This is a genomic window from Microbispora sp. NPDC046973, from assembly GCF_040644495.1.
Lineage (GTDB): Bacteria > Actinomycetota > Actinomycetes > Streptosporangiales > Streptosporangiaceae > Microbispora.
Genome location: NZ_JBEYWQ010000002.1, coordinates 111,646 through 169,316, shown reverse-complemented (window position 1 = coordinate 169,316; position 57,671 = coordinate 111,646). Strand labels below are relative to the sequence as shown.

Annotated in this window: 46 protein-coding genes and 1 tRNA gene (1 of these 47 running past the window's edge); 26 read left to right on the top strand and 21 right to left on the bottom strand. The window is 71.7% G+C overall.

All coding sequences use genetic code 11. The annotated features are described in order from the left end of the window. The 5 genes from ABZ860_RS04835 to ABZ860_RS04815 form a co-directional block, all read left to right on the top strand. Positions 1–240, top strand: partial view of an HAD-IC family P-type ATPase gene (locus ABZ860_RS04835; RefSeq protein WP_357215151.1) — the 3' portion only. The gene continues 2,481 nt to the left of window position 1, outside the view; 240 of the gene's 2,721 nt are visible here — the last part of the coding sequence; its start codon lies off the left edge, out of view; it ends in the stop codon at positions 238–240. 80 nt (positions 241–320) lie between these two features. Next, positions 321–1,277 carry an ADP-ribosylglycohydrolase family protein gene (locus ABZ860_RS04830; RefSeq protein ID WP_357215148.1) on the top strand — a complete coding sequence of 319 codons (957 nt, stop codon included), beginning with the start codon at positions 321–323 and terminating at the stop codon, positions 1,275–1,277. A gap of 90 nt (positions 1,278–1,367) precedes the next feature. Next, positions 1,368–2,402: a prolipoprotein diacylglyceryl transferase gene (gene lgt, locus ABZ860_RS04825; RefSeq protein ID WP_357215146.1), complete on the top strand. Its 1,035-nt coding sequence runs from the start codon at positions 1,368–1,370 to the stop codon at positions 2,400–2,402. Further along, entirely contained in the window at positions 2,399–3,118 is a 720-nt protein-coding gene (locus ABZ860_RS04820) for a VIT1/CCC1 transporter family protein (RefSeq protein ID WP_357215144.1), read from the top strand. The genes lgt and ABZ860_RS04820 overlap by 4 nt, the downstream gene beginning before the upstream one ends. Beyond that, positions 3,115–4,044: a hypothetical protein gene (locus ABZ860_RS04815; RefSeq protein WP_357215141.1), complete on the top strand. Its 930-nt coding sequence runs from the start codon at positions 3,115–3,117 to the stop codon at positions 4,042–4,044. Before ABZ860_RS04820 ends, ABZ860_RS04815 begins: the two co-directional genes overlap by 4 nt. 39 nt (positions 4,045–4,083) lie before the next feature. Here ABZ860_RS04815 and ABZ860_RS04810 read toward each other — a convergent pair whose 3' ends face one another. After that, entirely contained in the window at positions 4,084–5,667 is a 1,584-nt protein-coding gene (locus ABZ860_RS04810) for a bis-aminopropyl spermidine synthase family protein (protein ID WP_357215139.1), read from the bottom strand. A 158-nt stretch (positions 5,668–5,825) separates the two neighbouring features. Between ABZ860_RS04810 and gltB the strand changes: the two genes are divergently transcribed. The 4 genes from gltB (at position 5,826) to ABZ860_RS04790 (ending at position 14,272) form a co-directional block, all read left to right on the top strand. Then, positions 5,826–10,367, top strand: a complete 4,542-nt coding sequence (gene gltB / locus ABZ860_RS04805; RefSeq protein WP_357215136.1) for a glutamate synthase large subunit — start codon at positions 5,826–5,828, stop codon at positions 10,365–10,367. Between the two features lie 68 nt (positions 10,368–10,435). Next, positions 10,436–11,920: a glutamate synthase subunit beta gene (locus ABZ860_RS04800; RefSeq protein ID WP_357215133.1), complete on the top strand. Its 1,485-nt coding sequence runs from the start codon at positions 10,436–10,438 to the stop codon at positions 11,918–11,920. Positions 11,921–12,097: 177 nt separating this feature from the next. Further along, on the top strand, positions 12,098–13,741 hold the full coding sequence (locus ABZ860_RS04795; RefSeq protein ID WP_357215130.1) for a S8 family serine peptidase: 1,644 nt from the start codon (positions 12,098–12,100) through the stop codon (positions 13,739–13,741). 114 nt (positions 13,742–13,855) lie between these two features. After that, complete coding sequence (locus tag ABZ860_RS04790; protein ID WP_357215128.1) at positions 13,856–14,272, top strand: DUF2784 domain-containing protein; 417 nt, start codon at positions 13,856–13,858, stop codon at positions 14,270–14,272. Here the strand turns inward: ABZ860_RS04790 and ABZ860_RS04785 are convergent. After that, positions 14,193–14,945 carry a hypothetical protein gene (locus tag ABZ860_RS04785; RefSeq protein ID WP_357215125.1) on the bottom strand — a complete coding sequence of 251 codons (753 nt, stop codon included), beginning with the start codon at positions 14,943–14,945 and terminating at the stop codon, positions 14,193–14,195. The two genes, ABZ860_RS04790 and ABZ860_RS04785, sit on opposite strands and share 80 nt — an antisense overlap. 209 nt (positions 14,946–15,154) lie before the next feature. On the opposite strand from ABZ860_RS04785, the gene pyk reads away from it, so the two are divergent. The 6 genes from pyk (at position 15,155) to ABZ860_RS04755 (ending at position 22,210) form a co-directional block, all read left to right on the top strand. Continuing rightward, complete coding sequence (pyk, locus tag ABZ860_RS04780) at positions 15,155–16,588, top strand: pyruvate kinase (RefSeq protein ID WP_357215122.1); 1,434 nt, start codon at positions 15,155–15,157, stop codon at positions 16,586–16,588. A 147-nt stretch (positions 16,589–16,735) separates the two neighbouring features. Continuing rightward, the gene (locus ABZ860_RS04775; protein WP_357215119.1) at positions 16,736–18,550 is read left to right on the top strand and encodes an ABC transporter ATP-binding protein; all 1,815 of its coding nucleotides are present in this window, start codon (positions 16,736–16,738) and stop codon (positions 18,548–18,550) included. Beyond that, positions 18,547–20,523, top strand: a complete 1,977-nt coding sequence (locus ABZ860_RS04770; RefSeq protein ID WP_357215116.1) for an ABC transporter ATP-binding protein — start codon at positions 18,547–18,549, stop codon at positions 20,521–20,523. Before ABZ860_RS04775 ends, ABZ860_RS04770 begins: the two co-directional genes overlap by 4 nt. 127 nt (positions 20,524–20,650) lie before the next feature. Next, entirely contained in the window at positions 20,651–21,121 is a 471-nt protein-coding gene (locus ABZ860_RS04765) for an anthrone oxygenase family protein (RefSeq protein ID WP_357215113.1), read from the top strand. A gap of 121 nt (positions 21,122–21,242) precedes the next feature. Further along, a complete protein-coding gene (locus ABZ860_RS04760) occupies positions 21,243–21,605 on the top strand; it encodes a nuclear transport factor 2 family protein (protein ID WP_357215111.1) in 363 nt (120 codons plus the stop codon). Beyond that, entirely contained in the window at positions 21,602–22,210 is a 609-nt protein-coding gene (locus tag ABZ860_RS04755) for an NAD(P)-binding oxidoreductase (protein WP_357215109.1), read from the top strand. The genes ABZ860_RS04760 and ABZ860_RS04755 overlap by 4 nt, the downstream gene beginning before the upstream one ends. Positions 22,211–22,223: 13 nt before the next feature. On the opposite strand, the gene ABZ860_RS04750 is transcribed toward ABZ860_RS04755, so the two are convergent. From ABZ860_RS04750 to ABZ860_RS04720, 7 genes are all read right to left on the bottom strand, one after another. Continuing rightward, the gene (locus ABZ860_RS04750) at positions 22,224–22,652 is read right to left on the bottom strand and encodes a thioesterase family protein (RefSeq protein ID WP_357215106.1); all 429 of its coding nucleotides are present in this window, start codon (positions 22,650–22,652) and stop codon (positions 22,224–22,226) included. Between the two features lie 8 nt (positions 22,653–22,660). Further along, positions 22,661–23,806, bottom strand: a complete 1,146-nt coding sequence (locus tag ABZ860_RS04745) for an acyl-CoA dehydrogenase family protein (protein WP_357215103.1) — start codon at positions 23,804–23,806, stop codon at positions 22,661–22,663. A gap of 75 nt (positions 23,807–23,881) precedes the next feature. Then, positions 23,882–25,180 (bottom strand): ABC transporter substrate-binding protein, encoded by a 1,299-nt coding sequence (locus ABZ860_RS04740; RefSeq protein WP_357215101.1) that lies wholly within the window; start codon positions 25,178–25,180, stop codon positions 23,882–23,884. Continuing rightward, positions 25,141–26,190 (bottom strand): branched-chain amino acid ABC transporter permease, encoded by a 1,050-nt coding sequence (locus ABZ860_RS04735; protein ID WP_357216294.1) that lies wholly within the window; start codon positions 26,188–26,190, stop codon positions 25,141–25,143. The genes ABZ860_RS04740 and ABZ860_RS04735 overlap by 40 nt, the downstream gene beginning before the upstream one ends. A gap of 106 nt (positions 26,191–26,296) precedes the next feature. Next, positions 26,297–27,187, bottom strand: a complete 891-nt coding sequence (locus ABZ860_RS04730; protein WP_357215099.1) for a branched-chain amino acid ABC transporter permease — start codon at positions 27,185–27,187, stop codon at positions 26,297–26,299. After that, positions 27,187–28,023, bottom strand: a complete 837-nt coding sequence (locus ABZ860_RS04725) for an ABC transporter ATP-binding protein (RefSeq protein ID WP_357215097.1) — start codon at positions 28,021–28,023, stop codon at positions 27,187–27,189. Before ABZ860_RS04725 ends, ABZ860_RS04730 begins: the two co-directional genes overlap by 1 nt. Positions 28,024–28,070: 47 nt before the next feature. Continuing rightward, on the bottom strand, positions 28,071–28,934 hold the full coding sequence (locus ABZ860_RS04720) for an ABC transporter ATP-binding protein (protein WP_357215094.1): 864 nt from the start codon (positions 28,932–28,934) through the stop codon (positions 28,071–28,073). Between the two features lie 188 nt (positions 28,935–29,122). Between ABZ860_RS04720 and ABZ860_RS04715 the strand changes: the two genes are divergently transcribed. Next, complete coding sequence (locus tag ABZ860_RS04715; protein ID WP_357215091.1) at positions 29,123–30,301, top strand: helix-turn-helix domain-containing protein; 1,179 nt, start codon at positions 29,123–29,125, stop codon at positions 30,299–30,301. Positions 30,302–30,475: 174 nt separating this feature from the next. Here ABZ860_RS04715 and ABZ860_RS04710 read toward each other — a convergent pair. Then, a tRNA-Leu gene (locus ABZ860_RS04710) sits at positions 30,476–30,550 on the bottom strand. A gap of 137 nt (positions 30,551–30,687) precedes the next feature. Here ABZ860_RS04710 and ABZ860_RS04705 point away from each other — a divergent pair. Continuing rightward, complete coding sequence (locus ABZ860_RS04705; protein WP_182897729.1) at positions 30,688–31,266, top strand: response regulator; 579 nt, start codon at positions 30,688–30,690, stop codon at positions 31,264–31,266. Positions 31,267–31,473: 207 nt separating this feature from the next. Next, positions 31,474–32,775, top strand: coding sequence for an ABC transporter substrate-binding protein (locus tag ABZ860_RS04700; RefSeq protein ID WP_357215089.1), 1,302 nt, complete (start codon positions 31,474–31,476; stop codon positions 32,773–32,775). A gap of 118 nt (positions 32,776–32,893) precedes the next feature. Here ABZ860_RS04700 and ABZ860_RS04695 read toward each other — a convergent pair whose 3' ends face one another. The 6 genes from ABZ860_RS04695 to ABZ860_RS04670 all read right to left on the bottom strand — a co-directional run bounded on the left by ABZ860_RS04695 (position 32,894) and on the right by ABZ860_RS04670 (position 38,442). After that, positions 32,894–33,406 carry a hypothetical protein gene (locus ABZ860_RS04695; RefSeq protein WP_357215087.1) on the bottom strand — a complete coding sequence of 171 codons (513 nt, stop codon included), beginning with the start codon at positions 33,404–33,406 and terminating at the stop codon, positions 32,894–32,896. A 104-nt stretch (positions 33,407–33,510) separates the two neighbouring features. Next, the gene (locus ABZ860_RS04690) at positions 33,511–34,404 is read right to left on the bottom strand and encodes an ABC transporter ATP-binding protein (RefSeq protein WP_357215085.1); all 894 of its coding nucleotides are present in this window, start codon (positions 34,402–34,404) and stop codon (positions 33,511–33,513) included. After that, entirely contained in the window at positions 34,401–35,330 is a 930-nt protein-coding gene (locus tag ABZ860_RS04685; protein ID WP_357215082.1) for an ABC transporter ATP-binding protein, read from the bottom strand. The genes ABZ860_RS04690 and ABZ860_RS04685 overlap by 4 nt, the downstream gene beginning before the upstream one ends. Next, positions 35,320–36,309 (bottom strand): branched-chain amino acid ABC transporter permease, encoded by a 990-nt coding sequence (locus ABZ860_RS04680; RefSeq protein ID WP_030510000.1) that lies wholly within the window; start codon positions 36,307–36,309, stop codon positions 35,320–35,322. The genes ABZ860_RS04685 and ABZ860_RS04680 overlap by 11 nt, the downstream gene beginning before the upstream one ends. Before the next feature lie 13 nt (positions 36,310–36,322). Then, positions 36,323–37,609 (bottom strand): branched-chain amino acid ABC transporter permease, encoded by a 1,287-nt coding sequence (locus ABZ860_RS04675; RefSeq protein ID WP_357215079.1) that lies wholly within the window; start codon positions 37,607–37,609, stop codon positions 36,323–36,325. A gap of 452 nt (positions 37,610–38,061) precedes the next feature. Then, complete coding sequence (locus tag ABZ860_RS04670; protein ID WP_357216290.1) at positions 38,062–38,442, bottom strand: hotdog fold thioesterase; 381 nt, start codon at positions 38,440–38,442, stop codon at positions 38,062–38,064. Between the two features lie 98 nt (positions 38,443–38,540). Here ABZ860_RS04670 and polA point away from each other — a divergent pair, with 98 nt between their 5' ends. Further along, positions 38,541–41,222 (top strand): DNA polymerase I, encoded by a 2,682-nt coding sequence (gene polA / locus ABZ860_RS04665; protein WP_357215076.1) that lies wholly within the window; start codon positions 38,541–38,543, stop codon positions 41,220–41,222. A 163-nt stretch (positions 41,223–41,385) separates the two neighbouring features. Here the strand turns inward: polA and ABZ860_RS04660 are convergent, their stop codons facing one another. Further along, the gene (locus ABZ860_RS04660) at positions 41,386–42,183 is read right to left on the bottom strand and encodes a DUF2127 domain-containing protein (protein WP_357215074.1); all 798 of its coding nucleotides are present in this window, start codon (positions 42,181–42,183) and stop codon (positions 41,386–41,388) included. A 74-nt stretch (positions 42,184–42,257) separates the two neighbouring features. Between ABZ860_RS04660 and ABZ860_RS04655 the strand changes: the two genes are divergently transcribed. The 4 genes from ABZ860_RS04655 (at position 42,258) to coaE (ending at position 46,231) form a co-directional block, all read left to right on the top strand. Continuing rightward, the gene (locus tag ABZ860_RS04655; protein ID WP_357215071.1) at positions 42,258–43,307 is read left to right on the top strand and encodes a polysaccharide deacetylase family protein; all 1,050 of its coding nucleotides are present in this window, start codon (positions 42,258–42,260) and stop codon (positions 43,305–43,307) included. 207 nt (positions 43,308–43,514) lie between these two features. Beyond that, positions 43,515–44,975, top strand: a complete 1,461-nt coding sequence (gene rpsA, locus ABZ860_RS04650) for a 30S ribosomal protein S1 (protein WP_357215068.1) — start codon at positions 43,515–43,517, stop codon at positions 44,973–44,975. A 172-nt stretch (positions 44,976–45,147) separates the two neighbouring features. Continuing rightward, positions 45,148–45,615, top strand: a complete 468-nt coding sequence (locus ABZ860_RS04645; protein ID WP_357215065.1) for a GNAT family N-acetyltransferase — start codon at positions 45,148–45,150, stop codon at positions 45,613–45,615. A gap of 10 nt (positions 45,616–45,625) precedes the next feature. Next, positions 45,626–46,231, top strand: coding sequence for a dephospho-CoA kinase (gene coaE / locus ABZ860_RS04640; protein ID WP_357215062.1), 606 nt, complete (start codon positions 45,626–45,628; stop codon positions 46,229–46,231). An 89-nt stretch (positions 46,232–46,320) separates the two neighbouring features. On the opposite strand, the gene ABZ860_RS04635 is transcribed toward coaE, so the two are convergent. The 3 genes from ABZ860_RS04635 to ABZ860_RS04625 all read right to left on the bottom strand — a co-directional run bounded on the left by ABZ860_RS04635 (position 46,321) and on the right by ABZ860_RS04625 (position 49,272). Then, positions 46,321–47,457 (bottom strand): ring-hydroxylating oxygenase subunit alpha, encoded by a 1,137-nt coding sequence (locus tag ABZ860_RS04635; protein ID WP_357215059.1) that lies wholly within the window; start codon positions 47,455–47,457, stop codon positions 46,321–46,323. A gap of 53 nt (positions 47,458–47,510) precedes the next feature. Continuing rightward, positions 47,511–48,113, bottom strand: a complete 603-nt coding sequence (locus ABZ860_RS04630) for a TetR/AcrR family transcriptional regulator (RefSeq protein WP_357215056.1) — start codon at positions 48,111–48,113, stop codon at positions 47,511–47,513. A 136-nt stretch (positions 48,114–48,249) separates the two neighbouring features. Then, the gene (locus ABZ860_RS04625; protein ID WP_357215054.1) at positions 48,250–49,272 is read right to left on the bottom strand and encodes an aldo/keto reductase; all 1,023 of its coding nucleotides are present in this window, start codon (positions 49,270–49,272) and stop codon (positions 48,250–48,252) included. A 236-nt stretch (positions 49,273–49,508) separates the two neighbouring features. On the opposite strand from ABZ860_RS04625, the gene ABZ860_RS04620 reads away from it, so the two are divergent. The 3 genes from ABZ860_RS04620 (at position 49,509) to ABZ860_RS04610 (ending at position 51,853) form a co-directional block, all read left to right on the top strand. Continuing rightward, positions 49,509–50,351, top strand: coding sequence for a helix-turn-helix transcriptional regulator (locus ABZ860_RS04620; protein WP_357215051.1), 843 nt, complete (start codon positions 49,509–49,511; stop codon positions 50,349–50,351). A gap of 88 nt (positions 50,352–50,439) precedes the next feature. Next, positions 50,440–51,300 carry an alpha/beta hydrolase gene (locus ABZ860_RS04615; RefSeq protein ID WP_357215048.1) on the top strand — a complete coding sequence of 287 codons (861 nt, stop codon included), beginning with the start codon at positions 50,440–50,442 and terminating at the stop codon, positions 51,298–51,300. Continuing rightward, on the top strand, positions 51,293–51,853 hold the full coding sequence (locus ABZ860_RS04610; RefSeq protein ID WP_357215045.1) for a TetR/AcrR family transcriptional regulator: 561 nt from the start codon (positions 51,293–51,295) through the stop codon (positions 51,851–51,853). Before ABZ860_RS04615 ends, ABZ860_RS04610 begins: the two co-directional genes overlap by 8 nt. On the opposite strand, the gene ABZ860_RS04605 is transcribed toward ABZ860_RS04610, so the two are convergent. Next, the gene (locus ABZ860_RS04605) at positions 51,850–57,624 is read right to left on the bottom strand and encodes a TIR domain-containing protein (protein WP_357215042.1); all 5,775 of its coding nucleotides are present in this window, start codon (positions 57,622–57,624) and stop codon (positions 51,850–51,852) included. The genes ABZ860_RS04610 and ABZ860_RS04605 overlap by 4 nt on opposite strands. Positions 57,625–57,671: the final 47 nt, after the last annotated feature.

The following is a 57,671-nucleotide window of genomic DNA, read 5'->3' as shown; positions in this document are numbered from 1 at the left end:
CTCGTCCTGCCGTACACCCCCCTGGGCCCCGACCTCGGTTTCGCCCCCATCCCTCCGGTGATCCTCGGCACGGTCACCGCCGTCCTCGTCGTCTACCTGGCGCTCGTCGAGACGGTCAAGCGCCGGTTCCGGACGGGGCCGCCCGCGCCGCAGCGGGAGCGCCTACCGCACCTCCGGCTGCACCGCAGGGCCGCGGTCTTCAGCCGCCGCCCCGCACAGCGACGTCGCGGCGCCGCCTGACCCCGCCGCCGTCCCCGGCCGACCGGCCGCGTTGATCTCTCTCCGGGTTTCGCCTCCGTGGCCGCGGTTAGCATGCCCGCATGCCGTACGACGACCGGTCTCCCCTCACCGAACCCGCGGGCGCCGCGAGGAGGATCCACGGGGCGATGATCGCCTTCGCGGCGGGCGACGCGCTCGGCGTCCCCTGGGAGGGCCGCCCGCCGGAGAGCATCGACCCGGCCGAGGTCGTCCGCCTGCCGGCTACGGACCGGGGGTGGCCGCGCGGCTCGACCTCCGACGACACCGCGCAGATGGTGCTGGTCGCCCGGTGCCTGGCCGACACGGACGGACGGCCCGCCTCCATGGACTTCCTGACCCGGCTGGCCGACGCGGCGCCCGGGGTGCGCGGCCTCGGGCCGACGACGAAGCGGGCCCTCGCGCACTTCCACGCGACGGGGGAGCTCCCCGCGCCCTCGGCCGGCGACCTGCCCACCAACGGCGCGGCCATGCGCATCGCCCCCGCCGGCTGGGCCGTTCCGCCCGACCGGCCCGAACGCCGCCGGAGCCTGTGCGAGGCGCTGTCGGCCGCGACGCACCGCGCGCCGGCGGCCATGGCGGCGGCCTGCGTGATCGCGGCCATGGCGTCGTCCGCGGTGGAGGGCGCGGGCGCGGCCGATCTGCTGGACGCGGCGGCGGCCGAGGCCCGCTGGGCGGGTGAGCGCTACGGGCCGATGGACGCCGTGGCGGACGCCGCCCACGGCCGGTGGTCGCCCCCGCCCCAAGGGGTCTCCCTCGACGCGGTGGAGACGGCCGCCGCGGTGGTCCACGTGATCCGCGAGGCCCCGGACCTGGCCTCGGCGCTCCCGTACGCCGTGTCGCTCGGCGGAGACACCGACACGGTCGCGGCGCTCGCGGGCGGCGTCCTCGGCGCCCGCGACCCCGAAGGGGTCACCGCGCTCGGCTGGCTGGGGCTGGTGGATCTCGGCGAATACCCGGGCCTGGGGGACCTGGCCGCACGCCTCGCCGCCCTGCGCCGTACGCCTGCCGCCGAGCTCTGAACCGGTGCGGGAGACGGTCGTCGCAGGTCGCGGGACCGATGCCCGTGCCTCGCGCCGGACCAGCCCTGTCTTGCGGTAACGTCACATTACATGCCCCTCCTCGCCTCGATTCCCAGCCCGTCACAGGGGGTCTGGAATCTCGGACCGATCCCGATCCGCGCGTACGCGCTGTGCATCGTGCTCGGTGTCATCGTCGCCGTCTGGATCGGCGAACGCCGCTGGCGCGCCCGTGGCGGCGCCCCCGGGACCATCACCGACCTCGCGGTCTGGGCCGTGCCGTTCGGCCTCGTCGGCGGACGTCTCTACCACGTCATCACCGACTGGCAGATCTACTTCGGCTCGGAGGCGCCCAAGCGCCCGATCGACGCCCTGTTCATCTGGGAGGGCGGCCTCGGCATCTGGGGCGCGGTCGCCCTCGGTGCGCTCGGCGTGTGGATCGCCTGCCGCCGGCGCGGCATCTCCTTCACCGCCGTCGCCGACGCCTGCGCACCCGGCGTGGCCGTGGCGCAGGGCATCGGCCGGTTGGGCAACTACTTCAACCAGGAGCTGTTCGGCGGCCCCACCGACCTGCCGTGGGGCCTGGAGATCGAGCCGGGCCGCCCGGGCACCGTCCCCGGCGCGACCACCTACCACCCCACGTTCCTCTACGAGTTGCTGTGGGACTTCGCACTCGCCGGTGTGCTGATCCTGGCCGCCCGCCGGTTCGGGCTGCGGCACGGCCGGGTGTTCGCGCTGTACGTCGCGGGCTACACGCTCGGCCGGTTCTGGATCGAGGGGCTGCGGGTCGACCCCGCCCACCACGTCCTCGGCCTGCGGCTGAACCAGTGGACCTCGGTCGTCATCTTCCTGTGCGCGCTGGCATACCTGTGGCTGGCCCGCAACCGCACCGGCGAGGAACCGCTGGGCGCGCAGGCCGGCGACGCCGGCGCGGACCACGCCGACCCGGCCCACGGGCGAGACCAGGCCGACGAGCCGGAACTCCTGCGCGACGAGCGGGAGGACCGGGAGGCGCGAGGCGGCGCCGACGACCCGGCGCCGGACGCCGACGCGGGCTCCGCCAAGCGCACGGCGACCGCGGGAGCGGGCGACGGCGCGGCGGCGACACCGGAGGCCGGCCAGCGATGACGAAGGCCACGACGGGGGCGCGGGCCGAGATCCACCACGAGCATCGGGACGTCAACGGCGGCTGGTTACGTCCCGCCGTCTTCGGCGCGATGGACGGGCTGGTCTCCAACTTCGCGCTGATCGCGGGCGTGGCCGGCGGCACCGCGGAGACCAGGATCGTCGCGCTCGCCGGCATCGCCGGCCTGGCCGCCGGAGCGTTCTCCATGGCGGGCGGCGAGTACGTGTCGGTCGCCAGCCAGCGCGAGCTCGCCCAGGCGGAGATCGACGTCGAGCGCCGGGAGCTGGAGCGGCACCCCGAGGCCGAGGAGGCCGAGCTCGCCCGGATGTACGAGGAGCGGGGCGTCGACCCGGAGACCGCCAGGGAGGTCGCCCGGCAGATCTCCCGCGACCCGGAGGAGGCCCTGGCGGTCCACACGCGCGCCGAGCTGGGCGTGGACCCCGACGACCTGCCCTCGCCCGTGCTGGCCGCCGTGTCGTCGTTCCTGTCGTTCAGCCTCGGCGCACTGGTCCCGCTCCTGCCCTACCTGCTGGGCGTGCGGGGGCTGTGGATCTCCGCCGCGGTGTCGATGGCGGCGCTGTTCGCCGCGGGCGCCGTGGTCTCCAGGGTGACGGCCCGCAGCTGGTGGTTCAGCGGTCTGCGCCAGCTCGTGGTGGGGGCCGTGGCGGCGGCGCTGACCTGGGGCCTGGGCTCGCTGATTGGAACCGGCGGTCTATGACCAAGCGCAAGCGCCGGTCGTCCGCGCCTGCCGAGGGGCGGGCCGGGGCCGCCCTCGCCGAGCTGGGGCTGGACGACCGGCAGCAGCGTGTCGTCATGTGGTCGGTCACCGCTGTGGGAGTGCTGGCGATCGCCCTGGTGCTGACACTGGTGATCAACGCGATCGGCGGCGGGCAGTCGCAGCCGGCGCAGGCGTCGGGCGACGTGTCAGGGGAGGGCCTGCCCGCGTCCTTCCAGACCTGGCCGTCCCTCAAGGAACTGGCCCCGATCGCCGACAGGAAGGCCGACACCGCGGCGCTGACCGCCCAGGAGGTGTTCGGCGCGCGGACGCTCAAGGCCGGCAAGGTCACGCTGCGCAGGCTGGCCAGCCGCCTGGACCAGGCCTGCGCGGGCGCCGTATGGGGAGCCGACCTCGCCGACGCCCTGGCCGAGGCCGGATGCAGTCAGGCCCTCCGCGGCCTGTACGCCACCGCCGACGGGGTGTACGTCGCGCAGTACACCCTGTTCAACCTCGCGGACGTCGCGGCGGCCGAGTCGCTGGCGCAGTCGCTGGCGTCGCTCTACCGGGGCGCCTGGGTGCAGCCGCTGGAGTCGCCGCGGGCGAAGTTCGGCGCCTACAGCGAGGGAAACGCCTACGTCCTCGGGCACTACCTCGGGGTGGCCTGGATCGGCCGGGCCGACGGCGCGGAACCGGGGGAGAAGGACGACTTCATCATGCTCGGCCTGGCCGTGCGTGAGGCCGAGAAGGCGGTCTTCCGGCGCGTGGTCAAGGTGGCCGGTGTGCCGTCGGACCCCGCGCAACCGCCGGGCCCGGACGACAGCGCCCAGCCCGCCGAGGAGCCTCCCTCCGATCCCGGCGCCTCTCCCGCGGTGTCCGCGCCCGGCGCGAGCACGTCCGCGCAGCCGTCCGTCCCCGCCGCCCGGTAGATCTCCCGGCCCGGCCTCGTCAGTGCCCGTTCGGCCTCGTCAGGCCGTGGTCAGAGCGTCGATCTGCGCCCTCATCCGGGCGAGGCGGTGGAGGGGGAGTTCGAGCGGGGTGGCGTCGAGGGCCCACGGCGCGGCCTCCTCGACGGCGGCCCTGGCCTGCCTCTTGGTGAGCCCGGCCGTCCCGTCCGGCCCAGGTTCGGTCAGGGCCTCGCGCCAGGCGTTGGCGACCTTCCCGTGGGCGCTGTCCATGATCCTGCGCGCCACCCGGTCGGGGCCGCCGTCGGGGGGCGAGAGCCGTACGGCGTCGAGGACGTGGCCCTCGGCGGCCAGGCGATAGACGGGGGCGAGCAGGTCGGCGAGCGCGGGCAGATCCGCCACCGTGTCCGCCACCGCGTCCACCACCGGGCCCGTGGTGAGCACGCGCACGTGCCGGGCGCGCGTCGCGAGCAGCAGGCGGGGCAGCGCGGCCTCCAGCCCGGCCGGCACGGCGATCGCCACCCGCTCGGGGTCGGCGGCGTACGGCTTGGCCAGCAGGGTGGCGAGCCGGGTGCGTGGCACCTGCGGCAGCAGGCCGCGCGGCCAGTCGCCGGCGAGCAGGTCCGGCCCGAACGCGGTCACGGCCGCCTCGTCCGGCGGCGCCGCCGGGGCGGACTCGACGGCCTGGGGGCCCTGTGTGTAGATGGCCGTGGCGAGGCGGTCGAGCCGGGCGGCGATCGCCGGCCACGTCTTCGTGGTGGGCCGAAGCACGTACAGGTCCGCCGCGCTGCCGATCGCCTCCGCCCCGTGATACCGGTTGAAGTGCGGAAATATCGCCTCGTGCAGCAGGTTGAGGTCGAAGAGGGCTTTTTGCACCTTCAGCGCGAGCATCGGAGTGCGCTCGGAGGCGCCGTACGCCACGAGGATCCGCCCCCGGTCGCGGTCGCGCAGGCCCTCGGCGGCGCGGGCGGCGAACAGCCCGATCCCCTCGGGCGTGTACGGCGGGTCGGTGATCGCGAGGTCGGCCCAGCCGCGCAGCGACGGCGGCAGGCCGAGGCGCAGGTCGGCCCAGCGGGTGCGCACCCCCAGGTCCTGGGCGTCGATGTACTCCAGGATGCGGTCGTCGACGTCGGCCACGGCGACCTCGATCTCGGGGTGGACCATCCGCACGGCCAGCGAGGTCAGATCGTGGTCGCCGACGCACAGCAGGCGGGCGCCGGGCAGCCAGAACCGCCGCCCCAGCAGGAGGGCGCGGCGCAGCACGGTCTCGGCGGTCGCGGAGACGTGGTCGAGCGCGTGCCGTCCCCGGGGGGCCCCGGCGATCAGCCTCTCCAGGCGCTCGAGCGTCTCGGTGTGCGCCGCTACCATTCCGGCCACCGGATTCCCAAGACCGGAAATATCCGCATCGATGCCGACGTTGTAGCGGTTGACCTGATCAATGGGAATACGGACGCGATCGCCGCTGTGCTCAAGGGGGAGCACTCGCAGCAGCGACTCGATCGTCCGCCGCGGGGTCGCGGTCTCCCTGACCAGGTCGGCCAGGGTCCACCAGCGGCCGCCGGACAGGAGCGCCAGTGCTCCGCGCAGGCGCAGGCCGTCCACGCCGGCCTCCGCCAGCAGTTCGTCGATCGCCTCATGACCACCCATGCGCAAACCATATCCACGGCGCTGACCTGTCAAGGTTCGCGAAGCGGACCTGGGGGGCACTATTCCGGCAGCGTGTTGTAATCTCTAAGCACCACAACCGCAGCAGGGCCAGCGTCGTCCCTCTGTTCCACGCAGACGTTGACGACGGGAGTGACTACATGCCTGCTGCCCGCCTTGGCCTTCCCGGAGGTCTCCCCGAGCCCCAGGGACTCTACGACCCCGGATTCGAGCACGACGCCTGTGGCGTAGCCATGGTGGCCGATGTCGCCGGCCGCCGCAGCTACGACATCGTCGCCAAGGCACTGACCGCGCTCCGCAACCTCGACCACCGGGGTGCCAGCGGCAGCGAGCCGGACACCGGCGACGGCGCGGGCATCCTCACCCAGATCCCCGACGCGTTCTTCCGCGCGGTGGTCGCCGATCTGGGATGGCACAGCGAGCTTCCCGCGGAGGGCGCCTACGCCGCGGGCACCGCGTTCCTGCCGCTGGACGAGCAGGCCAGGCAGACCGCGGTCGGCCTCATCGAGCAGATCGCCGCCGAGGAGGGCGTCACCATCCTCGGCTGGCGCGACCTGCCGGTGGACCGCGACCTGCCCGGCGCCACCGCTCGGGCGGTCATGCCACACTTCGCCCAGCTGTTCGTGACCTCGCCCGGCGGCGAGACCGGCGTCGACCTCGACCGGATCGTGTTCGCCTTCCGCAAGCGGGCCGAGCACGAGGCGGACGTCTACTTCTCCTCGCTGTCCTCGCGGACCATCGTCTACAAGGGCATGCTGACCTCGCTGCAGGTCGAGCCGTTCTTCTCCGACCTGTCCGACGAGCGCTACGTCAGCGCCATCGCGCTGGTCCACTCGCGCTTCTCGACCAACACCTTCCCCTCCTGGCCGCTGGCCCACCCCTACCGGTACGTCGCGCACAACGGCGAGATCAACACCGTGCGCGGCAACCGCAACTGGATGCGCGCCCGCGAGGCCATGCTCGCCACCGGCCTCATCCCCGGAGACCTGCGGCGGCTGTTCCCGATCTGCGACCCCGACGGCTCCGACACCGCCTCGTTCGACGAGACGCTGGAGCTGCTGCACCTCGGCGGCCGGTCGCTGCCGCACGCGGTGCTGATGATGATCCCGGAGGCGTGGGAGAACCACACCGAGATGGACCCGGCCCGCCGGGCCTTCTACGAGTTCCACTCCACCCTCATGGAGGCGTGGGACGGCCCCGCGTCCATCACCTTCTCCGACGGCACGGTGGTCGGCGCGGTCCTCGACCGCAACGGCCTGCGCCCGGGCCGGTTCTGGGTCACCGACGACGGCCTGGTCGTGCTCGCCTCCGAGGCGGGCGTGCTGTCCGACATCCCGCAGGAGAAGGTCGTCCGCAAGGGCCGCCTGCAGCCGGGCCGCATGTTCCTGGTGGACACCGCGCGCGGCCGGATCGTCGAGGACGACGAGATCAAGGCCGAGCTCGCCGCCGCCGAGCCGTACGGCGAGTGGTTGCACGCGGGCCTGGTCCGCTTCGAGGAGCTGCCCGAGCGCGAGCACGAGCACCCCACCCACGAGGCGCTGGTCAAGCGGCAGCAGACCTTCGGCTACACCGAGGAGGAGCTGCGGGTCATCCTCACGCCGATGGCCAAGAACGGCGCCGAGCCGATCGGCTCCATGGGCACCGACACGCCCGTGGCGGTGCTGAGCGAGAAGCCGAGGCTGCTGTTCGACTACTTCAGCCAGCTGTTCGCGCAGGTCACGAACCCGCCGCTGGACGCCATCCGCGAGGAGCTCGTCACCTCGCTGCAGTCGACGATCGGCCCCGAGGGCAACCTGCTCGACCCCGGCCCGGCCTCGTGCCGCCGGCTCGTGCTGCCCTACCCGGTGATCGACAACGACGAGCTCGCGAAGATCGTCCACATCAACGACGAGGGCGCGCTGCCCGGCTTCCAGCCGTACGTCGTGTCCGGCCTGTTCGACGCGGCCGGCGGCGGCGAGGCGCTGGTGCGGCGGCTGGAGGAGATCCGCCAGGAGGTCTCCCGGGCCATCGAGGACGGCGCGCGGATCATCGTGCTGTCCGACCGCGGGTCCTCTCGCGAGAAGGCGCCGATCCCGTCGCTGCTGCTCACCGGCGCGGTGCACCACCACCTCATCCGGGAGAAGTCCCGCACCCGGGTCGGGCTCGTGCTCGAGACCGGCGAGGCCCGCGAGTGCCACCACATGGCCCTGCTCATCGGCTACGGCGCCAGCGCGATCAACCCCTACCTCGCCCTCGAGACGGTCGAGGACATGATCGCCACCGGTCAGCTCGACCTCGACCCGCGCAAGGCCGTGCGCAACCTGATCAAGGCGTACGGCAAGGGCGTGCTGAAGGTCATGTCCAAGATGGGCGTGTCCACGGTCGCCTCCTACACCGGCGCGCAGATCTTCGAGGCCCTCGGCCTCGGCGCCGAGGTCATCGACCAGTGCTTCGCCGGCACCACCTCCCGCCTCGGCGGCGTCGGCTTCGACGTGCTCGCCAAGGAGGCGCTGGAGCGGCACGCGCGGGCCTACCCCCGCGCGGAGAACCCGCACCGGCGGCTGGAGGTCGGCGGCGAGTACCAGTGGCGCCGCGAGGGCGAGCCGCACCTGTTCAACCCGACCACCGTCTTCAAGCTGCAGCACTCGACCCGGACCCGGCGGTACGAGATCTTCAAGGAGTACACGTCCCTCGTGGACGGGCAGTCCGAGAAGCTCATGACGCTGCGCGGCCTGTTCAGGCTGCGCCCGGCGGGCGCGCCCGTGCCGATCGACGAGGTCGAGCCGGTCGAGTCGATCGTCAAGCGGTTCTCCACCGGCGCCATGTCGTACGGCTCCATCTCCATGGAGGCGCACGAGACGCTGGCCATCGCGATGAACCGGCTCGGCGCCAAGTCGAACACCGGTGAGGGCGGCGAGGACCCCGAGCGGCTGCACGACCCCGAGCGGCGCAGCGCGATCAAGCAGGTGGCCTCCGGCCGCTTCGGCGTGACCAGCGAATACCTCGTCAACGCCGACGACCTGCAGATCAAGATGGCGCAGGGCGCCAAGCCCGGCGAGGGCGGTCAGCTGCCCGGCCACAAGGTGTACCCGTGGATCGCCAGGACCCGGCACTCCACGCCCGGCGTCGGCCTCATCTCGCCGCCGCCGCACCACGACATCTACTCGATCGAGGACCTGGCCCAGCTCATCCACGACCTGAAGAACTCCAACCCGCGCGCCCGCGTCCACGTGAAGCTGGTGGCCGAGGTCGGGGTCGGGACCGTGGCGGCGGGCGTCAGCAAGGCCCACGCCGACGTCGTGCTGATCTCCGGCCACGACGGCGGCACCGGCGCCTCCCCGCTGACCTCGGTCAAGCACGCGGGCGCCCCCTGGGAGCTCGGCCTGGCCGAGACCCAGCAGACGCTGCTGCTCAACGGCCTGCGCGACCGCATCGTCGTCCAGGCCGACGGCCAGCTCAAGACCGGCCGCGACGTGATCATCGCGGCGCTGCTCGGCGCCGAGGAGTACGGCTTCGCCACCGCTCCGCTGGTCGTCTCCGGCTGCGTCATGATGCGGGTCTGCCACCTCGACACCTGCCCGGTGGGCGTGGCCACCCAGAACCCCGAGCTGCGCAAGCGGTTCACCGGCAAGCCCGAGTTCGTGGTGAACTTCTTCGAGTTCATCGCCCAGGAGGTGCGCGAGTACCTCGCCGAGCTCGGTTACCGCTCGCTGGACGAGGTCATCGGCCGGGCCGACCTGCTCGACACCACCCAGGCGATCGAGCACTGGAAGGCCTCCGGCCTCGACCTGTCGCCGATCCTGCACCAGCCGGAGCTGCCCGAGGGCACCCCCCGCCGCAAGGTCGTCGAGCAGGACCACGGGCTCGACAAGGCGCTGGACAACACGCTGATCCAGCTCGCCGAGGGCGCGCTGAACTTCGGCGACCCGGTCACGCTGGAGCTGCCCATCCGCAACGTCAACCGCACGGTCGGCACGATGCTCGGCCACGAGGTGACCAAGCGGTACGGCGGGGCCGGCCTGCCGGACAACACGATCGACGTGTCGTTCACCGGCTCGGCGGGCAACTCGTTCGGCGCGTTCGTGCCGCGCGGCATCACGCTGCGGCTGACCGGCGACGCCAACGACTACCTCGGCAAGGGCCTGTCGGGCGGCCGCATCGTCGTCCGCCCGCACCCCGACGCGCCGTTCGAGGCCGAGACGCAGGTCATCTCCGGCAACGTCGGCCTCTACGGCGCGACGTCCGGCGAGGTCTTCGTCCGCGGCATCGTGGGCGAGCGGTTCTGCGTGCGCAACTCCGGCGCGACCGCCGTCGTGGAGGGCGTGGGCGACCACGGCTGTGAGTACATGACCGGCGGCCGGGCCGTCGTCCTCGGGCCGACCGGCCGCAACTTCGCCGCCGGCATGTCGGGCGGCGTCGCGTACGTGCTCGACCTGCGGCCCGAGCGGGTCAACCGCGAGATGGTCGAGCTGGAGGCGCTGGACGACGACGACGCCGAGTTCCTGCGGGAGATCGTCGAGAAGCACTTCGCGGAGACCGGGTCCACGGTGGCCAAGGCGCTGCTCGCCGACTGGGACGCCGCGCTCGGCCGGTTCGGGAAGGTCATGCCGACCGACTACAAGCGGGTCCTGCGGGCGCGGGCCGCCGCCGAGGCCGAGGGCCGCGACATCGACGAGGCGGTCATGACCGCCGCCCACGGGTGACGCCGATGCGAATCATCGCGACCGTCTCCACGACCGTTTCCACGCAGGGATAGAGGGGGGTAACACCGTTGGCTGACCCGAAGGGGTTCCTGACACACGGGCGCGAGCTGCCGGCGCGCCGCCCGGTCGACGTCCGCATCCGCGACTGGCGCGAGGTCTACGAGGACTTCCCCCGGCCCGCGCTCACCAAGCAGGCGGCCCGCTGCATGGACTGCGGCATCCCGTTCTGCCACAACGGCTGCCCGCTCGGGAACCTCATCCCCGAATGGAACGACCTCGTCTACCGCGACGACTGGCGTGAGGCGATCGAGCGGCTGCACGCGACCAACAACTTCCCGGAGTTCACCGGCCGCCTGTGCCCGGCGCCGTGCGAGTCGGCGTGCGTCCTCGGCATCAACTCCGACCCGGTCGCGATCAAGCGGGTCGAGGTCGAGATCGTCGACCGCGCCTTCGCCGAGGGCTGGGTCACGCCGCAGCCGCCCGCCGCCAGGACGGGCAGGAAGGTCGCGGTCGTCGGCTCGGGCCCGGCCGGGCTCGCCGCCGCGCAGCAGCTCACCCGTGCCGGGCACGACGTGGTCGTGTTCGAGCGAGCCGACCGGATCGGCGGGCTGCTCCGCTACGGCATCCCCGAGTTCAAGATGGAGAAGCGGCACGTCGACCGCCGCATCGCCCAGATGGAGGCCGAGGGCACCGAGTTCCGCACCGGCGTCAACGTCGGGGTGGACGTGACCGTGGCCCGGCTGCGCGAGGAGTTCGACGCCGTCGTGCTGGCGGGCGGCGCCACGGCCTGGCGCGACCTGCCGGTGCCCGGCCGCGAGCTCAAGGGCGTCTACCAGGCGATGGAGTACCTCCCGCCCGCCAACAAGGCCCAGGAGGGCGACTACGCCGAGTCGCCGATCTCGGCCGAGGGCAAGCACGTCGTCGTGATCGGCGGCGGCGACACCGGCGCCGACTGCATCGGCACGGCGATCCGCCAGGGGGCCCTGTCGGTCACCCAGCTGGAGATCATGCCGAGGCCGCCGGCGACCCGTCCGGGCAGCCAGCCGTGGCCGACCTACCCGATGCTGTTCAAGATGGAGAGCGCGCACGAGGAGCTGGAGGCCGGGGCGGGCGACCGCGTGTACGCGGTGTCCACCACCGAGTTCGTCGGCGACGACGAGGGCAACGTGCGGGCGCTGCGCCTGGTCGAGGTCGAGGGCCCGGCGTCGGGGTTCGCGCCGATCCCCGGCACCGAGCGGGAGATCCCGGCCGAGCTGGTGACGCTCGCGATGGGCTTCCTCGGCCCGGAGAAGGGCCCGCTGCTGAACGACCTCGCGGCGCTGTCCGGCGACCCGGAGTCGTTCTTCGACGCCCGGGGCAACGTGGCCAGGAACGCGTCGTACGAGACGTCGGTCGAGGGCGTGTTCGCGGCCGGCGACATGGGCCGCGGCCAGTCGCTGATCGTCTGGGCGATCGCCGAGGGCCGGTCGGCGGCGGCGGCGGTGGACGGCTACCTGAGCGGGCGGACCGCCCTGCCCGTCGCCATCCCGCCGACGGCGCGGCCCCTCGTCTGAGAACCGACCGGACAGCCGTGGTCCCAGGGGACCGGACCACGGCTGTCCGGCTTTGAGGGGATAAAACGGGCATATCCCAGTTCGGTGGCCGGGTTGCGAGCACGTGCGGCTGCCGGGAGGATGCTGAGCCCGGATCGAGGGGCCCCGGCACCAGGGGCCCGCAACCGAGGAGGATCGTTGTACGCACGGGGGCGGCTCGCCGGGGCCATCATGTCCATCACGTTGCTCGGCGGGCTGGGGGCCGCAGGCCTGCCGGGGGCGGCGACCGCGTCCGAGCCCGCGCGGAACTACCTGGTCTTCTACAAGGACGGCGGCCGGGACGCCGCGCAGCGGGCGGCCGAGGCGGCCGGAGGAACGATCCAAGGACGGGACGACAAGCTCGGCTATTTCGTCGTGCGCGCGTCCGACCCCGAGAGGATCGGCGCCGACCCCTCCGTGGTCGGCGTCGCGCTCGACCGTCCCATCGGCAGGACCGCCGGCGCGGCCGTCTCCTCCGGCGCGGCTGCCTCTACCGGCGCAACGGGCGCGGACCATGCCCGGCGGGCACCCGGGGGCGACCCGCTCTCGGACCGCCAGTGGGACATGAAGATGATCGGCGCCACCCCCACCGGGTCGTACGCCAAGGCCCGGGGCAGCCACAAGGTGCTCGTGGGCGTCATCGACACCGGCGTCGACGGCGGGCACCCCGACATCGCGCCCAACTTCAACCGGGCGCTCAGCCGCAACTTCGTCGCCGACCAGCCCACCGACGACAACGGCAAGCAGCTCGACGGGCCCTGCGAGCACAAGGGCTGCAAGGATCCGGCCGACGTCGACGACGACGGCCACGGCACCCACGTCGCGAGCACGATCGGCTCGCCGATCAACGGCATCGGCGTCAGCGGGGTCGCCCCCGACGTGTCGCTGGTCAACCTCCGCGCCGGCACCGACTCGGGCTTCTTCTTCCTCAAGCCCACCATGGACGCCCTGGAGTACGCCGCCGACGTCGGCGTCGACGTGGTCAACATGAGCTTCTACGTCGACCCCTGGACGTTCAACTGCGCGAACAACGCGAGCGACACGAACAGGGAGCGCCTGGAGCAGCGGGCGATCCTGGAGGGCATGCGCCGCGCGGTCAAGTACGCCCGCGCCCACGGCGTCACCCTCGTCACCGCGATCGGGAACGAGGGTCTCGACCTCGGCAAGGTGAAGACCGACACCTCCAGCCCGGACTTCCCGAAGGGGTCGGAGAAGAAGCGGGCCGTCGACAACTCCTGCCTCAACGTCCCGGCCGAGCTCGACGGCGTCATCTCGGTGTCCTCCGTCGGCCCCGGCGGGCGCAAGGCGCCGTACTCCGACTACGGCGTCGAGCAGACCGACATCGCCGCGCCCGGCGGCGACATCTTCGACGGTGGCACCGATCTCAAGGGCGCGAGCCGGGAGATCCTGGCCGCCGCCCCCGAGAACGTCCTGCGCGCCAAGGGCCTCATCGACGCCGCGGGCAGGCCGAAGACGTCCTCGGTGATCCGCGACTGCCGCGACGGCAAGTGCGCCTACTACCAGTACCTGGAGGGCACCTCCATGGCCGCGCCGCACGTCACCGGGGTGGCGGCGCTGATCGTCGGCCGGTTCGGCAAGCCGGGCAAGGGCGGGCTCCAGATGGACCCCGCGCAGGTAGAGCGCATGCTGTACGCGACGGCGACCCCGAAGGGCTGCCCCGCGTCCCGCACCTACCGGTACGGCACCGGCGAGAGCCAGGTCTGCGAGGGGCCCACGGCGAAGAACGGCTTCTTCGGCCACGGCCTGGCCGACGCCGCCCGGGCCGCCACCGCCGCGCCCTGAGCTTCCTCTGGGACTCGTTCTGGCGTCGTCTCCACCTGAGTACGCGCCTGAGTAGCCCGCCGGATGTCCGGCGGGCCACGGCGGCCTACCCTCCTTCGCGGAGGAGGGCAGATCATGATCTACCGGCTCGTCTGGCAGGCCACGATGGTGGCGCACTTTCTCGTCATCGCCTACATCGCCCTGGGTGGCTTCCTCGCGTGGTGGCGGCCCCGGCTGGTCTGGCCGCACCTCGCGCTGTGCGCCTGGGGGCTGGTGCAGCTCGCCGGGCTCGTGGAGTGCCCGCTGACCGCGCTGGAGAACTGGGGGCGGGCCAGGGCGGGGGAGCACGGCCTGCTGCCCGGAGGGTTCATCGACACCTACATCGAGGGCGTGGTCTACCCGGAGGCGTACATCTGGCACGTGCGGCTGGCGGTGATCGCCGTCGTGCTCGCCTCCTGGGCGGGTCTCGCGATCAGGATCCGCCGACGCCGCACACGTCCTGCGCGTACGACAGGAACGCCTGCTGCACCGGAGGCGGAGGCGTCGCGATGAGGTAACGCCTCTCGCCGCCGCCCACGATGCCGTAGACCGGGAACAGGTAGGCCTTCTTGGCCTCGGCGAACGCGTGCCAGTCGCAGCGCATGGGGGTGACCTCCACCGGGATCTCCAGTCGCGTGGCGCCGGCCGCGAGCACCGCCACCGGCCGGCGCCTGCCGGAGCGGGGGAGCATCGTGTAGTGCGTGGTGGCGCCGAGGTCGTCGATCGTGACCGGCTCCGACCCGCCCTTCCTGGTGACGACGAGGTTCCCGTGCAGGGTGCGGCCCACGCGGGTCCAGGTGTCCCCGAACGTCACGTCCACCGACTGGCGCAGGATGTAGGCCCCGCACTCGGCCTTCACCAGCCCGTCCAGCGTGGGATCGGGGTGGTGGACCGGGAACTCCACCTTGCGCACGGTCCCGCCGCCGACCTGGATGTGCGCCACCACCGTGGCCGGGCGCACCGGCGGGATCTTCGCCGGATCGCAGCGCGCCTCGCCGTACGGGATCCGCAGGTCGGTGCGCGGCGTCTTGCCGAGAGTGGTGTCCACACGGGTCGGCGGGAGCGTCGCGAACGAGCCGGTGACCAGCTGGACGTCCTCGAAGCGCACCTGCGTGCCGGTGTCGTTGCGCACCGACACCTCCAGGTCGTGGGACGTCTCGTCGCTGCGCCACTGGTTCAGCGACACCGAAACACCCGTCGGCGGCGCGGTCGATTCGGTACCCTGGCCTCCGCACGCGGCCAGGGTGAACAGCGCCGTTATTACCCCCCAGGTCCGGGTACGTCCCATGGCTGCCAAGGCTAGGGCACGCGGATGATCGCGTGAAGTGTCTGAACATTTGGCGACAGCTGTGTGCGCCGTCACTGCAAGTGGTCTGTACCAATTAGGGTAGTGCTGTGAGTCGTCGAGCAAAGATCGTCTGTACCCTCGGGCCCGCCACCTCCTCACCGGAGCGCCTACGCGAGCTCATCAAGGCGGGCATGAACGTCGCCCGCTTCAACCTCTCGCACGGCAGCCATGAGTTGCACAAGGAGGTGTTCGACCGGGTCAGAGCCGCCGCCGACGAGCTGGGCTGCGCCGTGGGCGTCCTCGCCGACCTCCAGGGTCCCAAGATCCGCGTCGGACGCTTCGCCTCCGGTCCCGTACGGCTCGGCTACGGCGACGTCTTCACGATCACGACCGAGGACGTCCCCGGCGACCGTGACATCGTCTCCACGACGTACGAGGGCCTGCCGGGCGACGTCAAGCCCGGCGACACGATCCTCGTGGACGACGGCCGGCTGAACCTCGAGGTGACCGCGGTCGAGGGGCCGCGCGTCGTCACCCGTGTCGTCATCGGCGGCATGATCTCCGACAACAAGGGTCTCAACCTCCCCGGCGTCGCCGTCAGCGCTCCGGCGCTCACGGAGAAGGACGAGGAGGACCTGCGCTGGGCGCTGCGCACCGGCTTCGACATGATCGCCCTGTCGTTCGTCCGCTCGCCGGACGACGCCGCGCTCGTCCACGCGATCATGGAGGAGGAGGGCGTCAGGCTCCCGCTCCTCGCCAAGATCGAGAAGCCGCAGGCCGTCGACTGCCTCGAGGAGATCGTGGACGCCTTCGACGGCGTGATGGTCGCCCGTGGCGACCTCGGTGTCGAGCTGCCGCTGGAGCAGGTGCCGATCGTTCAGCGCCGCATCATCGAGCTGTGCCGCGAGAAGGCCCACCCGGTCATCGTGGCCACCCAGATGCTCGACTCGATGATGGGCGCCCCCCGGCCCACCCGCGCCGAGGCGTCCGACGTCGCGTACGCCGTGATGGACGGCGCGGACGCGGTCATGCTGTCCGGCGAGACCTCGGTCGGCAACTACCCGATCGAGTCGGTCTCCACGATGGCCCGCATCGCGGTCGCCGCCGAGGGCACCACGCTGCAGGCCACCCACACGCTGGAGCGCCTGCCCGAGACGACCGGCGGGGCCATCGCCCGCGCCGCCGCCGAGGTCGGCGCGATCGTCGGGGCCAAGGCCCTGGTGGCGTTCACGATGTCCGGCGAGACCGCCCGGCGGCTGGCCCGCTACCGCTCGCCGATCCCGCTGCTGGCGTTCACCTCCAACCCGCAGGTGCGCGGCCAGCTCGCGCTGACCTGGGGGGTGGAGACGTTCGAGGTGCCGTTCGTGCACCACACCGACGACATGGTCCGCCAGGTGGAGGCCTCGCTGCTGTCGCTCGGCGTCTGCGAGAAGGGCGACAAGGTCGTCGTCGTCGCAGGCTCCCCGCCCGGCAACCACGGCTCCACCAACGCCCTGCGCGTCCACACCATCGGCTCGGCGGTCGCCCACCCGTCGACCTGACCCCGGCGGCCGGGTTCCCCCGGGCCGTGCGGCCTGGGGCACCCGGCGGCGGGAGAAAACCCCTTGAAGGCGTGGCGCCCTTCGACGGAGCATGGCAGGAGCGAGTCGACCTTTCCTGTCAGACGCCGGAGGAGCGCGCGCCCGTTGATGGACTCCCCTCAGGCACTGGACTCCCCTCAGGAACCTGGGCCCGACGCGAGGGACGACACCGCCCGCCGGTCGTCGTGGCGCTCGCTGTGGCGATTGCGGTCCTACCTGCGCCCGTACGTGGCCAGCCTGGTGGTGTCCTGGCTCGCCGCACTGCTCGGGATCGCCGCGGGCACGGTGATCCCGCTGGTGAGCAAGGAGATCATCGACGGCCCGGTGGCCCACGGGGACCTCGCCGGGCTGGTCCCGCTCGGGCTGCTGGCCCTCGGTCTCGGCGTCGCCGAAGCGGTCCTCACGTTCGTCCGCCGCTGGTCCCAGGCCGGGCCGGTCCTCGGCCTCGAGACCGCGATCCGCGACGACCTCTACCGGCACCTGCAGCGGCTGCCGATGAGCTTCCACGACGGATGGCAGTCGGGCCAGCTGCTGTCCAGGGCGACGACCGACCTGTCGACGATCCGCAGGTTCCTCGGCTTCGGCGTGCTGTTCCTGATCATGAACATCCTGCAGCTCACCGCGGTCACCGTGGTGCTCCTGCGGATGTACTGGCCGCTCGGCCTGCTCGTCGCCGTCTCCGCCGTCCCCGTCGTGGTCCTGTCGCTGCGGTTCGAGCGGCGCTACATCGTCATCTCCCGGCAGGTGCAGGACCAGCAGGGCGACCTCGCCACGCTGGTCGAGGAGTCGGCCGTGGGAATCCGCACGGTCAAGGCGTTCGGGCGGCGCGAGCACGTCTTCGCGAACTTCGCCGCCGCCGCCCGCGAGATCCGCCGCACCTCGCTGGCGAAGGTGCGCCTGGCCTCCCGGTTCTTCACCTTCCTCGAAGTCGTGCCGAACGTCACGCTCGCCCTGGTCCTGCTGCTCGGCGCGATCGCGGTCGGCGCCGGTGCGCTGACGCTCGGCACCCTGGTCGCCTTCACCACGCTGGTCCTCCAGCTCGTCTGGCCGGTCGCCTCGCTCGGCTACATCCTCGCCATGGGCCAAGAGGCCATGACCTCGGCCGACCGGGTGGTCGAGGTGCTCGACACGGTGCCCGCGATCAGCGGCGGGCCGGCCGTCATCGATCGCCCGCGCGGCCACGTGCGCTTCGAGGGCGTCGGGTTCCGCTTCCCCGGCGCCGACCGGCCGGTGCTGCGCGACGTGTGGCTGGAGGTGCGGCCGGGGGAGACCGTCGCCCTCGTGGGGGCCACCGGATCGGGCAAGACGACGCTCACCGCGCTCGTGCCCCGCCTGCTCGACGTCACCGCGGGCCGCGTCACGGTGGACGGGCACGACGTGCGGGACCTGTCGCTGACCTCGCTGCGCTCGGTGGTCGCCACCGCGTTCGAGGAGCCGACGCTGTTTTCGATGAGCGTCCGCGAGAACGTGACACTCGGCCACGGGCACGCCACAGAGGAGGAGATCAGGCAGGCCCTGGAGATCGCGCAGGCGACCTTCGCCTACGACCTGCCCTGGGGGCTCGACACCCGCATCGGAGAGCAGGGGGTGTCGCTGTCGGGTGGTCAGCGGCAGCGGCTCGCGCTGGCCAGGGCGGTCCTCGGCAGGCCGCGGGTGCTCGTCCTCGACGACACCCTGTCGGCGCTCGACGTGGAGACCGAGGCCCTGGTCGAGGAGGCGCTGCGGCGGGTGCTCGCCGAGGCCACCGGCATCGTCGTGGCGCACCGCGCCTCGACCGTGCTGCTCGCCGACCGGGTGGCGCTGCTGCGCGACGGTACCGTCACCCACGTCGGCCGCCACGGCGAGCTGCTGTCGGCCGTGCCGGAGTATCGCCGGCTGCTCGCCCAGGACGCCGACTTCGACCCCGAGGGATCGATGCGATGAGCCAGGAGACCGGCAGCGACACGGGGACCACCGAGCGAGCCGGAGGCGATGCGGGAGGCACCGAGCGAGCCGGAGGGGACGCGGGAGACACCGAGCGAGCCGGAAACCACGCGGGAGACACCGAGCGAGCGGTACGTGATCGCCTCGACGGCGACGCGGGGGACACCGCGTGGCGCGGGGTCGCCGCCGAGGAGCGCGACGAGATCTCCGAGCGCGTCTCCCTGCTGCTGCGCACCCGGTCGCGCCGCCTGCTCGGCGACCTGCTGCGCCCGCACCGCCGGGCGATCGCCGTGCTCACGGCGGTCATCGTGGTGTCCAACGCCGCCGGCCTGGCCCTGCCGTACCTCGTGAAGGAGGGCATCGACGACGGCATCCCGCCGATGCTGCGGGGGCAGGGCGCGGGCACGCTGCTCGCGATCGTCGGCGCGGTGCTGGCGGCCGCGATCACCCAGGCGCTCACCCGGCAGGCGTTCCTGCAGATGTCGGGCCGGATCGGCCAGGACATCCTGCTGGAACTGCGCCGCCGGGTCTACGACCACTTCCAGCGCCTGTCGCTGTCGTTCCACGAGAAGTACACCTCGGGGCGGGTCATCTCCCGGCTCACCTCCGACGTGGACGCCATCGCGGAACTGCTCGACTCCGGGTTCGACGGCCTGGTCACGGCCGTGCTCACGCTGTGCGGCACCGCGGTCATGCTGCTCGTGCTCGACGTGCGCCTCGGGCTGGTGGCGCTGCTGCCGCTGCCGGTCCTGCTGCTGTTCACCCGGTGGTTCCGCCGCGAGTCGAGCGTGACCTACCGGCGTACGCGGGAGGCGGTCGCGCTGGTCATCGTCCACTTCGTGGAGTCGATGACCGGCATCCGCGCGGTGCAGGCGTTCCGCCGGGAGCCGCGCAACCAGGAGATCTTCGAACGGCTCAACGCGGACTATCGCGCCGCCAACACCCGGGGCATGCGCCTGGTCGCCGTGTTCATGCCCGGCATCAAGCTGATCGGCAACGTCACCGTCGCCGCCGTCCTGCTGTACGGCGGCCTGCTCGCGCTGCGCGGCACGGTCACGGTCGGCGTGCTCGCCGCCTTCCTGCTCTACCTGCGCCAGTTCTACGAGCCGATGCAGGAGATCAGCCAGTTCTACAACGCTCTGCAGTCGGCGGGGGCGGCGCTGGAGAAGCTGTCGGGCGTGCTGGAGGAGCGGCCCTCGGTGGCCGAGCCCCGCCGCCCGGCGCCGCTGCCGCGCGCCGCCGGGGCGTTGCGCTTCGAGGCCGTCAGGTTCGCCTATCCCGGCGGCCCGCCGGTGCTGCCGCTGCTCGACCTGGAGATCCCCGCCGGGCAGACCGTGGCCGTGGTCGGCACCACGGGCGCGGGCAAGACGACGCTGGCCAAGCTCATCGCCCGGTTCCACGACCCGGTCGCCGGGCGGGTGCTGCTCGACGGGGTGGACCTGCGCGACCTCGGCGAGGACACCCTGCGCCGCCACGTGGTGATGGTCACCCAGGAGAACTACCTGTTCAGCGGGACGGTCGCCGACAACGTGCGGTTCGGGCGGCCCGGCGCGCCGGATTCGGAGATCGAGCGGGCCACCGAGGCCATCGGCGCCCACACGTTCGTCTCCGCGCTTCCCGACGGATACGGGACGCAGGTCGGCAAGCGCGGCGGCCGCATGTCGGCGGGGCAGCGGCAGCTCGTCGCGTTCGCGCGGGCGTTCCTCGCCGACCCCGCCGTGCTGATCCTGGACGAGGCCACCTCCAGCCTCGACGTGCCCAGCGAGCGCCTCGTGCAGCGGGCGCTGCGGACGATCCTCGCCGACCGGACCGCACTGATCATCGCCCACCGCCTGTCCACCGTGGAGATCGCCGATCGGGTGCTCGTGATGGAGCACGGCCGGATCGTGGAGGACGGCCCGCCGGACCGCCTGATCGCCGGCGCCGGGCGGTTCGCCCGCCTCCACCGCGCCTGGCTCGACAGCCTCGCCTGACCCCTGCCCTCGCGGGCTACTCCCGGGGTCTTAGCCCCGGCGCGCCGAGTTGATCCCGGTGGGGTAGCGGCAGATGCCTCCGTGGGTGGGACGCCGCCGACCACCGGCTGGACGACGATAGCCGTTCATGGGAACCCCATTCAGGTACGTCCACGGGGCGGCGTTGCTGGCCACCGGCCTGCTCGCGGGCGCCTTCGCGTACGGCGCGGCCAACGTGATCCCCACCTTCGGGGCCGTTCCGCTGGATGTGCGCCTGACCTTCCACACCACGATGATGAAGGTCAACGAGCCGGTCATGCAGAGCGCGATGGCGCTGGCCATCGTCACGACCTTCGGTCTGGCGATCGCCGGCCGTGGCCGGGCGCGCCGGCTGGCGCTCGGCGCCGGTGCACTGGCGCTGACCTCGCTGCTCGTCACCGTGTTCGGCAATGTCCCGCTGCACGCGCGTTTCCGGGAGTGGGCCGCCGGCCCGGTCCCGGACGGCTACGCCGAGATCTTCCGGCGGTGGGAGCTGTTCCACGACCTGCGCACCCTGACCGCTTTGGCCGCCTTCGTCCTGATCATCGCTGTCGCCGTCGTCCGGCCCTCCAGCCGTTAAGGAGAACGTCCATGTTCCGTCGCCGCCCTGGTCGCCGTGCCGCCGGCCCTCCCGAGCCCGGCGAGGTGGAGAACCCCGGACCCGGGGGCACGCGCACGACGAGCGTGCGCGAGGTGGCCTGATGCCCGACTTCCACGCCTTTTTGACGCGCCTGCCGTACGAACTGGCCTTCGGCCGGGATGACCCGGCCACGATCGTGGACCGCTACTACACCCCCGACCTCGAATATCGCAACGACGGCGTCGTCCTCGACCGGCAGCGGCTGATCGACCACGCCCGCCCGGCCCGGAGGAACGCCCGCGAGCTGGAGATCCAGGTCCATGACTCGCTCGTCGACGACGAGCGGGCCGCCGCCCGCTACACCATGACCGTCCTGACCAGAAAGGACACGACCCTGCAGATCGAGGTTCACCTGTTCGCCCGGTTCGCCCCCGACGGACGGGTCCGGCGCGTCGACTCGATCACCCGGACGGTGAAGCCGTGAACCTCACTCTCGTCGGTTCCACCGGCCGCACCGGCCGTTACGTCCTGGCCGAGGCGCTGCGCCGCGGCCACCGGGTCACCGCCTTCACCCGCAACGCCGCAGCCCTGGAAGCGCGGCCGCACCTCGTCGTGGAGGGCGACGGCCGCGACCTGGAGAAGATGCGCACGGCCGTGGCGGGCGCGGACGCGGTGATCTCCATCATCAACGGCGGCGACAGCCGCGACCCGCACCGCGCGGCCGAGGCCACCCGCACCGTCATCCGGGCCATGACCGAGACCGGGGTCCGGCGGCTGGTCGTCACCACCCCCTACCCGATCGTCGCCCGCAGGCCGTTCCCGGCCATGTGGCTGCTGCGCCGCCTGCTGGCTACGCAGTATGCCGACGCCCGCGAGCTGGAGCGGGCCGTGAGCGCCGGCGAGCTGGACTGGACCATCGTCCGGCTGACCAGGCTCACCGACCGGCCCGCCGCAGGGGCGGTCGTGATCCGCCGCGAGCTGCTGGCCAAGCCGCGTGCCCTGACCCGGGCGGACGTGGCGACCACCCTGCTGGACATCGCTCAGGAGGACCACCTGAGCGGCGTGGCGGTCAACGTCCACGGGCGCTGAGCCGGCGACGCGATCACGCCGGAGGCGGGGAGAGGAGCAGGCGTTCCATGGCGGGGCGCAAAGGCGGGCCGATCTCCACGGGGCGGCGGGTGCGCCGGTCCACGAAGACGTGCGTGAAGTCGCCCTCGGCCACCAGCGTGTCGCCGGCGAGCAGGGCGAGCTCGTAGCGGACGCTGGACCGGCCGAGGTGCCCGATCCGCAGGCCCACGCTGATCACCTGCGGGAAGGACACCGAGGCCCGGTAGGAGCAGCGCGACTCCACGCACAGCCCGATGGCCGGGCCCTCGTGGATGTCCAGCCCGGCCTCCTCGATCAGCCACGTGTTGATCACGGTGTCCATCAGGGAGTAGTGCACGACGTTGTTGACGTGCCCGTAGACGTCGTTGTCCTTCCAGCGGGTGGGCACCTCCCGCCAGTGGGGATACGCCGTCCGGTCGTTCACGGGCCCGTTCACAAGCCGAGGTCCCGGCCGATGATCTCGCGCATGATCTCGTTGGATCCCGCCCAGATCCGGGTCACCCGGGCGTCCATCCAGGCGCGCGCCACGCGGTACTCCTTCATGTAGCCGTAGCCGCCGTAGAGCTGCACACAGGCGTCGATGACCTGGTTCTGCACATCGGCGGTCCACATCTTGGCCTTGGCCGCGTCGACCGCCGTCAGCTCCCCGTCGGCGTGGGCGGCCACGCACTGGTCGACGTACGCCTGGGTCACCTCCACCTTCGTCACGAGGTCGGCGAGGGTGAACTTGTTGTGCTGGAAGCTGCCGATCGCCTGGCCGAACGCCGTGCGCTCCTTCACGTACGACAGGGTCTCGGCGAGCACGGCGGCGGCGTGGGAGATGTTGGTGACGGCGCTGCCGAGCCGCTCCTGGGGCAGGCGCTCCATCATCGCGACGAACCCCCGGTCCACCTCGCCGATCACGTTGCCGGCGGGCACCCGCACGCCCTCGAAGAACAGCTCGGCCGTGTCGGCCTCCGGCTGGCCGACCTTGTCCAGCTTGCGCCCCCGGTGGAAGCCGGGCATGCCCTCCTCGACCGCGAACAGCGTGATGCCCTTGGCCCGCTTCTCCGGGCTGGTCCTGGCCGCCACCACGACGAGGTCGGCCTGGTAGCCGTTCGTGATGAACGTCTTGGAGCCGTCGACGATCCAGTCGGAGCCGTCCCTGACGGCGGTCGTGCGCAGCGCCGCCAGGTCCGACCCGCCGCTCGGCTCGGTCATGCCGATCGCGGTGATCATCTCCCCCGAGCAGAACGGCGGCAGCCAGCGCTTCTTCTGCTCGTCCGTCGTCAGCTCCACCAGGTAGGGCGCGACCACGTCGAAGTGGATGCTGAAACTGGACGCCAGAGCCATGCCCACCCCGGCCAGTTCCTCGGTGAGCACGGCGTTGAAGCGGTAGTCGCCCGCGGCCGCGCCGTCGTACTCCTCGGGGACCTCCAGGCCGAGGAATCCCTGCCGGCCGGCCTCCCGCCACACCTCGCGATCGATCAGCCGGCGCTCGATGAACTCCTCGGCCCTCGGGGCGACCGAGCGGATCACGAACTGCCGCACGGAGTTGCGGAAGGCCTCGTGGTCCTCGCCGTAGATGGTGCGTCGCATCGATTCTCCAGACGATTGTTCGGTATGGGGATACTAGCGAGTAACCTCCGGCGCGGACACGGCGGCGGTCGCGCGTCAGCCCACCGGCACCGGGTAGTCCTTCGCGAGCTCGGAGACCTCCGCCTCCCTGAAGACCACCGCGCCGCCGAGCGCCGCCTTGTCGGGCTTGAGCACGTACGACGACCGGGAGGCGGGCTTGTCGAAGAAGGTGAAGTTCATCGGCGTGCCGAGGTCGCCGCCGAAGTTCGCCTGCGAGCGGTGCGCGTTCAGGACGCCCTCACGGGTGAGGTCCTTGGCCTCACACCCCTTCCTCATCGCCTCGTCCACGATCATCGCCGCGCTCCAGCCGGTCGGCACGCCGCTGTCGAGCGTCTCGCCGGGATACTTCGCCTGGTAGTCGGCCACCAGCTTCTGCATCGCCGGGTTCTTCGCGCTGACCGGCGTTCCCGCCGACACGTAGTAGAAGTCCTTCAGCAGGGCCGGCCCGGCAGGGGTCGCGAGAAGCTGCGGGGAGTAGGCCGAGTTGCTGCCGACGAACGGCACGTCCATGCCCTTGGCGAGTGAGACGCCGACCAGCGAGGCCGTCTGCCGGGGCCCCACCGAGACGAGCACGGCCTTCACCCCGGCCGCCTTGAACGCCGCCACCTGGGCGCTCATGTCCTGGTCGGTCGCCTTGATCTTCTGCTCGACGATCTTCAGGCCGAGCTTGTCCGCCGCGTACTTCGAGCCGTTGAGCGAGCTCTCGCCGTAGTCGCCCTCGAAGTACAGGTGCCCGATCTTGTCGCCGGATTTGATTCCCTTCTCCTTCGTGAGGAACTCGACGGCGTTGATCATGTCCACGTCGTACGTCGTGCCGGTCACCTGGATGGCCCGGCTGCCGAGCAGCGTGGTCGCCCACGCCATCGGGATCGTGAGCAGCTTGTCGCCGTCGATGCGCTGCTTCAGCGCGGTGATCATCGGGGATCCGATGAACTGCGCGATCGCCGCCGACCTGGGCGCGATCTCGGTGTAGGCGGCCACCGCCTTCTGCGTGTCGTAGCCGTGGTCGCGGACGACCAGCTCGTACTTGCGGCCACAGACCCCGCCGCCGGCGTTGACCTGGTCGAAGTACAGCTGCTGCGCCTGCGTCTGGCTCTTGCCGAACGACGCGTACGGGCCGGTCAGGTCGGTGAGCGCGCTCACGGTGATCGTGGTGTCCGTGACGCCGGGGCCGGTCTTGACCCCGTCCGCGCCGGCCGCCGCCCCGGTGCCGCCGCCACCACCGCCGCCATCGCCCGTGGCCTTGCCGCTGGCGCACCCCGCGACCGAGGTCGCGACGGCCAGGGACAGCAGGGCTAACGCCGCGACGCCGGCGTGGGTGCCGATCTTGCCCATCTGAGCTCCTTGAGTCGAACGCGGCCGAGCCGCGTGGCGAGCCCGGCCAGACCGCCGGGCAGGAACAGCACCACCGCGACGACGGCGGCGCCGTAGAGGATCCGCGCGGCCTCGGCGGGGGAGACCCCGCCGGAACCCGGCTCGGCCACCAGCGGCAGGGCGTCGCTGTAGCGCGTGAGCAGCTGGGGGAGCAGGGAGACGAACGCGGCCCCGACGACCGCCCCGGCGACCGATCCCAGGCCGCCGATCACGATCATCGCGAGGTAGTCGAGCGACAGCAGCATGCCGAAGTAGTCCGGCACGACCTGCTGGAAGACCAGGGCGACCAGCACCCCGGCGAGTCCGCCGTACATGGACGACAGGACGAACACGCCCGCGCGGTATCGGGCGACGGGGACGCCCATGACCCCCGCGGCGATCTCGTGGTCCCTGATCGTGTTCATCGCCAGGCCGGGACGGCCGCGCAGCACGCCCCTGGCGAACACCCCCGCGCCCGCGAGCAGCGCGAGCCCGAGGAACCAGAGCCGTTCGAGCGAACCGAACGGCACGTTCAGCACCACCAGCTCCGGGGTGTCGGCGAAGACGAAGCCGAACAGCTCCATCGGCGGCACCGGCCGTCCGTTGAAGCCGCCGGTCACCGGCTCGGCGTTGAACAGGATGTGCTGGCCGACGAAGATCAGGGCAAGTGTGGCGATGCCCAGGTAGGCGCCCCTGAGGCGGCCCGCGATCGGGCTGAACAGGCCGCCGGCCACGCCCGCGACGATCACCGCCGCCACGGCCGCGAGCGGCGTCGGCAGCCCCAGGTCGGACGACAGGGAGACGTAGGAGTACGCCCCGACCGCGAGGAAGAAGGCGTGCCCCAGGGACAGCTGCCCGGTCGCCCCGGTCAGCAGGTTGATCCCGATCGCGCCGATCGCCGCCGACATCGCGAACAGGCCCGCCTGCAGCCAGAACCCCTCTAGGTAGAAGGGGACCGCGACGGCCCCCGCGAGCACCGCGAGCCACCGCACGGCCCGGAGGGGCCCCGCCCCGAGAAACGGCACGGTCCGGAGGGGCAGGGACGCGCCGCGCGCCGCCGGCGTCACGGCTGTGGGCGTGGCGCCTGTGGGTGTGGGTTCAGACACGGGCCGGCTCCTTCGTGCCGAACAGCCCGGAGGGCCGCAGCAGCAGGATCACGATCATCACGAGGAACGGCGCCGCGTCGCCGATGCCGCGGCCGAGGAAGGCGAGCTCGCTCTGGTAGCCGCTCATCAGCGTCTCGGTGACGCCCACGATCAGCCCGCCGGCCAGCGCGCCCGTGGTCGAGTCGAGCCCGCCCAGGATGGCGGCGGGGAACGCCTTCATCGCCGCCGCGGCCGTGCCCCTGTCCAGACCCGGCGTCGGGAAGACGCACAGGAACATCGCCGCGACCGCGGCCAGCGCCCCGGCGACGGCCCACGCGCTGAGCGAGACCCGGCCGAGCCGCACGCCCATCAGCGCGGCGGTCTCCGCGTCCTCGGCCGTGGCGCGCATCGCCACGCCCCAGCCGGTGAACTTGAAGGCGAGCAGGAACACCACGATCAGCGCGGCGGCGACCGCGAGGGCCACGACACGGGTCTCGGCGACCGTGACCGGGCCGAGACGCAGCACACGGTCGCCCCAGGGATCGCCGAGGGCGAGCACCTCGGTGCCGATCCGCCGGGTGAGCTCGGTCGTGAGCAGGATGTCCACGCCGATCGTGACGATGGCCAGCACGCCGCGGGAGCCGACGTGCGCCCGGCGCAGGATCAGGAACTCCACCAGCGCGCCGACCAGCGCCGCCGCCGCGATCCCGGCCGCGAGCGCCGCCCAGAACCCGATCAGCGGGTGCAGCCGGGCGACCACGTAGCCGCCCGCGAGCAGCAGCGACGCGTGGGTGAAGTTGACCACCTCGGTCGCCTTGAAGATCACCACAAAGCCGAGCGCGATCAGCGCGTACACGGCTCCGACCGAGATCCCGTTGACGAGCAGCTCCAGGAAGACCGCCATCACGCCTCGCCCCGCTCACCGGAGGGGCCGCCGAAGTCGCCGAGATAGGCGCGGATCACCTCGGGGTCGCGCTGGACCTCCTCGGGCGACCCGTCCGCGATCCGCCTGCCGAAGTCGAGCACGGTCACCGCGTCGGCGATCCGCATGACCATGCCCATGTCGTGCTCGACCAGCAGGATCGAGATGCCGAGGCTCTCGCGCACCGACTCGATGAGGCCGGCCATCTCCCGCCGCTCGCCGCCGTTCATCCCCGCCACCGGCTCGTCCAGCAGGAGCAGCCGTGGCTCCATGCACAGCGCCCGGGCCAGCTCCACCCGCTTCTGCACGCCGTACGGCAGCAGCCCCACCGGGAGGGGCAACGCGTCTTCGACGCCGGCGAACTCCGCGATCTCCGCCACGCGCGCGCCGTGCCGTACGGCCTCATGCCTGGCCGAGGGCAGCCGCAGGCCGGCCGAGACGAAGCCGGCACGGGTCAGGCTGTGCCGGCCGAGCATGAGGTTGTCGCGGACCGTCAGGTGCGGCGACAGGGCGATGTTCTGGAACGTGCGCGCCACGCCCAGCGCGGCCACCCGGTGCGGGCGCAGCGAGGTCAGCTCGACGCCGCCGAAACGCACGCTGCCCGAGGTGGCGCGGTAGACGCCCGACAGCACGTTGAAGCAGGTGGACTTGCCCGCGCCGTTCGGCCCGATCAGCGCGTGCACGCTGCCGGGGGCCACGGTGAAGCTCACCGCGTCGAGCGCGGTGAGCCCGGCGAAGCGCACCGTCACCTCGCTGACGACGAGTTCCGCAGGGCCGTCGCCGCCGGCCGTACCGACCGGTTGGTTTCTCGTGGGCATGCGCAGGCGCCTCGTCGGGCGTGCGCGCGGTTCGCCGCGGCGGTGGGTCATGCCGTCCATCTCGTCAGCCTGGTCCTCTCGTGCCTTCCACGGCCGTGGCCGGGTTCGGTACCGACCGGTCGGTCTGTCTCGGGCGCGCCGACGCCGAGATAACGGCGGCGCACCTCGTCGCTGGCCGCGAGGTCCGCCGCGGGTCCCGACAGCGCCACCTCGCCCACCTCCAGCACGTACGCCCGCTCGGCCAGCGCGAGCGCCATGGCCGCGTTCTGCTCCACGAGCAGCACCGACGTCCCCTGGGCGTTGATCTGCCGCACGGTGTCGGCGATCCGGGCCGCCATCAGCGGCGCGAGCCCGAGCGTGGGCTCGTCCAGCAGCAGCAGCGAGGGCCCGGCCATGAGCGCCCGGCCGATCGCCAGCATCTGCTGCTCACCGCCCGACAGCAGGCCCGCCCGCTGATGGGCCCGCTCGGCCAGCACCGGGAAGAGCTCGAGCACCCGCGCACGGGCCGCCGCCGCGCGCCTGCCCGGCACGCCCAGCGCTCCGGCGCGCAGGTTCTCCGCCACCGTCATCCGGGCGAACACCCGCCGCCCCTCGGGCACCTGGACCACGCCGCGCCGTACGACGGCCGCGGCCGGCACCCCGTCGAGGCGGGATCCGCCGAAGGCGACCGTCCCCGACGTGATCGCGCCCCGGTGGAACCGCAGCGTCCCCGACACCGCCCGCAGCAGCGTCGTCTTGCCCGCGCCGTTCGCGCCGAGCACCGCGGCCACCGCACCCCGGGGCACGGCCAGGTGGACGCCCCGCAGGGCGCACACAGGGCCGTACCGCACCTCAAGGTCCCTGATCTCGAGACCCCCGATCTCCGGGTCTGCGATCTGCGGGCCGGTCCCCGGATCCGCCTCACCAGACATCCGCGCCTCCTGTGCCTTCGATGAAGGCACACCCAACCCATCGGGGTCGAGGGCCGTCCAGCGCCGGGAGTCAAGTCGGGACCCCAGCCCATGCCCGCCGGTCGTGCCCTGTGCTCCAGCACAATCCCGCATCACGAAACGAAAACCGAACCTTGTTCCGGACGCTGCCGGCTGGCACATTCGGGGGCATGAGGTCCAGGACGGACGCCGAGGTCCGGGAACTGCTGCGGACCTCCGCCGCAGGCCTGCTGGAACGGCTCCCCGAGCTCGCCGACGAGCTGGTGAAGCGCGGCAGGGACAGCGACGAGGCCTACCGCATGACGGTCCCCTACGAGGACCACTGGAAGAGCACCCACGAAGGGCTGCGCATCGGCATCACCGCGATCCTGCAGCCCCGGCACGAGCGGCGCGACGTCGCGTACGCCCAGACGGTCGGGCGCAGGCGGGCCGAGTTCGGGCTCCCGCTTGACTCTCTCATGCGCAGCTACCGCCTGGCGGCGCAGGTCACCTGGAACGGCGTCATCGACATCATCGGCGACCAGGGCCAGGAACGGCTGCCCGCCCTGCTGCGCAGCGCCACCCACGTGTGGCACGCCATCGACCGCCAGGCCGTGGCGGCGGCCGACGCCTACCGCCGCCGGGAGAACGAGCTGCTCGGCCGGACCAACCAGCGCGTCAACGCCATGCTCGACGCCCTCCTGGAGGGCCGCGCCGACCCGGCCGTGGCCGGCGTGGCCGCCGACGCCCTCGGCCTGCCGGAGCACGGCCGCTATGCGGTCGTCACAACGCGGCTGCCCGCGCAGCCGGACCGCGTGCACCGCCCCGACGAGATCGGCGGGCTGCGCTTCCTGTGGCGCATGCGCCCGGACCTGGAGATGGCGGTGGTGCACCTCGGTGACCGGGAGCTGGACGATCTGGTGGCCGCGATCACCCCGGTCGTCTGCGCGAGCGCCGGCGTCAGCCCGGTGGTGGAGAGCCTCGCCGACCTCGGCACGGCCCGCCGCCTCGCGGAGGTGGCCATGCGCACATGCTCGGGGACCGCGCCGGAGATCGCGCGGCTCGACCGGCGGCTGCCCGCCGCCCTGGTGGTCTGCCAGCCGGAGCTGGCCGGGCACCTCGCGGGCGGCGTCCTCGGCCCGATCACCGCCTCACCCGACGGTGGCGTGCTGCTCGCGACGCTGGAGGCGTGGCTGCGCTGCGAGGGGTCGGCCGCACGCGCGGCGGCGGAGCTCTACTGCCACCGCAACACCGTCTTCAACCGGGTGCGCCGCATCGAGCAGCTCACCGGCAGGTCGCTGGCCCGCCCCCTGGACGTCGTCGAGCTCTCCCTCGCCCTCGACGCCGTCCGCCTCCTCCCCGGCACCTGAAAGCACGCGGCTCCGTACTCGGGGTCTTGTGACATGTCGAGGCACAGGCTCGTCTGAGCCGCCGGGGGAGCGGAGCGAGGAGATGGAAGACCCGGCGGCGGGCCGGGAAACGTACACGTTCCCGATCGTCGCTGTCGCCGCCGACAGTTCTCGGATGACCGCGAGGAGTGAAAGTGCCCCGGGTGGGACTCGAACCCACACTGTACGGGTTTTGAATCCGCTCCCTCATGCCAATTGGGGTACCGGGGCTTCAATTCGGACTTATGTAACTTGTCCGAACCCGTCGCGCAGAAGCCTACCAAACGGGTGATCATCCACGAGGCCCCTGGCGTGGTTCTAATGTAGCGGACGTCGGTAACCTCTTGTGCGTGAGTACGCAGCGGCGAGTGGTGATCGCGGAAGACGAGGCGCTGATTCGCCTCGACCTGAAGGAGATGCTCGAAGAGGACGGTTACGCCGTGGTCGGCGAGGCCGGCGACGGCGAGACGGCGGTCAAGCTCGCCATGGAGCTCCGACCCGACCTGGTGATCCTGGACGTCAAGATGCCCGTGCTCGACGGGATCTCAGCGGCGGAGCGCATCGTCTCCGAACGCATCGCACCGTGCCTCATCCTCACCGCGTTCTCGCAGCGCGACCTGGTCGAGCGGGCCAGGGACGCGGGTGCGATGGCCTACCTGGTCAAGCCGTTCACCAAGGGCGACCTGGTTCCGGCCATCGAGATGGCGGTCAGCAGGCACGAGGAGATCGCCGCGCTGGAGAAGGAGGTCTCCACGCTCTCGGAGCGGCTGGAGACCAGGAAGCTCGTGGAGCGCGCGAAGGGCCTGCTCATGGCCCAGCACGGGTGGACGGAGCCGCAGGCCTTCCGGTGGATCCAGAAGGCGTCCATGGACCGGCGCATGAGCATGCGCCAGGTGGCCCAGATCGTGGTGAACGAGAACGGCGGTGAGACCCAGCCGCCCGCCTGAACGCCGCTCTGCTGATCGCGGAGGAGAAGACTCCTGGTCAGGGGCCGTCCCGCTAAGTTGAGGAGTTATTACGACTCCGCATCCAAGTGCGGACAGTTCTGATGCATCCCTGGTCGGGCCGCGCCTGGCCTATGTACCTTTCAGCCATTCGATCGGGACCAGTCGGCTGCGCTGACGATTCCCGGGCCTGGATGAAGGAGATGCTTCATGATCCGCATTGCCCCCCTCGGGCGGGCGCTGGCCGTCGCCGCGGCCGCCAGCCTCGCGCTGACGGCCTGTGGCGGTGGTGAGGACAGCGCCGCGCCGGCTTCCTCGGCACCGGCGGCCCAGTCCTCCGCGCCCGCTGCCGCCACCGCCCAGGGCGATGGCGTTCTCACCATCGGTACGCTGCTGCCGCAGACCGGTTCGCTGGCCTTCCTCGGCCCGCCGGAGTTCGCGGGTGTCGGGCTGGCGGTCAAGGAGATCAACGACGCCGGCGGTGTCCTCGGCAAGCCGGTGACCGAGGTCGACACGGACTCGGGTGACACCTCCACCAACATTGCGTCCCAGTCTGTCGACAAGTTGCTGCAGCAGAAGGCCGACGTGGTCATCGGTGCCGCCTCGTCCTCGGTGTCGCTGTCGGTCATCGACAAGATCACTGGTGCGGGCGTTGTCCAGATCTCGCCGGCGAACACCTCCGACCAGTTCACCACGTACAACGACAAGGGCCTGTACTTCCGTACGGCTCCGCCGGACGTGCTGCAGGGCCGTGTCCTCGGTGACCTCATCCTCGCCGACGGCAACGACACGGTCGGCATCCTGGCCCTCCAGGACGCGTACGGCACCGGCCTCGCGGAGAACGTGCAGAAGGCGGTCGAGGGCGGCGGCGGCCAGGTCGTGGAGAAGGTCGTCTACGACCCGAAGGCGGCCGACTACTCGGCGGACGTCGCCAAGATCAAGGAAGCCAACCCGAAGGCCGTCGCGCTGATCGGCTTCGACGAGACCAAGAAGATCATTCCTGAGCTCGTCAAGCAGGGCCTGACCGCCAAGAAGGTGAAGTACTACTTCGTCGACGGCAACCTGTCCAACTACGGCACGGGCAAGGACGGCTTCCCCAAGGGAACGCTCGACGGCGCCAAGGGCACCCAGCCGGGCGCCCAGGTCTCCGACGACTTCAAGGAGAAGCTGAAGACGATCGACCCGAACCTCAAGGACTTCAACTACGGCCCCGAGTCGTACGACGCGACCATCCTGACCGCGCTCGCGGCGGTCGCCGCCAAGAGCGACGCGCCCAAGGACATCGCGGCCAAGCTGCAGGAGGTCTCCACGGGCGGGGAGAAGTGCAAGGACTTCAAGTCCTGCAACGACCTGCTGTCGGCGGGCAAGGACATCGACTACGACGGCGCGTCCGGCCCGGTCGAGTTCAACGAGGCCGGTGACCCGGCCGAGGCGACCATCGGCATCTACCAGTACGGCGCCGACAACACCAACAAGAACATCGCCTTCAACACCGGCAAGATCGCCGGCTGATCGCGGCGCACGAGGGGCCCGCTCCGATGGAGCGGGCCCTTTCCGCGTCTTCGGGCCTTCCGTACGCCCCGGGCTGTCCGCCGCGCGCCGCGGGCTTTCCGCCGGTGCGCCGCGCGGCTCAGGTGCGGCCGCAGGCGGAGAGGACGGCGGCGGACGCCTTGCGATAGCGGCGCAGCAGGTCCGGGCGCAGCGAACCGGCCGTGTCGGCCCGGGACAGGGTCTCGGCGAGGCCGTCGATGGTCGTGACGGCGGCCGAGGCCGAGGCCGGCAGGCGGGGTCCGTACATCTCGAGCGTGCCGCGCAGATAGCCGAAACGGCCGCGTACGTCCCCGTCCCAGTGCTGGGCCTTCTCCTGCCCCGGCGGCAGCAGCGACAGCCCCAGGTAGCCGATGGCGGACACCACGCGGGCGCAGGGGTCGTCTCCGGCCTTCGCGCCGGTGACGTAGACCGCGCCGCCGGTCTTCCCGGACGCGGCGCCCATCGAGGACACAGTGGACGACACAGTGGACGACACTGCGGACGACACGCCGCCCGCCGGGTTCGCGGGCTCCGGGGACGGGGACTGGCAGGCGGACAGGCCCACCGCGAGCGCCGAGACGACCAGTGCCGTGCGGAGGGGGGTTCGGGTCATACCGGTCATTGTCGCCCGGGTGGTTGCCGATCAGGTGGAAATACGGTCACAGCAATACGACGAGGGCCCCGGCGGAGGATCCGCCGGGGCCCTCGTGAGAACGCTCAGGCCCGGGCGAGCGTGCCCAGGTAGAGCTGGATGACCTTCGGGTCGTTGATCAGGTCGCGACCGCTGGCCATGTAGGCGTTGCGGCCCTGGTCGAGCACGTAGCCCCGGTGGCAGATCTGCAGGCAGCGGCGCGCGTTCTGCTCCACCATGATCACGGTGACGCCGGCCTTGTTGATCTGCTGGGCCTGGATGAAGACCAGGTCCTGCAGCTTGGGCGACAGGCCCGCGGACGGCTCGTCCAGGAGCAGGACCGACGGCTCGGTCATGAGCGCCCGGCCCATGGCGACCATCTGCCGCTCACCGCCGGACAGCGAGCCGGCGCGCTGCTTGCGGCGCTCCCGGAGGGCGGGGAAGATCTCGCAGACGAACTCGAACCGCTCCTTGAACTTGCCGGGCACCTGGAAGGCGCCCATCTCCAGGTTCTCCTCGATGGTGAGGCTGGGGAAGACGTTGTTCGTCTGCGGGACGTAGCCGACCCCGCGGGCCACCAGGGAGTGCGCCTTGAGGTTGGTGATGTCCTCGCCGTTCAGAGTGACCGAGCCGGTGCGCACCGGCACGAGCCCGAACAGGGTCTTGAGCAGGGTCGACTTGCCGGCGCCGTTCGGGCCGATGATGCCGATCAGCTCGCCCTTCTTCACGTACAGGTCGGCGCCGTTGAGGATGTTGACGCCGGGGATGTAGCCGGCATACAGCTCGTCGGCCCGCAGCAGCGCGTTCTCGGCTCCGGCGAGGTGGTCGGAACGGTCGACGACGGCCGCCTGCGAGACGGCTTCGGCGCCGTCCTCGTCCGCCGCCGCGACCGGCGTGCCGGTGTGGTCCCGCTCGGCGGCGTCGTCCGCCGTCGGGGCGCGGTCCGGCTCTGCGTGGTTTTCCGGCGTGGGGGCGGTCATGCCTTCTCCTCGATCTCGGACTCCAGCTCGGCCTCGGCCTCCTGCAGCTGCTCCTCGAACTCCTCGGCCGACATCGGCGCGTCGTGGTGGGCGCCCAGATAGGCGTCGATCACGCGCGGGTCCGACATGATGGTGTCCGGCGGACCCTCCGCGATCACGGCGCCCTGGGCCATCACGATCACCCAGTCGCTGATGTCGCGGACCATGTCCATGTCGTGCTCCACGAAGAGCACGGTCATGCCCTCCTCGCGCAGGTCCTTCACGTGCCCGAGGAGCGACTGGGTCAGGGCCGGGTTCACCCCCGCCATGGGCTCGTCCAGCATGACCAGCTCGGGGCCGACCATCAGGGCCCGCGCCATCTCCAGCAGCTTGCGCTGGCCGCCGGACAGCGAGCCGGCGAAGTCGTCGCGCTTGGCGTCGAGCTTGAAGCGCTCGAGGAGCTCCTCGGCGCGCTCGGTGATCTCGTCCTCCTGGCGGCGCCAGCTGCCCGGGATCAGGGCGCGGAAGAAGTTCTCGCCGCGCTGGTTCTGCGCGCCGAGCCGCATGTTCTCCATCACGGTGAGCTTCGACAGGGCCTTGGTGAGCTGGAACGTGCGGACCATGCCCGCGCGGGCCACCCGGTGGGCGGGCACGCCCTTGAGCTGCTTGCCGTTGAAGGTCCAGGACCCCTCGTCGGCGCTGTCGAAGCCGGTGAGCTGGTTGAAGAACGTGGTCTTGCCGGCGCCGTTCGGGCCGATGAGCGCGGTGATCGACCCGCGCTGGATCTCCACGTGGTCGACGTCGACGGCGGTGAGGCCGCCGAAACGGCGTACGACCTTGTCGACGACGAGGATGGGGTCGGGCTTGGGCACGCCGGGCTCGTGCTCGAGTCCCGCGAAGGCGGCCAGCGCCGCCGCCTTCCTGCTCTGGGTGGTGTCAGCGTGCATCGAGAGCGATCTCCCTCTTGTCACCGAAGATGCCCTGAGGCCGGAAGATGAGCAGGAGCATCAGGCCGAGACCGACCAGCATGAAGCGGACCGCGCCGATGTTGTTCACGGTGAACAACGAGGGAAGCAGCCCGGCGCTCACGGCCTCGCTGAGCGTGTTCCCGACGAAGACCAGCAGCACCCAGAAGATCGCGGCGCCGACGACGGGGCTGAAGACGCGGGCCGCGCCGCCGAGGATCACGATCGTGTACGCGTAGAAGGTGAACTCGGTGCTGAACAGGTCGGGCTGCACCGAGGCCTGGCCGAGCGCGAACAGGAAGCCGCCGAGGCAGCCGACCACGCCGCCGAGCACGAGCGCCTGCATCTTGTAGGAGAAGACGTTCTTGCCGAGGCTGCGCACGGCGTCCTCGTCCTCGCGGATGGCCTTGAGCACGCGGCCCCATGGGCTCTTCATCAGCAGGTAGACCAGCCCGCAGGCGATCGCGATGAGCACCCAGCCGACGGTCAGCACCCACGTCACCCGCTCGTTGAAGCTGATCGGGCCGATGCCGTACGTGCCGGGGGAGTAGGGGTTCATCGCGAAGAAGTCGCCGGAGAAGTTCTGCCGGCCGTCCGAGCCGCCGAAGACGCTGCTGAACTTGACCGACCTGAAGATGAGCCGGACGATCTCGGCCGCCGCGATGGTGACGATGGCGAGATAGTCGGCGCGCAGCCGCAGGGTGGGGATGCCGAGCAGGAAGGCCAGCACGATGGTGGCGGCCAGGCCGATCAGGATGCCGAGCCAGAACGGCAGGTGGAAGGTGGCCACGGTGACGGCCATGCCGTACGCGGCGACGCCGAGGAAGGCCGCCTGGCCGAAGTTGAGCAGCCCGGCGTAGCCGAACTGGATGTTGACGCCGATCGCGGCGAGCGCGTAGACGACGGTCTCCAGGCCGATCGAGGCCTTGACCGTGGTGACGAAAATGGTGTTCCAGTCCACGTGTGGTCTCCGATCAGCCGATGCGCTCGCGCCGGCCGAGAATGCCCTGCGGCCGGAAGAGCATGACGAGGATGAGCACCAGCAGCGCGCCGACGGTCTTCAGCTCGGTCGGCACCACGACGGTGGACAGCTGGATGAACAGGCCGACGACGATGGAGCCCACCAGGGCGCCGAAGGCGGTGCCGAGACCGCCGAGGGTGACCCCCGCGAAGACGAGCAGCAGGATCTGGAAGCCCATCTGGTAGCTGACGTTCTGCGACAGGCCGAGCATGACGCCCGCGAGCGAGGCGACGGCGCCGCCGACGGTCCAGATGATCCGGATGACGCCGTCGACGTTGATGCCGGAGGAGGCCGCCAGCGCGGGGTTGTCCGCGACGGCCCTGGCCGCCTTGCCGATGCGGGTCTTGAGCAGCGCGACTCCGACGATCACGAGGACGGCGAGCTCGATGCCCATCGCGATGAAGTTCTTCGGCGCGGCGGAGATCGGGCCCACCTGGATGCCGGGCTGGGCGTTGTAGTCCGCGTACGGCGCGCCCTCGCCGCCGAAGAAGAACAGGAAGACGTAGCGGAGGAACAGGGCCAGGCCGATCGAGATGATCATCATGGCGACCAGGCTGCTGCCCCGCTTGCGCAGGACCCCCCAGAAGAACCGGTCTTGTGTGTACCCGAAGACCCCGCCGATCACGACCGAGATCACCGCGGCCCAGACGAGCGGTATTCCCACGACCACGTTGAAGAAGTAGGCGCACATCGCGCCGAAGGTGAGCAACTCGCCGTGGGCGAAGTTGGTGAGCCCGGTGGTGCCGAACACCAGGGACAGGCCCATGGCCGCGAGGGCGATGATGAGCCCGAGGTTGAAGCCCTCGAAGGTGAGCTGGGCGACCCGGTCCCAGAAGGAGGAGGAGTCCGACGAGGACTGCGCCGCGCCTGCGCCCTTCTGGCCTGCGGGGGCGAGGGCGAACAGGACGTTGCGTTCGCTGCCCTCGTAGACCTGCACGTCCAGAGTGGCCCGGTTCTGGAACTTCAGCCCGATTCCCTTGGGGAGCGTCGCCTGGTCAAGGGTGACCTTGTATCTGCCCGCCTTGGGGACCGGCACCTCCCACTTGCCGTCCGCACCTGTGGTGGCGTCGCCGACGGGTTTGCCGTCTTCGCCCGCCACGCTGATCTTCACGCCGTTCACCGGCTGGCCTTGGTTTTGGAGTGTGCCCTTCAACGCCTCCCCGTCCGCCCAGGCGGGGGAGGAGAGCAGAAAGACGAGTCCACCCAGGAAGGCCGTGAACGCGATCACGGCTCTGCGCAATGGTGCTCCCTCTGTTTCAGGTCATGGCGGGGTCGTGCCCCCCACTGCGGACGCGCAACATCGGCCAGGTTGCTGCGATGTTGTGGCCGGAGCATAAGCCTGAGACGCCCGTTTCGGGGTCGTTCGTCACCAATTGGTGACCATGGTGTGTCACTGACGTGAGAAAGGGTTCGCAGGTCAGGGCATGTAAGGAGTCAACCCGAGGGTCGGTGCTGTAGAAGAGCATGAGCCCGTGGGAGGACCTTTGGGACCGTACACAGCTTCCCCGGCTCCGCACGTTGTCTACTCGGTCTTCCCACGGGCTCTGGAGCCACAACGGTAGCGACCGGAGCGACTCCCGTGCAAAGAGAGTCGCAAGCCGTTCCGTTATCAGGTCCAATGCGTCGTAAGGGGGTTTCGTGGTGCTTGCCCGGCCGGCTCGCGGGCGAGCAGGGGGCGCGAGGCTCCGTGCCTCAGTGGGCGTCCCTGAGCATGCAGGTCAGGCGGGCCGTGCAGACCGCCCGGCCCTCGTCGTCGGTGATCTCGATGACGTACGTCGCGAGCGTCCGCCCGCCGTGCACGCGCGTCGCGACGGCGGTGACGTGCCCGGAGGTGGCGGAGCGGTGGTGGGTGGCGTTGATCTCGATGCCGACGGCGATCCTGCCCGCGCCGGCGTGCAGGGCGGCGCCGGTCGAGCCGAGGGTCTCGGCCAGCACGCAGGACGCGCCGCCGTGCAGAAGCCCGTGCGGCTGCGTGTTGCCCTTGACGGGCATGCGGCCGACCACCCGCTCGGCGCTGGCCTCCAGGATCTCGAGGCCCATCCGCTGGTGCAGGTGGTCCCCGGGCGCGTTCATCGACGCCACGAACTCCTCGGGATTCGTCAAGGTCAAGGGGACGCCTCCTGTGGGAAGAGCACGGGTTTTCTGTCGTACAGGGAGACTAGGCTGCGGTTGTGCCGAAGAGTGAAGCGACCCCCACCCGTCCGTGTCTGCTGCTTCTGGACGGGCATTCTCTTGCTTATCGCGCGTTCTACGCGTTGAAGGACGCGAACCTCATGACCACCGACGGTCAGCACACCGAGGCGGTGTACGGCTTCACCTCGATGCTGGCCAACATCCTGCGCGACGAGCAGCCGAGCCACGTCGCGGTGTGTTTCGACCGGAGCGAGCCGACCTTCAGGCACGAGGCGTACGACGGCTACAAGGCCAACAGGGCGGAGACCCCCGAGGACTTCCGCGGTCAGATGCAGCTCATCTTCGAGCTGCTCGACGCGCTGCGGATCCCCCGCATGTCCGTGGCCGGCTTCGAGGCGGACGACCTGATCGCGACGCTCGCGACACGGGCCTCGGGCGAAGGCATGAACGTGCTCATCGTGACCGGCGACCGCGACGCGCTCCAGCTCGTGGACGACAAGGTCACGGTGCTGATGACCAGGCGGGGCATCAGCGACATGACCCGCTTCACCCCCGAGGCCGTCATGGAGAAGTACGGTCTCACCCCGGCGCAGTACCCGGACTTCGCGGCCCTGCGCGGCGACCCGAGCGACAACCTGCCGAGCATCCCGAGCGTGGGGGAGAAGACCGCCACCAAGTGGATTTCCGAGTACGGCTCGCTCGACGAACTGGTCCGGCGGGCCGACGAGGTGAAGGGCAAGGTCGGCGACAAGCTTCGCGAGCACCTCGGCCAGGTGATCCACAACCGGATGCTGACCGAGCTGAAGCGCGACGCCCCGGTCGACGCCGAGGTGTCCGCGCTGACGATGGGCCTGTGGGACCGCGAGGAGGTCAACAAGCTCCTCGACGCGCTGCAGATCCGCGGCGAGCTGCGCGAGCGCCTGTTCAAGACCCTCGGCACCACGGAACCGGAGGCGGGCGAGGGCTTCGAGCTCGAGGTGACCGTGCTCGAGCCGGGCCAGGTGGCCGGCTGGCTGGCCGCACTCCCCGGGGACCGCGCCGGGCTGGCCTTCCAAGGCGCGTACGGCAGCGGCACCGGGCGGTTCGAAGGCCTGGCGATCGCCTCGCCGGGCGGCGCCGCCTACCTCGACCCCACGCGCCTCACCCAGGAGGACGAGGCGGCGCTGCACGCGTGGCTGGCCGACGACGACAGGCCGAAGGCCGTGCACGACGCCAAGGGGCCGCTGCTCGCGCTGTGGGCCCACGGGCACGACCTGCGCGGCCTCACCTGCGACACGGCGCTCGCCGCGTATCTCGCGATGCCGGGGCAGCGGTCGTTCCCGCTCGACGACCTGGTCCTGCGCTACCTCCACCGCGAGCTGCGGGCGGAGTCCGCGCCCGGCGGGCAGACCTCCCTGTTCGAGGACGCCGACGAGGGCGTGGCCCGGGACCTCGCGCTGCGGGCCCAGGCCGTGCGCGACCTGGCCGACGCGCTGGAGGCCCACCTGTCCAAGCGCGGGGGCACCCGGCTGGTGACCGAGGTCGAGCTCCCGCTGGTGCGGGTGCTGGCCGAGCTGGAGCGGGCCGGCATCGCCGCCGACCGGCAGTATTTCGCGGCGCTGGAGGCCGAGTTCGGCGCGGCCGTCAAGCAGGCGGTCGAGGCTGCCCACGAGGCGGTGGGGGAGCAGTTCAACCTCGGCTCGCCCAAGCAGTTGCAGGAGATCCTGTTCGGCAAGCTCGGCCTGCCCAAGACCAAGAAGATCAAGACGGGCTACACGACCGACGCCGACGCGCTCGCCTGGCTGGCCCAGCAGACCGACAACGAACTGCCGGTGATCCTGCTGCGCCACCGCGACCAGACCAAGCTGCGCACCACGGTCGAGGGCCTGATCAAGGAGATCGCCGACGACGGGCGGATCCACACCACGTTCAACCAGATCGTGGCGGCCACCGGGCGGCTGTCGAGCGAGAAGCCCAACCTGCAGAACATCCCGATCCGCACGGTCGAGGGCCGGCGCATCCGCAAGGGCTTCGTGGTGGGGGAGGGCTACGACACGCTGCTGACGGCCGACTACAGCCAGATCGAGCTGCGGATCATGGCCCACCTGTCCCGGGACGAGTCGCTGATCGCGGCCTTCGAGTCGGGCCACGACTTCCACCAGGCCACCGCGTCCCGCGTCTTCGATCTGCCCCCGGAGCAGGTGGACGCCGACCTGCGCGCCCGGATCAAGGCCATGAACTACGGCCTGGCCTACGGCCTGTCCGACTTCGGCCTGTCGGGGCAGCTCAACATCCCCGTCGCGGAGGCCAGGGCGCTCAAGGAGGAGTACTTCGAGGAGTTCGGCGGCGTCCGCGACTACCTGGAGTCGATCGTCGCCCAGGCCCGCAAGGACGGCTACACCGAGACCATCCTCGGCCGCCGCCGCTACCTGCCCGACCTCACCAGCGACAACCGGCAGCGCCGGGAGATGGCCGAGCGGATGGCGCTCAACGCGCCCATCCAGGGCTCGGCCGCCGACATCATCAAGGTCGCCATGCTGAACGTGCAGAAGGCGATCGAGGGCATGCGCTCCCGCATGCTGCTCCAGGTCCACGACGAGCTGGTGTTCGAGGTCGCGCCGGGCGAGCTGGAGGAGCTGACCGAGGTCGTGCGCACGCAGATGTGCCAGGCCTACGACCTGAGCGTGCCGCTGGAGGTCAGCGTGGGCGTCGGGACCACGTGGGAGGACGCCGGCCACTGACCAAACCACGGTCCGTGCCGGGGATCGGCGGGCGGGTCGCTAAAACCGGGCCGCCGAAACCGGGTCGCTGAACCGGGCCGGGCTCGCCGAACCGCGCCGACTCCCTGGGCCAATTCCCTGGACCGGCTTCCCGGTGCGGCTTCCCGGTGCGGCGGGCGACGGGTCAGGGGCGGCCGGTCGGGCGGGTGGGCCTGTGGTCCCGCCCGGCCAGGGCCAGGCCCGCCTGTTCGATCTCCAGCAGGCTCGCCTCGTGCCGCTCCGCCTCGTACGCCGCCCGCCCGCCGCGCAGTCCGAACAGGCGTTTGCTCAACGCGATGTACAGCACGGCCGCGATGTTGATCAGGAGGATCACGATCCGGAACGGGCTCACCTTCTCGGCGATCTCGTAGATCTCCACCGGGATGAACGCCGAGGTGACGATCACCGAGAAGTACTCGCCCCATCGCCTCAGCAGCCACAGGCCGACCCCCTCGGTCAGCAGCAGGGCCGCGAGGGCGAGCAGGGCGAGGAAGACCCAGGTGAGGGTCGTCGTCCGGGCGCCCAGCGCGGTCCGCAGCGTGTGCACCACGCCCGACTGGTCGAGGTTCCACCCGAGCTTGTGGGCCAGCGGCCTGACCAGCGGGAGGTCCTGGTCGAACGCCCGCCGTACGGCGTCGTGGTGGGCCCGGAACCGCCACACGCCGTACGCTCCCGCGATCACGAGCACGGCCTTGGCCCAGCGGAAGACGGCGATCAGCCGGAGCACGGCGGCGTCCCGCAGGGCCCGCCCCCGCAGCACGACGGGCGCGTCGCCGGCCGGTCCAGCCCCGCGCGGAGGGCCCAAAGTGAAGTCGCCGCAGCGCAGGCAGCGCCAGGCCTCGCCCAGGGCGGTCTCGGCGCGCAGGCGGCTCCGCAGCGCCTCCTCGTCCGGGGCGTAGGTGACGTGCCCGTGCCGTCCGCAGGCGCGCAGGCTCCAGTCCACAGGAAAATTGCAACACATGTGAATGCGGACACGCCGGGCAGTAAGGTCAAATGACTGTGCGCAATCTTGCCCGAATGACTGCAGTCGCCAATGTCGTCGTTGTCGTGATCGGTCTTGTCGCGCTCGTGCTGCTGCCCCGGTCCACGGGCGAGGAACGGTCACAGGTGCGGGCGGCGCAGCCGGGGCCGCCGTCGGCCAAGCCCAGCGCGGCCCCGCAGAAGGCCACCGCCGAGTCGGCCAGGAAGGCCAAGGCGAACGAGGCGGGCCTGGTGCCCGTGATCATGTATCACCGGATCCTGCCCAAGCGGCTGGCGTCCATCGACCGCACCCCCGCCCAGTTGCGCAAGGAACTGGAGCGCCTGGCCAAGGACGGCTACGTGCCGATCACCGCGGGCGAACTGGTGGCCAGGAAGATCGACATCCCGGCCGGGACCCATCCCGTCGTCCTGACCTTCGACGACGGCCACCCCAGCCACTTCGCCATGGACGGCAACGGCATGCCGAGGAACGACACGGCCGTCGGCATCATCTACGAGGTCGCGGCGAAGTACCCGAACTTCCGGCCCACCGCCACCTTCTGGGTCAACCGCGACCCCTTCGGCCTGCGCGACCGGGAGCGGCAGAGACAGGCGGTGAAGTGGCTGCTCGACCACGGCTTCGAGGTGGCCAACCACACCTACTCTCATCCCGATCTCCACCGGCTCTCCAACAAGCGGGTCGGCGAGCAGATCGTCCGGCAGGAGCGGCTGCTGAAGAAGATCGGCGTGCCGGCCTCGACGACCTTCGCGCTGCCGTACGGGTCGCGGCCGAGGAAGCTGAGCAGGGCGCACGACGGCACGTGGGACGGCACCCGCTACCACTTCGACGCCGTCTTCCTGGCCGGGGCGCAGCCCACGGTTTCGCCCTACGCGAAAAGTTTCCCGCGATACGCGATCCCGAGGATCCAGTCCAACGGAAAACACGGCGACTGCCGGCGCTGGTGCACGACCTACTGGCTCGATTGGCTCGACAAACACCCAGGAGAGCGTTATACGTCGGATGGCGATCCGGCCCGAGTGTCGGTGCCGCGTAAACTCCGGGGAACGCTCTCACCGGCCCGGGCGAAGTCGGTGATCGCGTACTAGGCGTCCGTCTGGTTGCCTCGGATTGACCCAGCTCGCTCCGTCTCATATGCTGATCGCTGCGCTGTGGGCTCGCGCGCGTCACGGACGGAGCGGGCTCGCGCTCGGTCATCTGGTGGCTACCAGGAAGCAGCATCATCCGGTGAACGAAAAACGGCCCGCCGCGCTTCTGTCACAACGACATCTGTCCGGTTCGGAGCAATTCCACACATGACGAGCAGCACTGAGGCCACCTCGAGCACCCCGCAGGTAGCGGTCAACGACATCGGTTCCGAGGAGGCCTTCCTCGCCGCGATCGACGAGACCATCAAGTACTTCAACGACGGAGACATCGTTGAAGGCACCGTTGTCAAGGTCGATCGAGACGAGGTCTTGCTCGACATTGGCTACAAGACCGAGGGCGTTATCCCGTCGCGCGAGCTCTCGATCAAGCACGATGTCGACCCGGCCGAGGTCGTCGAGGTCGGAGAGCACGTCGAGGCCCTGGTTCTCCAGAAGGAGGACAAGGAAGGCCGCCTCATCCTGTCCAAGAAGCGCGCCCAGTACGAGCGCGCCTGGGGCACGATCGAGAAGATCAAGGACGAGGACGGCATCGTCACCGGCACGGTCATCGAGGTCGTCAAGGGTGGCCTGATCCTCGACATCGGCCTGCGCGGCTTCCTCCCCGCCTCCCTGGTGGAGATGCGCCGCGTCCGCGACCTGCAGCCCTACGTCGGGCGCGAGCTCGAGGCCAAGATCATAGAGCTGGACAAGAACCGCAACAACGTGGTCCTGTCCCGCCGTGCCTGGCTGGAGCAGACGCAGTCCGAGGTTCGCCAGACGTTCCTCAACACCCTCCAGAAGGGCCAGGTCCGCAAGGGCGTCGTGTCCTCGATCGTCAACTTCGGTGCGTTCGTGGACCTCGGCGGCGTCGACGGCCTGGTGCACGTGTCCGAGCTGTCCTGGAAGCACATCGACCACCCGTCCGAGGTCGTCGAGGTGGGCCAGGAGGTCACGGTCGAGGTTCTCGACGTCGACATGGAGCGCGAGCGGGTCTCGCTGTCGCTCAAGGCGACGCAGGAGGACCCCTGGCAGCAGTTCGCCCGGACCCACCAGATCGGTCAGGTCGTGCCCGGCCGCGTCACCAAGCTGGTGCCGTTCGGTGCCTTCGTCCGGGTCGAGGAGGGCATCGAGGGCCTGGTCCACATCTCCGAGCTGGCCGAGCGCCACGTGGAGATCCCGGAGCAGGTCGTGCAGGTCGGCGACGAGATCTTCGTGAAGATCATCGACATCGACCTGGACCGCCGCCGCATCTCGCTGTCCCTCAAGCAGGCCAACGAGGGCGTCGGCGCCGAGGTCGAGTTCGACCCCACGCTGTACGGCATGGCGGCGACCTACGACGACCAGGGCAACTACATCTACCCCGAGGGCTTCGACGCCGAGACCGGCGAGTGGCTCGAGGGCTTCGACAAGCAGCGCGAGGAGTGGGAGCGGCAGTACGCCGAGGCCCAGGCCCGCTTCGAGGCGCACCGCTCGCAGATCGAGAAGGCCCGCCAGGAGGAGGCGGCGGCCAGCGAGGCCGCTCCGTCGTCCTACAGCGGCGAGACCAGCTCGCAGACCGGTGGCGGCGCCCTGGCCTCCGACGAGGCCCTCGCCGCCCTGCGCGAGAAGCTGGCGGGCGGCCAGAGCTGACACCCGGTCTCCTGACCGGAGGTCACGGCCCGTCCTCCACGGCATCACGGAAGGCCCCGCTTCGGCGGGGCCTTTCCCTTTTCTCGCGGTCCCTCGCGCGCCGGGACGCCGGCCGGTGTCCGGGGGCCCGGCCGCGCATGGTCGTGGCGGGTCTGCCGATAGGGTGGCCCTCGTGGTGGAGATCGCGAGGGCCGTGCCCGCCGACGCTGGGGAGATCATCACCCTGCAGCGGGCCGCGTACGTGACCGAGGCGCAGCTCTACGGCGACCCGTTCATCGCGCCGCTCGTCGAGTCGCTCGACCAGGTGCGTACGGTGATCGAGACGGCGGTCGTGCTGAAGGCGACCGACGGCGGGCGGCTGGTCGGCGCGGTCCGGGGCCAGATGTCCGGCTCGACCTGCCTGGTGGGCCGTCTCGTGGTCGCGCCCGACCGGCAGGGGCAGGGGATCGGCAGCGCGCTGCTGGCCGCGATGCACGAGGCCGTGCCTGAGGCGGCGGCGTTCGACCTGTTCACGGGGCACCTGTCGGAGGGCAACCTGCGGCTCTACCGGCGTCTGGGCTACCGGGAGACCCAGCGGGAACGGGTGCAGGACCACCTGACGCTGGTCCATCTGCGCCGAATGCCCCAGCCCGCCCGATAGGCTGCGGCACGTGCTGAAAGTTGGGCTCACGGGCGGCATAGGGTCGGGCAAGAGCGAGGTGTCGCGCCGGCTCGCGGCCCGCGGCGCCGTCGTCGTCGACGCGGACAAGATCGCCAGGGAGGTCGTGGAGCCGGGCACGCCGGGGCTCGCGGAGATCGTCGAGGCGTTCGGCGAGGACGTGCTCCGTCCCGACGGCACGCTCGACCGGGAACGGCTCGGCGCGATCGTCTTCGCGGACGCCGAGAAGCTGAAGGTCCTCAACGGGATCGTCCACCCGAAGGTGGGCGAGCGCAGTGAGCGACTCCAGCGAGAGGCCCCGGACGACGCCGTCGTCGTCTACGACGTGCCGCTGCTTGCCGAGAACAACCTGGCCCCCCTGTACGACGTGGTGATCGTCGTGGACACCCCGGACGAGGTGCGGCTGGAGCGTCTGCTGCGGTTTCGCGGCATGCCGGAGGCGGACGCCCGCGCCCGGATCGCCGCCCAGGCCACCCGCGAGGACCGGCTGAGGATCGCCGACATCGTGATCCGCAACGAGGGCTCCCTGGACGACCTGGACGCCCAGGTCGACGAGGTCTGGCACGACCTCAGCGCCCGGGTCTCCCCAGCGAGCTGACCGGACTGCCCGCGCCGGGAACTATCGTTGATCTACAACGTAAAGCCGACGGGCGGTTACAAGCCCCCGCGTGACCCGCGGCGACATGCTCATTCCACCCACGACCTGTAGGCGTCCAGGACGAGGCCGTGGAAGTGGTGCACGCCGTGCTCGGACAGCCCGGAGCCGGACGGGTCGTAGACGATGCGGCCCTGGTCGAAGGCCGGAGTGTTCATGCCCCGCTGGACGCTCTCCACGATGGAGATGTCCTGCTGCTGCAGCACCTCGTCGATGTATCGCACCGCCTCCACCTCGGCGTCCAGGATCTCGGCCGTCTCGAAGTAGAAGTCCCAGGTCTCCAGGGTCCGGTCGGGACCGGCCGGAATGACCTGCAAGACCATGAAGTTGCCGCGGCCGGGGTAGCGCAGCAGACAGGTGTTGGGCCACAGCCACCACACCGCGTGCTGCGTGACCGACGCACCCGCGACGTCGTACGCGGCGTTCTCCTGCTTGCCGGCCTCGGCGAAGTGGCTCGACCAGATGCCGTGGGTCTTCACCTCGTAGGTGTCCATGTCGACGAGGTCGACGAACTCCTTGTGGGCGATATGGCAGTGGTAGCACTCCAGGAAGTTGTCGATGACGTTCTTCCAGTTGGACGCGATGTCGTAGGTCAACCGCTTGGCGTGGGTCAGGCCGGCCACGTCGGGGGCCCACCTGGCGATCTCGGCGGCCAGATCCCCGGCCTGCTCGGCCAGGGGAGCGGCGCCCCGGTCCAGGTTCACGTAGACGAAGCCGCCGAACTCCTCAACCAGCACCTGGTCGAGGCAGATCTCGCTCTTGTCGAAGGTCTCCATCTTGTCGGCGCGACGCGCCGCCTTCAGCTGCCCGTCCAGGCCGTAGGTCCAGGCGTGGTAGGGGCAGACGATGGTGCGCGTGGTGCCGGAGCCGGTGAGCAGCTCGTGGGCTCGGTGCTTGCACACGTTGTAGAACGCGCGCAGCGCTCCGTCACGATCGCGCACGATCGCGATCGGCATGCCGGCCACGGTGGCCGACACGTAGCTGCCGGGTGACGCGAGCTTCTCCACGTGGCAGATCCACTGCCAGGTGCGGGCGAAGATCGCCCGGATGTCGACGTCGAGCCACCGCGGGTCCGTGTACGTCTCGGCCCGCAGTGACATCGATCGTCCTGGGTCCTCGTGGAATCCGGTGCCGACACGGCGTACGTCGTCCATCGTGATTCGTGCCATGGGGGGAGCATACGAGCGCCTGAACGATCGTTCAATATGTCCTGGACGTTCGTTCAGGAACCCTGCCCCGTGGCCGGTCGGCCGGCGAGCGCGATCTCCTCGCAACGGGCGACGCTCCTGCTGATCGAGGCGCGGTCGAGCCCCAGGAGGGCCGTGAGCCACACGCCGTTCTGGATGACGTCGATGTCGGCGGCCCGCTTGTCGCACTCGTCGGCGGACAACTCGGGCCGGGCCGCGCGGATGAGGGCGGCGAGCCCGGCTCGGTAGCGTTTCTGGGCGGCCGTGTTGATGCGCTCGAAGTCCTCGTGGGCCTGGGCGAGCGCCCAGAGCTGAAGCCGCAGGGACAGATACTCGGTCGTCAGGAACTCCGGGTCGGCCACCCGGGTGAGCGCGGCGCGCAGCCGCTCCTCCGGTTCGAGGGCGAGGTCCGGCTCGACCAGCGCGATGTCCTGCTCCTCGATGCGGTGCAGGGCCGCGCGGATCAGGCTCGTCTTGTCCTCGTAGTGGTAGTTCACCAGCCCCAGCGAGACCCCGGCCTCGCGCGCGACGGCACGCATGCTGACCCCGGATATGCCCTGCAGGGACAGCAGCCGAAGCACCGCCTCGAGGATCCGCGCCTGCCGGTCGACCTTCTCGTCGGCATCGACTGCGCGCACGGGCCTCGGGCTCACGTGCACAACCTTAACGCCGTACGGGTCGCCTCCAGCTCCGCGTCCGCGACCACCGCGTCCGTCGAAGGCGTCGGTGGCGTCGGTGGCGTCGGTGGCGTCGGTGGCGTCGGTGGCGGAGGTGTCAGGCGGCGGTGCGTTCGCCGGCGGGGCGGCGGCGCAGGCTTGTCCGCTGGAGAGCCGGGGGCACGAAGGCCTGGTCGAGCGTGCCGACGTCGGTGCCGGGCGGGACGATCTCGTCGATCCGGTCGAGGATGTCGTCGGTGAGCGCGACGTCGACGCCGGCGAGCAGGTCGTCGAGGTGGCTCATCGTGCGCGGCCCGACGATCGCGCTGGTCACGCCGGGATGAGCGATGGCGAATGCCATGGCGAGGTGGGTCAGCGGCAGCCCCGCCTCCTGGGCGAGCGAGATGAACTGCTCGACGGCGTCGAGACGGCGCTCCTCGTTGAGATGTTTGGAGAAGGCGGCGCGGCGGAGTTCGTTCTGCCGGCCCTTGCGGACGCGTCCCGTGAGCAGTCCCTGCCCGAGCGGGCCCCATACCAGCGTTCCCACCCCGTAGCGCTGGGCGACCGGCAGCACCTCGCGTTCGATGCCGCGGTTGAGCAGCGAGTACGGCGGCTGCTCTGTGTGGAACCGTTGCAGGCCGCGCCGCTCGGCGACCCACTGGGCTTCGACGATGTCGGACGCCGGCATCGCGGACGTCCCGATCGCACGGACTTTCCCGCTGTGGATCAGGTCCGAGAGCGCGGAAAGCGTCTCCTCGATGTCCGTGGCGGGGTCCGGCCGGTGGATCTGGTAGAGATCGATGTGGTCGGTCTGCAGGCGGCGCAGCGAGTTCTCGACCGCGGTCATGATCCAGCGCCGTGAGGCGCCCTGCTGATTGGGGTCATCGCCCATCGGGCGGCTCACCTTGGTCGCGAGGACGACGTCGTCCCGTCGTCCCTTCAGCGCCTTGCCGACGATCTCTTCGGAGTCGCCGTAGGCGTCGGCGGTGTCGACGAGGTTGATTCCCGCGTCCAGCGCCTTGTGGATGATGCGGGCCGAGTCGTCGTGATCGGGGTTGCCGATGGACGTGGCGAACATCAATGCGCCGAGCGCGTAGGGGCTGACCTTGATACCGGTCCGGCCGAGCGTGCGGTACTGCATGCGAAATCTTCCCTTTCCGCAAAAGGATCCGAATCGTGAATGGCGGAGGTACGTGCGGATGCCGCATGTGGCATGCGACACCTCTGCGGTGCTCGTCTCGCCGCGTCTGCGGGGCGCCGGCGGTCCGGCGAGCCGGCTTCCAGCGTGCGGCGGTGCGGGCGCCGGCGGGAGAGACGTCCTTATCCGGGGACGGGCGGTCCCTGGCTGCGTCCGGCGTCCCGGGGCATGGTGGGGGTGTGGACAGAACCGAGCTGGCCGACTTCCTGCGCCGCTCCCGTGCCCGGCTCACCCCTTCCGACGTGGGGTTGTCGCAGGGCGCGCGGCGGCGCACCCCGGGACTGCGCCGCGAGGAGGTGGCGCAGCTGGCGGGCATGTCCACCGACCACTACACCCGGCTGGAGCAGGCCAGGGGCTCGCGCCCGTCGCGCCAGATGCTCGCCGCCGTCGCCCGCGCGCTGCGGCTGACCGGCGACGGACGGGACCACCTCTTCCATCTGGCCGGCGAGGAGCCGCCGCGGGACCGGCCGACCACGGAGCATGTCCGCCCCGGCCTGCTGCTCGTCCTCGACCGGCTGATCGACACCCCCGCCCGGGTGGTGAGCGACCGCGGCGACGTCCTCGCGCAGAACGCGATGGACAAAGCACTTCACGGTGACACGTCCGCCTGCCCCGAGGCGGAGCACAACGTCGTCTGGCGCTACTTCACCGACCCGTCCGCGCGGGAACTCTTCCCGGCGGAGGACCGTGACCGCGCCGCCCGCACGGCGGTGGCGGATCTGCGCGCCACATTCGCCCGCCGCCCGGACGACGCGCGGCTGGCAGGGCTCGTACGCCGGCTCCGTGCCCGCAGCGAGGAGTTCTCGGCGCTGTGGGACACCCACGACGTCGCCGTGCGCCGCGCCGACGTCAAGCGCTTCCTGCATCCGGTCGTCGGCCTGCTGGAGCTGGACTGCGAGGTGCTGCTGAGCCCGGAGCAGGACCAGCGGCTGGTCGTCTACACCGCCCGCCCGGGCAGTGAGTCCTACGAGCGGCTGGAGTTGCTGCGCGTGGTCGGCCTCCAGGGCCTGACCCGCGGCTGAACCGCTGAGCCCGGGGCCGGCCGGTGCCCGTGAACCCGAGGGGACCGCGTCTTGACGCGCATCGGCTAATGGCATTAGCCTTTCAGCTATGACGTTGAGCCTGGAGGGCGACATGACCGAGTTCCTGAAGATCGGTGAGGGTGAGATCGCGTACGACGTGACGGGGGAGGGCCCGCTGGTCGTGATGGTCCCCGGCATGGGGATCACCCGGAACACCTACCGATTCCTCGCCCCGGCGCTGGCCGCCGCCGGGTATCGCGTGGCGACCACGGACCTGCGCGGGCACGGCGAGTCGAGCCTCGGCTGGGACTCCTACACCCGCACCGACACCGCGCACGACATCGCCGCGTTGATCGAGCACCTGGGCGGGCCGGCCGTCGTTGTGGGGCACTCGTTCGCCGGCGGGGCGGCCACCATCGCGGCGGCACAGCGGCCCGACCTGGTCAGCGCCCTCGTGGAGATCGGTCCCTTCACCCGGCCGCAGAAGCCCGACCTGGGCGGCCTGCTGCGCAACGGCCACCACCGCAGGGGCATGACGCGGCTCATGGGCGCGGGGCTCTTCCGCAGCGTCGGGTTGTGGAAGAGCTACCTCGATCACGCCTACCCGGGCGTCAAGCCCGCGGACTGGGCCGGCTACCTGTCCGCCCTCGACGAGGATCTGCGCAGGCCGGGCCGGATGGGCGTGGTCAGCACGATGGGCATGTCCGCGCCCACGGACGCCGGCGCCCACCTCGGCGGCATCCGCTGTCCCGCCCTGGTCGTCATGGGCACCCGCGACCCCGACTGGGCCGACCCGCGGGCCGAGGCGGACGGGATCGTCGCCGGCATGCCGTCCGGGCTCGGCGAGGTGGTGATGATCGAGGGCGCCGGGCATTACCCGCACGCGCAGTACCCCGCCGAGGTGGCCGCCGCGATGCTCGCGTTCCTGAAGGAACGGACGCGTGCCTAGGGCGGCGCTGTCCCGGGACGCCGTCGTCGGCCTCGCGCTGCGAATCGTGGACGAGGAGGGCCCCGGCGCGCTCACCTTGTCCGCGGTCGCCGGCCGGGCGGGCGTCGCCACGCCCTCCCTCTACAAGCACGTACGCAACCTCGCCGAGCTGCGCGTCCTGGTGTCCGGGCGGGTGCTGGGCGAGCTGACGGAGGTCGCGAGCGAGGCGGTGCTCGGCCGGTCGGGCGACGAGGCGCTGCGCGCCCTGATGGACGGCTGGCGCTCCTACGCCGCCCGGCATCCGCACCGCTACTCGGCGCTGATCCAGGCGCCGCGGCCCGAGACGGCCGAGGCGGGAGACCGGCTCGTCGGCATCATGATCGCCGCGCTGCGGGCGTACGGGCTGGAGGGCCCGGCCGCGATCCACGCGGTCCGCTGCCTGCGCGCCGCGATGCACGGCTTCGCCGTCCTGGAGGCGGCGGGCGCGTTCCAGCTCGCCGAGAACCTCGACGAGAGCCACGCCCTGCTGGCCCACATGGTCGTCTCCGGGCTCCGCAGGGCACCCGAGGCCTAGAACGGCTCGTCGAGGGCCAGCCGCCTGACCTCGGGCAGGTATTCGTCCAGCTCTCCGGGCTCGAACCGGCACATGCCGATCACGTACCAGAACTGGCCCGTCACGTCGCCTTCCAGCTTGTACAGCCCGCCGGGCGAGAACGCGGCCCATCCCTCCGGCAGGCCGAGCAGCGTGGCGCGGCGTTCGCGCCGGGGGACGTCCCACAGGATCACGACGCCGTCGTCCCCCGCGCTGGCGAGCAGGTCGCCGGAGGGGTGGAACGCGACCGACCAGATGCGGCGGCCGTGACCGGCGAGGGCGCCGACGCGCGCGCCGGAGGCCGGGTCCCACAGGTGGACGGCGAGGTCGTCCCCGGCGGTGGCCAGCAGGTCGCCCGACGGGCTGAAGGCGGCCGTCCACAGCCGCCCGCCGCCGGCGAGGACGTGCAGGCACTCGCCGGAGGCGACCTCCCACAGGCGGGCGGTGCCGTCGTTGCTCGCGCTCGCCAGCAGGTCGCCCGACGGGGAGAAGGCCACCGCGTAGACCCGGTCGTCGTGGCCGCTCAGCGTCGCCGTCCACTGGCCGGTCGACACGTCCCACAGCCGCACGTTGCGGTCGTCGCAGCCGGTGGCCACGAGCCTGCCGTCGGGGCTGAAGGCGATCGACCTGACGCGCCCCCGGTGCCCGGCGAGGTTGGCGACCTGCCGGCCGGAGGGGCGATACCACAGCCGGACGCTGTCGTCGTCGTTCGCGGTGGCCAGCAGTTGCCCGTCGGGACTGAACGCCTCGGCCCACACATGGTCGGTCTCCACGTTGAGCTCGCGCTCGTACGTGCCCGCCACCGGGTTCCACAGGTAGACGCCGCCGTCGTTGCTCGCGGTCGCCAGCAGCGGACCGGCCGGGCTGAAGACGGCCGACACGAGCCGGTCGGCCGCCCCGGTGAGGGAACGCAGGCGGCGGCCCGTGAGCGGGTCCCACAGGCGTACGTAGCCGTCGTTGCCGCAGGCGGCGAGCATCCCGCCGTCGGCGGAGAAGCGGACCGACGTGATGCGGCGGCCGTGGCCGCGCAGCGTCTGGACGCACTGACCGGTGTGGGGGTCCCACAGGCGGGCGGTGCCGTCGTTGCTGGAGGTGGCGAGCTGCCGGCCGTCGGGGCGGAACGCGAACGGCCACACCGAGCCCCGGTGCCCGGTCAGCTCCGCACGCGACTGCCCGGTGCGGTGGTCCCAGATCCGTACGACCCCGTCGCTGTCGCCGGTCGCCAGCAACGCGCCGGTGGGGTCGAACTGGACCTGGTAGACGGCGCCGAGGTGCCCGGGCAGGCTGCCGGCGGCCTCGCCCGTGGCCGGGTCCCACAGCCGTACGGCTCCCTCCGTGTCGCCGGAGGCGAGCAGCCGGCCCTCCGGATGGAAGGCGAGGGAGTAGATCCGGCCGGGGTGACCGGTCAGCTCGTGCAGCGGGAGGCCGGTGCGGGGGTCCCAGATGCGCAGCACGCCCTGGCCGTCCCCGGCGGCCAGGCGGGTGCCGTCGGGGCTGAGGACCAGGCGGTAGACGGCTCCGCTGTGGCCGTGGAGGTGGTGGCGCACCCGCCCGGTGGCGAGGTCCCACACGCGGATCGCCCCCGCGCTGTCGCCGGTCACCAGCAGCCCCGGCAGGAACACGGCCGTGTAGATCGGTGCGGTGTGGCCCGGCAGCTCCCACGCGAGTTCCCCGGACGCCCAGACCCGCATGATCCCGTCCGCGCCGCCGGCCGCGATCAGGTCGCCCGAGGTCACCACGGGCCACACGCCCTCGGGATGGCCGTGCAGGACGTGCGACGGCTCTCCGGTGGCCGGATCCCACACCCGGACGGTCCCGTCGCTCGCGCCGGTCACCAGCCCGGTCTCGCCGTAGGCGACCTTGTAGACGCGGCCACGGTGGCCCTGCAGGGTGCGCAGGGCGGCCCCGGTGACGCTGTCGCAGACCAGGACGCCGCCGTCCTCCCCGCCCAGGGCGAGCACGCCGCCGGCGGGGTCGTAGGCGACCGGTTCGGGCAGGCGGCTGCTCTCGAAGTGGTAGCCGTACGGCACGCCGACGACGGCGGGGGCCAGCTCGGCGCCGACCCGCCCGCCGTCCGTGCCGGGGACGCCGGGTGCCACGGCCGCGCCGCGCAGCTCCGGCGCTCCCCGGGGGACGCCGGTGACGTCGATGAGCGCGGCCCGGTCCCAGCGGCTGCCCTCGACGGCGACGTCCCGCAGGTCGGCGCGGGCGAGCCGGGCCCGGGTGAGGTCGGCGCCGCGCAGGTCGGCGCCCACCAGCACGGCCTCGTCCAGGCGCGCCCCGGCCAGCCGGGCGTCCCTGAGCACCGCGTGGGAGAGGTCGGCCCCGACGAGCCGGGTGTCGGTCAGGTCGGCGCCGGTGAGGTCCACGCCCTGCAACTCGCGATACGACAGGTCCTCGCCGCTGAGCCGGGCTCCGCGCAGGTCGGTCCTGGCCGAGGTGCGCAGCCGGGTGGTCACCTTGATGGCGTTGGCCCGCGCGACGTCGCCGGCGCCGGGGGAGGCGAGCGTGCGGGCCGCCCACGCCTGCAGCCGCGAGGCGTCGGCGAGGTCGCACAGGAAGTCGACGGCCAGCGCCGACAACGGCCGCAGGCCGAGCCCCGGCGCGTGCCCGGTGCCGAGCGACCCCGCGAGGTGCCGGGCCACCAGCCACTCCACGACCGAGGCGTGGATGAACCCGAACAACCCCTCGTCCGTGCGGACCAGCAGGCTGCCGGCTCCGACGGCGTGCGCGGCCTGCTCGGGCGTCAGCCGCGAGGCGCCCTGCCCTTCTGCGACTCCGGCGCCGTCCGCGCCGGCCGGGCCTGTGCGCTCCGCCTGCTCGGAACCGGTCCCCGGTCCGTACGGCACGCGGCCCTGTGCGTCGGCGGCCAGGCCGGTGAGCGTGTCGGCGGCCTCGGCCAGCTCCGCCGGCCGCAGGTAGGTCTCGCCGGTCTCCCACAGCCGCAGCGCGAGAGCGGTCGCGGCCCGCCACAGCTCCTCGCGGGTCAGCCCGCCGGGGGCACCGGCCACGCCGCGTACGCGCTCCTCCTCGAAGGCCAGCCACGTGTCGAGGATCTCCTGGTAGAGACCGGCGGCGCTGATCGCCTCCCCGGCCTGGGCGACGGCGCGCAGCCGTTCGGCGGGCAGGTCGGCGATGAAGCTGAGCATGCGGGGGTTGTGCGCCAGGCCGAGCAGGTCGCCGATGCCGGTGAGCAGGGCCATCCGGTCGCCGGCCGCCTGCTGGGAGCCGTAGCGGTTGACCAGGTAGGCGCGGATCTGCTCCTCGGTGAACTCCTCGATGCTGAGCACCCGGCGGTTCGGCAGCAGGCCGACCTTCTCCCCGAGCGCGGTCATCACCTGACTGCGGGACTTGAAGTGCTGGGTGCGCCCGGCCACGAGGATCTTCGCCTTGTCCTCCGCCGCGCGCAGCAGGGTGTCGAGGTGGTCGGTCGCCCGCTCGTACGTCACCCGGGTGACCAGCTCGTCGAAGCCGTCGAACAGCAGCACGATGCGGCCCTGGCGCAGCATGTAGTGGAACGCCTTGAGGTCGATCAGCTCCTCGCCGTGGTTGGCGAGGTGCGCCGCGACCAGCCCGGCGACCGAGTGCGCCTTGTCGAGGGCGCGCAGCTCGATGAGGATCGGCGTGAGGTGCGGCAGCTCGGCGGGGATGCGCCTGGCCACCTCGCGCAGCGAGAACGTCTTGCCCCGGCCGAAGTCGCCGAGCACGAGCACGAACCGCCCGTGGTCGGCCGCGAGCAGCCGCAGCAGCTCGTCGGTCAGGTCGTCGCGCACCTCGCCGCCGGTCCGGTCGAGCTCCCTGAACCGCTGCGGCACGTACAGCTCGGGCGGGTAGCGGCGGTCGCCGCGCAGTCTGGCCGTCTGCCCGGCCACGTAGGACGAGAGGTCGAGCAGGCCCTGGAACTCGGTGAAGCTGCGCAGCCGCAGCCCGCGCCGCAGCGCGTCGTCGCGTAAGGCCCGGGACGGCTGCGGTCCCTGGTAGACCAGCTCGGCCGCGTGCTCCAGCCCCGCCGCGTGGACGTGACCGAGGAACGCCTCGACCCGCTCCTGGTCCAGCTCCCCGGCGTGCGCGCCGATCAGGACCTGACGGACGAACCCGTCCTCGGGGTGGGTGACGAGCAGGCGCGGCGGGTCGCCCGCGACGCGACGGATCTTGGCCCGCTCGAAGCGGGTCTCGCAGACCTCGGCGATCCGGTCCAGCAGCAGGTCGGCCGGGCCCGCGGGCTCCTCCGGCTCCCGCGCCTGCGGTTCGGGTGCCGGCACGGCGGGGGTCTGCGGCCGCCAGCCGCGCCAGCCGTACGGCAGGACCTCGGGGTCGCCCAGCTCCGGCCGGTCCCGGGTCCACCGGCGCAGCCCCTCAGGCGTGATCTGGAGGATCTGATGGCGGCCCGGGGCGAGCGCGGGCACGCACGGCAGCCCCTCCAGCTCCCAGACCTCCTCAGGGCCGCCGCGCCGGGCGTCCCGGCCGTGGACGAGCAGGTCGAGCCGGGAGCCGAGCAGCCGCTCCAGGGTGGCGGCGTCGCGCAGGCCGGGACGCGGGGGATGGGCGACGACGCCGATCCGCAGCCATCCCTCGAACGGCCGCAGCCGCTCGGCGAACCACGCCGCCTGGGCCTCGCCGACGAAGCCGTGGTCGTCCTCCTCGCGGTGGCTCATCGCGATCGTGGAGTTGATCCCGGCGACGACCGTGCGCAGCTCGGGCAGCTCGAACAGCGTCCACGGCTGGGCGCTGTCGAAGGCCGGGCCGTCGAGGCCCTGGTAGAGCTCGCCGAAGAGCGTGGAGAAGTGCCGCCACTTCGGCCAGTAGGGCGGCTGCGGGCGCACGTCGTCGGCCTCGCAGGTCGCGAAGTAGGCCCGGCAGGCCGCCTTGGTGACGTCGCGCGGCCCGGGGACGACCACCAGCCGTCCGGGTTCCAGCCCCAGCAGCACGCGCAGTCCGGTGAGGAACGCCAGCGCCTGCTCGCACTCGCGGATGCTGCCCGACTCGGTGAGGTCGCCGGTCACCACCAGGAGGTCGGGCCTGGGCACCCCGGCGTCGGCGAGGCGGGTCAGGTCGGCCCACACGCTCGCCTGCAGCTCGCCCGCGTCGAGCGGCTCGTCCGCCTCGGCCAGGCCGCGCCCGAACCGCGGCCCGGCGACGTGCAGCACGGTCACCGCGGAGGCGCCGCCCGCGCGCTCGGCCGTCGGGAACGCCGGCTCGGCCGCCGGGGTGCGCCGGGCCCGGGGCACCCGTACGGCGGGGGGCGCGGGGTCGGCGGGCGGCTGGAGGGCATGCGCGCCCGGCCCTACGGGGAACCGGGGCGGCTCGGCCGGCTTGGCCCGGCCGGCCAGCGCCTGCCTGATCCGGGTCAGCAGCAGGCGCCGCGCCTCGGCGGGATCGGTCACCCCGAGGAGGTCCACCCAGGTGATCGTGGACAGCAGCCCGTCGAGCGGGCAGTCCTCCAGCCGGACCGTCACGAGCTTGTTGGACGGGTTGCCGGGATCGGCGCGCAGCGCGGCCTGCCATTCGAGCCTGCCGTACCGGGAGCCCAGGTAGTTGCGGGTGAGCACGGCGACGACCAGGTCGGCCTCGCTGACCCCGCGGTCCATGAAGTCGATGAAGTTGGTGCCCGGCACGAAGTCCCACGCCTGCAGCATCGTGCGGTAGCCGGCGGCTTCGAGCTGCCAGGCGATCCACGTCGCCCACCGCTCGTCGGCGGGGGAGTAGCTGACGAAGATCTCGGTTCGCGCGTCCCCCCGCCCCGTGTGCGTCATGGGCCCAGTATCCCCGCTGCCACCGACGGTTTGGAGGGGTTCGATCA

What these genes read in the sequence shown, in the direction of transcription:
- ABZ860_RS04810 (WP_357215139.1), bottom strand. Translation starts at nt 5,667, where the DNA reads ATGGGTGGTCATGAGGCGATCGACGAACTGCTGGCGGAGGCCGGCGTG.
- ABZ860_RS04720 (WP_357215094.1), bottom strand. Translation starts at nt 28,934, where the DNA reads ATGTCTGGTGAGGCGGATCCGGGGACCGGCCCGCAGATCGCAGACCCG.
- ABZ860_RS04820 (WP_357215144.1), top strand. Translation starts at nt 2,399, where the DNA reads ATGACGAAGGCCACGACGGGGGCGCGGGCCGAGATCCACCACGAGCAT.
- ABZ860_RS04670 (WP_357216290.1), bottom strand. Translation starts at nt 38,442, where the DNA reads ATGAACGCGCCCGGGGACCACCTGCACCAGCGGATGGGCCTCGAGATC.
- ABZ860_RS04690 (WP_357215085.1), bottom strand. Translation starts at nt 34,404, where the DNA reads ATGACCGCCCCCACGCCGGAAAACCACGCAGAGCCGGACCGCGCCCCG.
- lgt (WP_357215146.1), top strand. Translation starts at nt 1,368, where the DNA reads ATGCCCCTCCTCGCCTCGATTCCCAGCCCGTCACAGGGGGTCTGGAAT.
- ABZ860_RS04790 (WP_357215128.1), top strand. Translation starts at nt 13,856, where the DNA reads ATGATCTACCGGCTCGTCTGGCAGGCCACGATGGTGGCGCACTTTCTC.
- ABZ860_RS04760 (WP_357215111.1), top strand. Translation starts at nt 21,243, where the DNA reads ATGCCCGACTTCCACGCCTTTTTGACGCGCCTGCCGTACGAACTGGCC.
- ABZ860_RS04725 (WP_357215097.1), bottom strand. Translation starts at nt 28,023, where the DNA reads ATGCCCACGAGAAACCAACCGGTCGGTACGGCCGGCGGCGACGGCCCT.
- ABZ860_RS04635 (WP_357215059.1), bottom strand. Translation starts at nt 47,457, where the DNA reads ATGGCACGAATCACGATGGACGACGTACGCCGTGTCGGCACCGGATTC.
- ABZ860_RS04695 (WP_357215087.1), bottom strand. Translation starts at nt 33,406, where the DNA reads ATGACCCGAACCCCCCTCCGCACGGCACTGGTCGTCTCGGCGCTCGCG.
- ABZ860_RS04655 (WP_357215071.1), top strand. Translation starts at nt 42,258, where the DNA reads ATGACTGCAGTCGCCAATGTCGTCGTTGTCGTGATCGGTCTTGTCGCG.
- gltB (WP_357215136.1), top strand. Translation starts at nt 5,826, where the DNA reads ATGCCTGCTGCCCGCCTTGGCCTTCCCGGAGGTCTCCCCGAGCCCCAG.
- ABZ860_RS04745 (WP_357215103.1), bottom strand. Translation starts at nt 23,806, where the DNA reads ATGCGACGCACCATCTACGGCGAGGACCACGAGGCCTTCCGCAACTCC.
- ABZ860_RS04740 (WP_357215101.1), bottom strand. Translation starts at nt 25,180, where the DNA reads ATGGGCAAGATCGGCACCCACGCCGGCGTCGCGGCGTTAGCCCTGCTG.
- ABZ860_RS04685 (WP_357215082.1), bottom strand. Translation starts at nt 35,330, where the DNA reads ATGCACGCTGACACCACCCAGAGCAGGAAGGCGGCGGCGCTGGCCGCC.
- ABZ860_RS04730 (WP_357215099.1), bottom strand. Translation starts at nt 27,187, where the DNA reads ATGGCGGTCTTCCTGGAGCTGCTCGTCAACGGGATCTCGGTCGGAGCC.
- rpsA (WP_357215068.1), top strand. Translation starts at nt 43,515, where the DNA reads ATGACGAGCAGCACTGAGGCCACCTCGAGCACCCCGCAGGTAGCGGTC.
- ABZ860_RS04715 (WP_357215091.1), top strand. Translation starts at nt 29,123, where the DNA reads ATGAGGTCCAGGACGGACGCCGAGGTCCGGGAACTGCTGCGGACCTCC.
- ABZ860_RS04815 (WP_357215141.1), top strand. Translation starts at nt 3,115, where the DNA reads ATGACCAAGCGCAAGCGCCGGTCGTCCGCGCCTGCCGAGGGGCGGGCC.
- ABZ860_RS04605 (WP_357215042.1), bottom strand. Translation starts at nt 57,624, where the DNA reads ATGACGCACACGGGGCGGGGGGACGCGCGAACCGAGATCTTCGTCAGC.
- ABZ860_RS04775 (WP_357215119.1), top strand. Translation starts at nt 16,736, where the DNA reads ATGGACTCCCCTCAGGCACTGGACTCCCCTCAGGAACCTGGGCCCGAC.
- ABZ860_RS04615 (WP_357215048.1), top strand. Translation starts at nt 50,440, where the DNA reads ATGACGTTGAGCCTGGAGGGCGACATGACCGAGTTCCTGAAGATCGGT.
- ABZ860_RS04765 (WP_357215113.1), top strand. Translation starts at nt 20,651, where the DNA reads ATGGGAACCCCATTCAGGTACGTCCACGGGGCGGCGTTGCTGGCCACC.
- ABZ860_RS04700 (WP_357215089.1), top strand. Translation starts at nt 31,474, where the DNA reads ATGATCCGCATTGCCCCCCTCGGGCGGGCGCTGGCCGTCGCCGCGGCC.
- ABZ860_RS04830 (WP_357215148.1), top strand. Translation starts at nt 321, where the DNA reads ATGCCGTACGACGACCGGTCTCCCCTCACCGAACCCGCGGGCGCCGCG.
- ABZ860_RS04770 (WP_357215116.1), top strand. Translation starts at nt 18,547, where the DNA reads ATGAGCCAGGAGACCGGCAGCGACACGGGGACCACCGAGCGAGCCGGA.
- ABZ860_RS04625 (WP_357215054.1), bottom strand. Translation starts at nt 49,272, where the DNA reads ATGCAGTACCGCACGCTCGGCCGGACCGGTATCAAGGTCAGCCCCTAC.